47 protein-coding genes and 1 riboswitch (2 of these 48 cut by a window edge) are annotated in these 57,671 nt (G+C 38.7%); of the genes, 30 read left to right on the top strand and 17 right to left on the bottom strand.

All coding sequences use genetic code 11. The annotated features are described in order from the left end of the window. On the top strand, positions 1–1,512 hold the 3' portion of the coding sequence (locus ACIQ2D_RS12970; protein ID WP_402864638.1) for a hypothetical protein. It extends 168 nt beyond the left edge of the window; 1,512 of the gene's 1,680 nt are visible here — the last part of the coding sequence; the start codon falls outside the window, past its left edge; it ends in the stop codon at positions 1,510–1,512. Positions 1,513–1,559: 47 nt separating this feature from the next. On the opposite strand, the gene ACIQ2D_RS12965 is transcribed toward ACIQ2D_RS12970, so the two are convergent. Together ACIQ2D_RS12965 and chrR are read right to left on the bottom strand one after the other, a co-directional pair. Further along, positions 1,560–1,985: a hypothetical protein gene (locus tag ACIQ2D_RS12965; protein WP_402864636.1), complete on the bottom strand. Its 426-nt coding sequence runs from the start codon at positions 1,983–1,985 to the stop codon at positions 1,560–1,562. Positions 1,986–2,189: 204 nt separating this feature from the next. Beyond that, positions 2,190–2,921 carry a class II chromate reductase ChrR gene (gene chrR, locus ACIQ2D_RS12960; RefSeq protein ID WP_402864634.1) on the bottom strand — a complete coding sequence of 244 codons (732 nt, stop codon included), beginning with the start codon at positions 2,919–2,921 and terminating at the stop codon, positions 2,190–2,192. A 312-nt stretch (positions 2,922–3,233) separates the two neighbouring features. Between chrR and scpC the strand changes: the two genes are divergently transcribed. After that, on the top strand, positions 3,234–4,754 hold the full coding sequence (gene scpC, locus ACIQ2D_RS12955; protein WP_402864632.1) for a succinyl-CoA:acetate CoA-transferase ScpC: 1,521 nt from the start codon (positions 3,234–3,236) through the stop codon (positions 4,752–4,754). Positions 4,755–4,810: 56 nt separating this feature from the next. On the opposite strand, the gene ACIQ2D_RS12950 is transcribed toward scpC, so the two are convergent. Next, positions 4,811–6,292, bottom strand: a complete 1,482-nt coding sequence (locus ACIQ2D_RS12950; RefSeq protein WP_402864631.1) for a DASS family sodium-coupled anion symporter — start codon at positions 6,290–6,292, stop codon at positions 4,811–4,813. A 195-nt stretch (positions 6,293–6,487) separates the two neighbouring features. Next, positions 6,488–7,117 carry a glycerol-3-phosphate acyltransferase gene (locus ACIQ2D_RS12945; RefSeq protein WP_402864629.1) on the bottom strand — a complete coding sequence of 210 codons (630 nt, stop codon included), beginning with the start codon at positions 7,115–7,117 and terminating at the stop codon, positions 6,488–6,490. 158 nt (positions 7,118–7,275) lie between these two features. Next, positions 7,276–7,390, top strand: a riboswitch (SAM riboswitch). A 120-nt stretch (positions 7,391–7,510) separates the two neighbouring features. Between ACIQ2D_RS12945 and ACIQ2D_RS12940 the strand changes: the two genes are divergently transcribed. The 3 genes from ACIQ2D_RS12940 to ACIQ2D_RS12930 all read left to right on the top strand — a co-directional run bounded on the left by ACIQ2D_RS12940 (position 7,511) and on the right by ACIQ2D_RS12930 (position 10,930). Further along, positions 7,511–8,809, top strand: a complete 1,299-nt coding sequence (locus ACIQ2D_RS12940; RefSeq protein ID WP_402864627.1) for an O-acetylhomoserine aminocarboxypropyltransferase/cysteine synthase family protein — start codon at positions 7,511–7,513, stop codon at positions 8,807–8,809. A gap of 378 nt (positions 8,810–9,187) precedes the next feature. Further along, positions 9,188–9,574 carry a hypothetical protein gene (locus ACIQ2D_RS12935; protein WP_402864625.1) on the top strand — a complete coding sequence of 129 codons (387 nt, stop codon included), beginning with the start codon at positions 9,188–9,190 and terminating at the stop codon, positions 9,572–9,574. A gap of 369 nt (positions 9,575–9,943) precedes the next feature. Continuing rightward, positions 9,944–10,930 carry a homoserine dehydrogenase gene (locus tag ACIQ2D_RS12930; RefSeq protein ID WP_402864624.1) on the top strand — a complete coding sequence of 329 codons (987 nt, stop codon included), beginning with the start codon at positions 9,944–9,946 and terminating at the stop codon, positions 10,928–10,930. A gap of 51 nt (positions 10,931–10,981) precedes the next feature. Here ACIQ2D_RS12930 and ACIQ2D_RS12925 read toward each other — a convergent pair whose 3' ends face one another. Then, positions 10,982–11,212, bottom strand: coding sequence for a DNA-binding protein (locus ACIQ2D_RS12925; RefSeq protein ID WP_402864622.1), 231 nt, complete (start codon positions 11,210–11,212; stop codon positions 10,982–10,984). A 154-nt stretch (positions 11,213–11,366) separates the two neighbouring features. Between ACIQ2D_RS12925 and ACIQ2D_RS12920 the strand changes: the two genes are divergently transcribed. The 4 genes from ACIQ2D_RS12920 (at position 11,367) to ACIQ2D_RS12905 (ending at position 15,627) form a co-directional block, all read left to right on the top strand. After that, positions 11,367–12,230 (top strand): DMT family transporter, encoded by an 864-nt coding sequence (locus ACIQ2D_RS12920; RefSeq protein WP_402864620.1) that lies wholly within the window; start codon positions 11,367–11,369, stop codon positions 12,228–12,230. A gap of 362 nt (positions 12,231–12,592) precedes the next feature. Then, positions 12,593–13,285 carry a response regulator transcription factor gene (locus ACIQ2D_RS12915; RefSeq protein ID WP_402864618.1) on the top strand — a complete coding sequence of 231 codons (693 nt, stop codon included), beginning with the start codon at positions 12,593–12,595 and terminating at the stop codon, positions 13,283–13,285. Next, entirely contained in the window at positions 13,263–13,418 is a 156-nt protein-coding gene (locus ACIQ2D_RS12910) for a hypothetical protein (protein WP_402864616.1), read from the top strand. Before ACIQ2D_RS12915 ends, ACIQ2D_RS12910 begins: the two co-directional genes overlap by 23 nt. A gap of 19 nt (positions 13,419–13,437) precedes the next feature. Beyond that, a complete protein-coding gene (locus tag ACIQ2D_RS12905; protein ID WP_402864614.1) occupies positions 13,438–15,627 on the top strand; it encodes a HAMP domain-containing sensor histidine kinase in 2,190 nt (729 codons plus the stop codon). Positions 15,628–15,680: 53 nt separating this feature from the next. On the opposite strand, the gene ACIQ2D_RS12900 is transcribed toward ACIQ2D_RS12905, so the two are convergent. Further along, on the bottom strand, positions 15,681–16,829 hold the full coding sequence (locus ACIQ2D_RS12900; protein ID WP_402864612.1) for an acyl-CoA dehydrogenase family protein: 1,149 nt from the start codon (positions 16,827–16,829) through the stop codon (positions 15,681–15,683). Between the two features lie 157 nt (positions 16,830–16,986). Between ACIQ2D_RS12900 and ACIQ2D_RS12895 the strand changes: the two genes are divergently transcribed. The 4 genes from ACIQ2D_RS12895 to ACIQ2D_RS12880 all read left to right on the top strand — a co-directional run bounded on the left by ACIQ2D_RS12895 (position 16,987) and on the right by ACIQ2D_RS12880 (position 21,706). Further along, entirely contained in the window at positions 16,987–18,063 is a 1,077-nt protein-coding gene (locus ACIQ2D_RS12895; RefSeq protein WP_402864610.1) for a metallophosphoesterase, read from the top strand. 111 nt (positions 18,064–18,174) lie between these two features. Beyond that, positions 18,175–19,008, top strand: a complete 834-nt coding sequence (locus ACIQ2D_RS12890; protein ID WP_402864608.1) for an undecaprenyl-diphosphate phosphatase — start codon at positions 18,175–18,177, stop codon at positions 19,006–19,008. A 339-nt stretch (positions 19,009–19,347) separates the two neighbouring features. Beyond that, on the top strand, positions 19,348–20,640 hold the full coding sequence (locus ACIQ2D_RS12885) for a protoglobin domain-containing protein (RefSeq protein ID WP_402864606.1): 1,293 nt from the start codon (positions 19,348–19,350) through the stop codon (positions 20,638–20,640). A gap of 103 nt (positions 20,641–20,743) precedes the next feature. Next, the gene (locus tag ACIQ2D_RS12880) at positions 20,744–21,706 is read left to right on the top strand and encodes a 2-hydroxyacid dehydrogenase (protein WP_402864604.1); all 963 of its coding nucleotides are present in this window, start codon (positions 20,744–20,746) and stop codon (positions 21,704–21,706) included. A gap of 61 nt (positions 21,707–21,767) precedes the next feature. Here ACIQ2D_RS12880 and ACIQ2D_RS12875 read toward each other — a convergent pair whose 3' ends face one another. Next, positions 21,768–22,568 (bottom strand): TIGR00266 family protein, encoded by an 801-nt coding sequence (locus ACIQ2D_RS12875; protein WP_402864602.1) that lies wholly within the window; start codon positions 22,566–22,568, stop codon positions 21,768–21,770. Positions 22,569–22,729: 161 nt separating this feature from the next. Here ACIQ2D_RS12875 and ACIQ2D_RS12870 point away from each other — a divergent pair, with 161 nt between their 5' ends. The 4 genes from ACIQ2D_RS12870 to ACIQ2D_RS12855 all read left to right on the top strand — a co-directional run bounded on the left by ACIQ2D_RS12870 (position 22,730) and on the right by ACIQ2D_RS12855 (position 29,323). Continuing rightward, a complete protein-coding gene (locus ACIQ2D_RS12870) occupies positions 22,730–24,208 on the top strand; it encodes an aldehyde dehydrogenase family protein (RefSeq protein WP_402864812.1) in 1,479 nt (492 codons plus the stop codon). Positions 24,209–24,234: 26 nt separating this feature from the next. Beyond that, positions 24,235–25,407: a saccharopine dehydrogenase family protein gene (locus tag ACIQ2D_RS12865; protein ID WP_402864810.1), complete on the top strand. Its 1,173-nt coding sequence runs from the start codon at positions 24,235–24,237 to the stop codon at positions 25,405–25,407. Positions 25,408–25,416: 9 nt separating this feature from the next. Beyond that, entirely contained in the window at positions 25,417–26,610 is a 1,194-nt protein-coding gene (locus tag ACIQ2D_RS12860) for an acyl-CoA dehydrogenase family protein (RefSeq protein ID WP_402864600.1), read from the top strand. 610 nt (positions 26,611–27,220) lie between these two features. Next, positions 27,221–29,323: a beta-propeller domain-containing protein gene (locus ACIQ2D_RS12855; protein ID WP_402864599.1), complete on the top strand. Its 2,103-nt coding sequence runs from the start codon at positions 27,221–27,223 to the stop codon at positions 29,321–29,323. Between the two features lie 76 nt (positions 29,324–29,399). Here ACIQ2D_RS12855 and ACIQ2D_RS12850 read toward each other — a convergent pair whose 3' ends face one another. Continuing rightward, entirely contained in the window at positions 29,400–30,800 is a 1,401-nt protein-coding gene (locus ACIQ2D_RS12850) for a polysaccharide deacetylase family protein (protein WP_402864598.1), read from the bottom strand. Between the two features lie 246 nt (positions 30,801–31,046). On the opposite strand from ACIQ2D_RS12850, the gene ACIQ2D_RS12845 reads away from it, so the two are divergent. Both ACIQ2D_RS12845 and ACIQ2D_RS12840 read left to right on the top strand, forming a co-directional pair. Then, positions 31,047–31,799, top strand: a complete 753-nt coding sequence (locus ACIQ2D_RS12845; RefSeq protein ID WP_402864596.1) for a threonine/serine exporter family protein — start codon at positions 31,047–31,049, stop codon at positions 31,797–31,799. A 12-nt stretch (positions 31,800–31,811) separates the two neighbouring features. Next, entirely contained in the window at positions 31,812–32,285 is a 474-nt protein-coding gene (locus ACIQ2D_RS12840; protein ID WP_402864594.1) for a threonine/serine exporter family protein, read from the top strand. A 49-nt stretch (positions 32,286–32,334) separates the two neighbouring features. Here ACIQ2D_RS12840 and ACIQ2D_RS12835 read toward each other — a convergent pair whose 3' ends face one another. Further along, positions 32,335–34,356 (bottom strand): EAL domain-containing protein, encoded by a 2,022-nt coding sequence (locus tag ACIQ2D_RS12835; protein WP_402864592.1) that lies wholly within the window; start codon positions 34,354–34,356, stop codon positions 32,335–32,337. Between the two features lie 186 nt (positions 34,357–34,542). Between ACIQ2D_RS12835 and ACIQ2D_RS12830 the strand changes: the two genes are divergently transcribed. The 4 genes from ACIQ2D_RS12830 to ACIQ2D_RS12815 all read left to right on the top strand — a co-directional run bounded on the left by ACIQ2D_RS12830 (position 34,543) and on the right by ACIQ2D_RS12815 (position 40,014). After that, positions 34,543–35,436 (top strand): DMT family transporter, encoded by an 894-nt coding sequence (locus tag ACIQ2D_RS12830; RefSeq protein ID WP_402864590.1) that lies wholly within the window; start codon positions 34,543–34,545, stop codon positions 35,434–35,436. Between the two features lie 79 nt (positions 35,437–35,515). Next, entirely contained in the window at positions 35,516–37,240 is a 1,725-nt protein-coding gene (locus ACIQ2D_RS12825; RefSeq protein WP_402864588.1) for an ABC transporter ATP-binding protein, read from the top strand. Next, positions 37,240–39,072 (top strand): ABC transporter ATP-binding protein, encoded by a 1,833-nt coding sequence (locus ACIQ2D_RS12820; protein WP_402864586.1) that lies wholly within the window; start codon positions 37,240–37,242, stop codon positions 39,070–39,072. The genes ACIQ2D_RS12825 and ACIQ2D_RS12820 overlap by 1 nt, the downstream gene beginning before the upstream one ends. Before the next feature lie 75 nt (positions 39,073–39,147). Next, the gene (locus ACIQ2D_RS12815; RefSeq protein WP_402864584.1) at positions 39,148–40,014 is read left to right on the top strand and encodes a GNAT family N-acetyltransferase; all 867 of its coding nucleotides are present in this window, start codon (positions 39,148–39,150) and stop codon (positions 40,012–40,014) included. A gap of 651 nt (positions 40,015–40,665) precedes the next feature. Here the strand turns inward: ACIQ2D_RS12815 and helD are convergent. Then, positions 40,666–42,894: an RNA polymerase recycling motor HelD gene (gene helD, locus ACIQ2D_RS12810; protein ID WP_402864583.1), complete on the bottom strand. Its 2,229-nt coding sequence runs from the start codon at positions 42,892–42,894 to the stop codon at positions 40,666–40,668. Positions 42,895–43,316: 422 nt separating this feature from the next. Between helD and ACIQ2D_RS12805 the strand changes: the two genes are divergently transcribed. Further along, a complete protein-coding gene (locus ACIQ2D_RS12805; protein ID WP_402864581.1) occupies positions 43,317–44,039 on the top strand; it encodes a glycerophosphodiester phosphodiesterase in 723 nt (240 codons plus the stop codon). Positions 44,040–44,068: 29 nt separating this feature from the next. Here ACIQ2D_RS12805 and ACIQ2D_RS12800 read toward each other — a convergent pair whose 3' ends face one another. Beyond that, positions 44,069–45,091: a DUF2804 domain-containing protein gene (locus tag ACIQ2D_RS12800; RefSeq protein ID WP_402864579.1), complete on the bottom strand. Its 1,023-nt coding sequence runs from the start codon at positions 45,089–45,091 to the stop codon at positions 44,069–44,071. A 136-nt stretch (positions 45,092–45,227) separates the two neighbouring features. Here ACIQ2D_RS12800 and ACIQ2D_RS12795 point away from each other — a divergent pair, with 136 nt between their 5' ends. Both ACIQ2D_RS12795 and ACIQ2D_RS12790 read left to right on the top strand, forming a co-directional pair. Further along, a complete protein-coding gene (locus ACIQ2D_RS12795; protein WP_402864808.1) occupies positions 45,228–45,725 on the top strand; it encodes an amidase domain-containing protein in 498 nt (165 codons plus the stop codon). A 101-nt stretch (positions 45,726–45,826) separates the two neighbouring features. After that, complete coding sequence (locus ACIQ2D_RS12790) at positions 45,827–46,399, top strand: nitroreductase family protein (protein ID WP_402864578.1); 573 nt, start codon at positions 45,827–45,829, stop codon at positions 46,397–46,399. Positions 46,400–46,506: 107 nt separating this feature from the next. On the opposite strand, the gene ACIQ2D_RS12785 is transcribed toward ACIQ2D_RS12790, so the two are convergent. Continuing rightward, complete coding sequence (locus tag ACIQ2D_RS12785; protein WP_402864576.1) at positions 46,507–47,889, bottom strand: dipeptidase; 1,383 nt, start codon at positions 47,887–47,889, stop codon at positions 46,507–46,509. 252 nt (positions 47,890–48,141) lie between these two features. Between ACIQ2D_RS12785 and ACIQ2D_RS12780 the strand changes: the two genes are divergently transcribed. Continuing rightward, a complete protein-coding gene (locus ACIQ2D_RS12780; protein WP_402864574.1) occupies positions 48,142–48,690 on the top strand; it encodes an RNA polymerase sigma factor in 549 nt (182 codons plus the stop codon). 110 nt (positions 48,691–48,800) lie between these two features. On the opposite strand, the gene ACIQ2D_RS12775 is transcribed toward ACIQ2D_RS12780, so the two are convergent. From ACIQ2D_RS12775 to ACIQ2D_RS12755, 5 genes are all read right to left on the bottom strand, one after another. Next, positions 48,801–49,235, bottom strand: coding sequence for a MarR family winged helix-turn-helix transcriptional regulator (locus ACIQ2D_RS12775; protein WP_402864572.1), 435 nt, complete (start codon positions 49,233–49,235; stop codon positions 48,801–48,803). Positions 49,236–49,257: 22 nt separating this feature from the next. Continuing rightward, entirely contained in the window at positions 49,258–49,662 is a 405-nt protein-coding gene (spx, locus tag ACIQ2D_RS12770) for a transcriptional regulator Spx (protein ID WP_402864570.1), read from the bottom strand. A gap of 336 nt (positions 49,663–49,998) precedes the next feature. Further along, on the bottom strand, positions 49,999–51,564 hold the full coding sequence (locus ACIQ2D_RS12765) for an ABC-F family ATP-binding cassette domain-containing protein (protein ID WP_402864568.1): 1,566 nt from the start codon (positions 51,562–51,564) through the stop codon (positions 49,999–50,001). A 70-nt stretch (positions 51,565–51,634) separates the two neighbouring features. Further along, positions 51,635–51,820, bottom strand: coding sequence for an SE1832 family protein (locus ACIQ2D_RS12760; RefSeq protein ID WP_402864566.1), 186 nt, complete (start codon positions 51,818–51,820; stop codon positions 51,635–51,637). Between the two features lie 477 nt (positions 51,821–52,297). Further along, complete coding sequence (locus ACIQ2D_RS12755) at positions 52,298–53,344, bottom strand: PseG/SpsG family protein (RefSeq protein WP_402864565.1); 1,047 nt, start codon at positions 53,342–53,344, stop codon at positions 52,298–52,300. A gap of 124 nt (positions 53,345–53,468) precedes the next feature. Between ACIQ2D_RS12755 and ACIQ2D_RS12750 the strand changes: the two genes are divergently transcribed. The 3 genes from ACIQ2D_RS12750 to ACIQ2D_RS12740 all read left to right on the top strand — a co-directional run. Then, on the top strand, positions 53,469–54,311 hold the full coding sequence (locus ACIQ2D_RS12750) for a Rossmann-fold NAD(P)-binding domain-containing protein (RefSeq protein ID WP_402864563.1): 843 nt from the start codon (positions 53,469–53,471) through the stop codon (positions 54,309–54,311). A 287-nt stretch (positions 54,312–54,598) separates the two neighbouring features. Continuing rightward, positions 54,599–55,153 (top strand): NADPH-dependent FMN reductase, encoded by a 555-nt coding sequence (locus ACIQ2D_RS12745; RefSeq protein WP_402864561.1) that lies wholly within the window; start codon positions 54,599–54,601, stop codon positions 55,151–55,153. Positions 55,154–55,273: 120 nt separating this feature from the next. Continuing rightward, positions 55,274–57,671, top strand: partial view of an AAA domain-containing protein gene (locus ACIQ2D_RS12740; protein WP_402864559.1) — the 5' portion only. The gene runs 1,391 nt beyond the window's last position; the window shows 2,398 of its 3,789 coding nt (coding positions 1–2,398); it begins with the start codon at positions 55,274–55,276; the stop codon falls past the right edge of the window.

Raw genomic sequence — 57,671 nt, 5'->3', positions numbered from 1 at the left:
GTCACAAAAATTGACGTGAACTGGCTTGTGTTTTGGCCAGCTATAATTGTACTAACATTGGCTGGCGCTTTTCTTGCGACTGGTATTGAACGTAAAATCAAAGGTGTATTATTTTTAGCCAGCTTAGTCGTTGCTGGTTATGTATTATCAGCTCCACTTTGGAATGCTAATGAAAAGTTCCAGTCAGCAGAAATGAAGACGGAAGTCGAAATTAAACCATTCGATGAAACACAGACACCTGCTAGCGTTCCACCGAAATTCGTGCGTAATAAAATGAAAAAAGCCTTTGGTCAAGTGCCAAATACGAGCTATTATGAGCTAGGTCGTTTACAAATTCAAAAGGTGGATGGTAAGTATGTCTACATCGCACCTGTTGAGTTTTCAGGCTTCTTTAAGTGGATGAACGGTGGGACTTCACCTGGTTACTTCACGATGAGTGCGACAGACTCTGCGGATAATCCGAAATTCGTGGCGCAGGAAATGAAATATGTTCCTTCTGCATATCTAAACAAAAACTTAGAGCGTCATATGCGCTTGCAACATCCATTCCTTATTTTCTACGGGGATGTACAACTAGAAGTCGATGATGATGGCAAACCATACTACATTCGCTCTTACGGTGAGTTTATCTCAGCACGTAACGGTTTCGATGTTCAAGGAATTGTGTTAGTAGATGCATTATCCGGTAAATCAGAAATGATTAAACTTGCAGATGTACCAGAGTTTATCGACGGAGCAGTATCGCCTGAAACAGTGAGTCTGCAAAATAGCTATTATGGAAATTATGTACATGGTTACTGGAATAGTCTTTTTGGGAAAAAAGACGTGAAGTTACCTTCAGATGAAGGAACAGAATCGAATGTCAGCCCAATTTTTAATGAGAACGGTGAAATGTATTACTTCACTGATTTCACAAGTCCTAAAGAGGGTGTCGATTCGATGCTTGGTTATTCTTTAACGAATGCTAGAACAGGCAAAGCGACATATTACACAGGTAACCAAGATGCATCATATATGGATTCGCAAGGTGCATTACAAATTATTGAAAAGAAATTTATCGAGAAAAAATGGTCAGGGGAAATGCCTATACTGTATAACTTCTATGGTGAAGCAAGTTGGCTAACAGCCGTACTAGATGCAAATGGTTTCCTACAAAATTATTTCATCGTGTCAGCGGCGAATCCTGAAATTTCAGCGTATGCTACAACACCTAAAGAAGCACTAAAATTATATAAAACAGCATTAAGTCGAGGCAGTAGTACGGTAGAAGGCAGTTCGAGTGCCGAGGAGAAAACTGTAAGTGGGAAAGTGCAACGTGTTTATAAGGAACGACTTGGTGATTACACAGAAGTTTCGTTCTTACTAGATAACGGTGAAAATTACTTAGTCAGCGCAGAGACAGAGCCACTTACAATCTATTTACAAGTAGGCGATGAAGTATTGGTAACGTACGGGGATACAGGTGAACAATTCTTGCCAGTTCGGAAACTAATCATAAAAGGCTTACAATAGACCAAAAGACGATCAGGGCAATGTGATGTTGCTGTGATCGTCTTTTTTTATGTTATTTGGGAGTTTATATATTGAAGCATCTTTTCTTTATGATTAGCAAATAGAGTTGGAGCATGCTCATTCAATGCTAAAATTTCTTCTATATAGCCTTCGAGCAATTGATTTTCATAGTCGAAAGATTGAGCGGTCTCACTTGTTAATATAAATTCTAGAAGGATTGCGTGTAGAACAACGACCTCTAAATTTTGGGTATTAGTAATGAATTTTAAATTTAAAATAGAAGTATGTGTAACATATTTATTTACGTAATCAATGGCATCACTGTATTGAGTTAAGTCAATGTGCTCAACAATCCGTTTTCTTAACATCGTACATTCATTATTTAAGTCTTGAATTTTTAAAAATAAACCTCTGACAGATCTTTTATGTTGCAGTTCTAAGGTACGAGCAAGATCTTTATTTAAATAGGGCACTTTAGCACAACTCCTTTCGATATAGAGCTCCCATTTTTAATATTAAAGGAATTTTTGGGAATAGAAAGAGTCTTTTCGTTTAATCTTCAAAGGCAATATTCCACTATGTAAAGACAAATGGACTATTTGTGAGTGATTATTTTTTCATAACATGAAAAATGTGGAGTTATTATCCTTCGATAGTAACTCCACATATGCAAATAATTATTTCCAATTAAAGCCCTTGTTTGCCAAGAAATCTTTTATATGCGGACGACGTTGATCAATTAAGAAATCAGCCATTTGTTTTGTCCAGTTATCGATTTTACGGTTAGAGGATCTGCTATTATAGTAAGCCTCCATTGTTTCATTGTAAGCCGGTAAAAGCTCCTCGTATTTTTCAAGGTTATATTCATTTTCATGAAGCACAGCTGTTACTGGTAAACGGGGCTTTACTTCATTACGACGAGCAGGTACGCCAATTGTTAGACCGAATAATGGGAATACATAGTCTGGTAAGTTAAACAGTTCGCTAATTTCTTCAGGCTTGTTACGTACGCCACCAATATAGCAAATACCGTAGCCCATAGATTCTGCCGCGATCACAAAGTTTTGTGCGAATAAGGATACGTCCGCAACGCCGACAAGCACGTTTTCTGCTGAATCCGCAACGATGTCAACACCTTCTAATTTGCCAGCCATTTGTAGACGCTTAAAGTCTACGCAAAAAACAAAAGCTCCACCAGAGGTTTCATATTGACGTGGATTACCAGATAATAATCCTAATTTTTCTTTTTTCGCTTCATCTGTTACCCAAATAACGCTATATGCTTGGACAAAATGTGATGTAGCAGCCATTTGCGCTGTTGCGATTAAATCTTCAACTATATCCTTAGAGATAGGATTGCCGTCGTAGATTCGAACGGAAGAGTGATTGCGTAATAATTCTTTAACCATGTGATAGTTCTCCTTTGCGATATGTATGTAATTAACAAAAGCATATCACGCTTCTCTCGTAAAATCGAATGAATTCCATGTGTGAACATAAATAGTATGGTCTTAAAACTATTCTTGGATAATGTGTGAAAACCCATAATTAACTCGTAAAGTAAAATATTTTCTTAGATATGGTATAAATGTTCTGTTTGGTGTAAAATTGGATATGCGACGGGTTATTTGATCTGTATTCTCCACAATTGGTTGGGTGTACCAATGGATTGGACAAGTAATCTAGTTGAAGTAATCACAAATAGGATGGAGGAATAAAAAATGGAAGAAAAAGTAGCGAAAAAGATTCGTAATGAACAGTTACGAAGCAAAGTAGTAACAGCCCAGGAAGCAGCATCTTGGATTTCGGATGGCATGGTACTTGGTATGAGTGGATTTACACGTGCTGGTGACGTAAAAGTGGTACCGCTTGCACTTGTAGAAAAAGCGAAAACAGAGAGTTTCAAGGTAGATGTATATACAGGTGCATCACTTGGACCAGAAGTTGACCAATACCTAGCAGAAGCAGGCGTTATTCGCAAGCGTGGACCTTTCCAAGCAGATGCGGGTATCCGTAATAAAATTAACAGTGGTGACATCACATTTGTTGATGCTCATCTTTCACATAACGCAGAGTTAGTACGCCAAGGAATCATTGGCCCAATCAACTTCGCAATTATTGAAGCGACTGCTATTACAGAAGATGGTTTACTTATTCCAACAACTTCTGTTGGTAACTCACCAATCTTCGTACAAGAAGCTGACCAAATTATTATCGAGCTAAATGTAGCGCAACTTGATGCATTAGAGGGTGTCCATGACATTTATGTGCCAGGGCCACAAGGTAAGCGTGATCCAATTCAGTTGCTAAATGTATCTGATCGTCTTGGACAAATCGGTATCCCACTAGATCTTAATAAAGTAAAAGGTATCGTTGTTTCAGATATTTTAGATGCTCCATCAACAATTGTTCCTGCTGATGAAGAGACAGATACTATGGCGAATCACTTACTTAATTTCTTACGTGATGAAATTAAAGTAGGTCGATTAACTACGAGCTTGCGACCAATACAATCTGGAGTAGGTTCAGTAGCAAATGCTGTATTACTAGGTTTCAAGGATTCTGAATTCGAAAACTTAGAAGTGTATTCAGAAGTATTACAAGATGCAGTATTTGATTTAATCGATGCAGGCAAAGTAAGCTTTGCATCTGCTACTTCTATCACTCTATCTGAAGAAGTAGGAAACCGCGTGTACGGTAACTTTGAAAAATACGCTGACAAACTAGTATTACGTCCACAAGAAATTTCAAATCAACCAGAAATTATCCGTCGACTCGGGTTAATTTCTGTGAATACAGCGCTTGAAGTAGATATTTACGGTAACGTAAACTCTACACATGTATCAGGCTCAAGAATGATGAATGGTATTGGCGGTTCAGGAGACTTCGCGCGTAATGCACGATTAGGTATTTTCGTGACGAAATCATACGCAAAAGGCGGCAGCATCTCAAGTATCGTACCAATGGTGTCACATGTAGACCATACAGAGCATGATGTAGATGTCATCGTAACAGAGCAAGGAGTAGCTGATTTACGTGGTTTAGCACCGAAAGAGCGTGTTGGTCTTATTATCGATAACTGCGTGCATCCAGATTATCGCGAGCAATTATGGGCTTACTTCAATGATGCAAATGAAGCAACAGGTGGCCACCATACACCACATGACTTAGAAAAAGCTTTATCTTGGCATGTGAATTTAGCGAAAAATGGCACAATGAAAGATCCTGCGTTCTCTAAATAAAATGATGGAAAAGCCTTGAAGTCGACGTTCAATCGTCCTTCAAGGCCTTTTTTATTTTATAGTAAGCCAATCCACTTCCAGTATGTTGCTGAGAAGAGTAGTACAAGCAGATAGCCAATAATCGTTAACGGAATACCCGATTTTAAGAAATCCTTCCCGCTGAATGCACCTGTACCATAGGCTAGCATATTTTGAGGTGCACTAATTGGTAATAAGAAGCCGAAGCTGATGACAAATTGTTGGACTAATACGAAGCCGACTTGGTCAACATCCATCGTAATGGTTGTAGCTAGGGCGATAAATACTGGTATTAGTGCAGAAGAAAGACTTGTTGCGCTTGCAAAGCCTAAATGTATTAAAATGTTGAAAATAGATACGAGTGCAATTGTCGCTAGAATCGGCATAGAGTCTAGGCCAAGTGAACCGAATACAGCGTCAGACAACCACTGTGCTCCTTTGGTATCAAGTAAAATCGTACCGAGTGCAATGCCGACAGCGAAGACGATAATGGTGCCCCAAGGAATAACCCTTTCAACATCTTTCCATGTATATACACCAATTTTTGGTGTTAATAAAATTGCGATCGCAATAATGGTTACAGTAGTGGTATCAAATGGATGTAACTTTCCTTCTGTTGCCCAGAAAAATAATAAAATAATAGATGTAATGATTAAACGAATTTCGGGTCCTTTTAATGGACCAAGTTCAGCTAATTGCTTTTTAATGACATTACGTCCACCCTCGATATTATTCGTTTCAGGTTTAATTAGTGTAATCATAATAAAGAACAATGCAATCGACATAATGATTGAGAAAGGCGCTGCATAAATGAACCATGCGCCCCATGAGATATCAATGCCGAATTCTTTTTGAATAAAGTTCAATGCAACCATATTTTGCGCAGCAGCCGTTTTAATACCAATATTCCATATGGAAACGGCCTGAACAGAGGTGATGACGAGCAGGGCAGCAAGTTTACTATCACGTGGTAAACCGAAAGCTGCAACCATTCCCAGTAAGATTGGTACAACTGCGCCTGCACGAGCAGTAGCACTAGGAACGAAGAATGCTAGAACTATCGATACTAAAATTGCGCCGAAAACGATTGCTTTTGTTTTTGTACCAACCATCGATAAAACCCATAAGGCCAAACGTTTATGTAGATTTGTGATTTGCATGGCAGCCGCTAAAAAGAGTGCTGCTGCCACTAGTGCTACAGCGGAGTTACTAAAGCCTCCAAGTGCCATTTTTAACGCAGCTTTTGTGCCAAGTTCAACTGAAGGATCCTCCATAGAAGGCGCAAGACCGAGTGATACGGCAGAAATCGCAATGATCATCGCAGAACTGACGGGATAGGACACAGCTTCAGTTACCCAAAGTATGATAGCGAATGCTAAAATAGCTAAAGCACGTTGACCCACTACAGGTAAGTCCCCGTTGTTTGGTAAAAATGTGATAATAAGTAGGGCTGCGAATGCTAAGCCAATCCATAATGGTTTTAAATTTCGTTTAGGGACCGCTTTCTCGAAAGTAGACATAATGATTCATCCTTTCAATTTACAAGTATAGTTACAACTACCCATAACATCGGTTGGTTAGATGTTTTATTAAGAAAGTAATTTGTAAATTAATTGTGAATTTTGGAAGGATGTAAAATATGCTCTGTTTATAGAAAACATGGATTTATAAGAGAGAATTCAAGGTCATGGAAAAGACAAAATTCTATTTTAATATTATTTCTTCTTAAAAGCGGATGTTACCTTTGGTTCGGTTCCTTGAACGAGCCGCTTAATATTTTCAAGGTGCAAAACAATTGCAATGATAAATAGTCCAATTGCAATTAGGGTAGGGCCAATGCCTGGAATCCATAAATAAGTCGCGGTACAAAAGACAAGATAAAATTCAAGTACACCTACGATTAAGTAATTTGTAGCGAATGATAATATGACAAATAAAATAAGTGCGAAAAGACCAATTTTCCAATCGACTGCTAGCAAAATACCGATTATGGAAGCGGTCCCCTTGCCACCGTTAAAGCCCATATGAAACGGGAAATTATGCCCTAAAATAACACCAGCAGCAATCGTATACGTAAGTAGCCAAATTTGTTCCACTGTAAATAGTGAGGTATCTGCAAAATAAAGATGTACAGCAATTATTGCTACAACGCCTTTTCCAATATCAATGAGAGCTACTAAAATACCGTATTTCCATCCAAGAGAAAGCGTGGCGTTTGAGGCACCAGCATTGCCATGTCCAGCTTTTTTCAAGTCAACGCCCGAAAAAAACTGCGCTACTTTAGAGCCATGAATACAGCCGATTAGGTAACCAACTAGGATACATATAATGGCAAATTGAATCATAAAAAGCTCCTTTCAAAAAATATTTATTTTTAGTAGTATATGTATTTATAGTACGGGATTTAGCAGACGGAAGGTTCAGAAAATATAAAATTTTAGTATTGACAGAAAAATAGACTATTGTTTATACTGTGTAACAACGATGGAAATTGAATCACATACTCTTATCAAGAGCGGCGGAGGGATAGGCCCTATGATGCCCGGCAACCAGCAAGTGACGAACTTGCTAAGGTGCTAATTCCTACAGATTCTATACTTGGATCTGGCAGATAAGGGGAGGAAAACTTGCAACCGCAACCCTCTTCTTAACTGAAGGGGGTTTTTGTTTTCTACACAAAAATCCTCCTCATCTCCGGTACCATCGTAAAAAAACAACCAATAAGGAGGAATTATTCAATGACAAATTTTAGACCAGAAACACTACTACTACACGGTGGCCAAGAGCCAGACCCAGTGACAGGCTCTCGTACAGTACCGGTTTACCGTTCGACAGCTTTCGTATTTAAAGACACTGCTCATGCGCAACGTCTTTTCGCTTTAGAAGAAGCGGGCAATATTTATACACGTATTACTAACCCAACTGTAGAGGTATTTGAGAAACGCGTCGCTTTATTAGAAGGCGGTACAGCGGCAGTAGCACTTTCATCTGGTGCAGCGGCTATCGCGTTTTCAATCTTAAACCTTGCAGGTACTGGCGATGAAATAGTGGCAGCGAGCTCTTTATACGGAGGCACATATAACTTACTTGCAAACACATTACCAAACTACGGTATTAAAACAATATTCGTAGATGAAACAAATCCAGAAAACTTCCGTTCAGCTATTAATGAAAAAACAAAAGCAATCTTCGCTGAAGGTTACGGAAATCCAAGCTTAAAAGTATTAGATGTTGAAGCAGTAGCGAATATTGCACATGAAAATGGCTTGCCATTGATTATTGATAGCACATTTGCTTCTCCTTATGGCTCAACACCAATCGAATTCGGTGCAGACATCGTTGTCCACTCAGCAACGAAATGGATTGGCGGTCATGGAACAACATTAGGTGGTGTTGTTGTAGACGCAGGGAAATTTGACTGGACACAAGGTCGTTTCCCAGGCTTTACAGAACCAGACGCATCTTATCATGGTTTACGATACGGAATTGATACAGCAACGGCTGCATTTGCCACAAAACTGCGCGTGCAATTACTTCGTGATTTCGGCCCAACATTAAGTGCCGATGCGGCTTTTAACTTATTACAAGGTTTAGAAACGCTTCATTTGCGTATCCCTAAACACAACGAAAATGCACAAGCAGTCGCTGAATATTTACGCAACCACCCATCTGTGGAATACGTAAACTACAATGGCTTAGAAGATTTCCCAACACATGATCTAGCGAAGAAATATTTGAAAAATGGCTTCGGTTCAGTGCTCACATTTGGCATAAAAGGTGGACGTGAAGCTGGTCGACTACTGATCGACAGCGTAAAATTATTCTCGCACGTGGCAAACGTAGGGGATGCAAAATCATTAATTATTCACCCAGCATCTACAACGCACCAACAGCTTTTGGCTGAAGAACTAATCCAAACTGGTGTATCTGAGGAGCTCATTCGCTTATCAATCGGTTTAGAAGCTATAGAAGATATTATTGCAGATTTAGAACAAGCAATTGTACAAGTTGTAGCTGCCGGGCAAGTAGAAGCCTAATCCTAATTAGAGTACTTTAATTTTAGATAAACTAGATTGATAGTTGTAACGTTTGCGTATTTTCCCATTCGAAATGCCTCATTTGGTAATACGTAAAACGTTGCTATATCAAGACTTCATCCCATTCGATGGATTATCTGAATTTTTTTAAAAATAATACCAAGTAATTTTATAAGTTTTGTTGACCTCTTTAAAACCTTGTTATATACTAGGGATTAAGTTAAACGTTAGAAGGCTACCAACCGTAACGAATAACTATATAATTTACGTTTTCATAAGTGCCCCCTCACTTTTGAATATATAGCAAAGATCGAAAGTAGCTACATAGCCAGCAGCTACTTTCGATCTTAAAGAACTGACGGAGAAGGAGTGTTTGAAATGGGAAATGTTTATAGTGCACAGAACGTTGCATCGTATCTTATTTATGAATTAAATGAAAGTGATGAGTTTGTGAATAACATGTCCATTCAGCACTTACTTGCGACAGTTGAAACACGATGGCAACAGGCTTTTGGACACACTGCCTTTCAAGAAGCCGTGTATACAGAAGAGAAAGAGTATACAGTGAAGGAAGTATTCGATACGTACACGGTACATACTGACCACCATATTGCATTGCCAGCAACGGAGTACTATTTAAAGTACGGTACATTTCAGTTAGTAGAACGCACGTATGCGATACCAAGCTTCACGCAAGATGAAGAAAAGGTTGTACAAGCGGCTTTAGCACAATATCGCTATGTACAACTAACTAAAGCAAGCTAATTTTCTTTCATATATTGAATCTACAACTCGTTCTCTAAAATAGGGGAGCGAGTTTTTTACTCCAAAAGTAAATAGACTATTATAATAGAAGGAAGTAAAGATAAATGGGCAATCTACACGAAAGAATGAAACGTCAAAATTTGTTCAAAATTATATAAGTGTTAAAAATACGTATAATATATAGTATGAAAACGATTTCTTTTGCACATCTAGGAGAAACAAATGTCCTTCCTAGAAAGATTTTTCTTGTACATTGTATTTTTTTACGTTACAATTTTCTTTAAGTTAAATTTTGAATTATTTGAATTTGTGTGATGCACAAATTTTTTTATAAAAACTTTGGAGCGTACGTTGGAGGGAATGACAGTAATGGCAACAATAAAGGCAGCAATCTTAGGGTTTGGAACAGTTGGGCAAGGAATCTATCATATTTTAAATGAAAAACGAGAAGAGCTTAAGAATAAGTTAGGCATTGAGCTAGAAGTTGCAAAAATTTTAGTAACGGACACTAGTCGTGAGCGTGTACCAGGTACAGCACATTTAATGACAACGAGCATGGATGAAGTTTTAGCGGAGCCAGGCATGCAGGTCGTTTTTGAAGCGATTGTCAATGAAGAACCTGCATATGGTTATTTAAAACGTGCAGTAGAGCATAAATGCCATGTAATAACTGCAAATAAGGTGATGTTTGCAAAACGTGGTCTAGAGCTGCAACAGCTAGCTAAGAAAAATGGTGTCTTTGTAGGATTTGAAGCAACAACAGCAGGCGGTGTACCTGTTATTAAAACGATGAAAAACATTCTTCTTGTAAACGATGTAAGTCGTATCCAAGGCGTTTTAAACGGTACATCTAACTATATTTTGACGAAAATGCGTGCGGAAGGTTGGTCATTCGGAGATGCATTAGCCGAGGCGCAAAAACTAGGATATGCAGAGGCTGATCCGTATAATGACGTATCTGGTCAAGATGCTTTCAAAAAATTAATGATTTTAAGTGCACTAGCATTTGGTGCGCAACCAGACTGGGCTGACGTAGAGGTAATAGGTATTGACAATATTTCAGCAGAGCAAGTGAAAGAAGCAAATGAAAAAGGCTTACGTTACCGCCATGTAGCAGAGGTTGAAAAGTTAGCAGATGGTAAAGTGGTAGCAAAAGTCGGCCCATTATTAGTTGATAAAGAACATCCACTTTATCCAGTCGATGACGTAAACAACGCAGTAGCACTGAATACAAATTATATTGGCACATTAACGCTAGTTGGCCCAGGTGCAGGCATGTATCCGACAGCAAGTGTTATGGTCGAAGATTACGCAGAAATTATCGGCAAACGTGCAGGCTTTGTTGTGACGATTTAAAAAATTCCCGTGCAGGCAAATTCGCTGCACGGGAATTTTTAATTTGTACTCTTAATCCTCATCTTTGACATCAATATCCTCAGGAACTGGTGTGTTACGCCAAATTTCAATTTCTTCTTTAATGCGCTCGAGCTGATCAAAATAAGTACTGAATTGGCTGCTATTTATGAGCAGTTGTTCTCCATCGTAAACAGAGCGGATACGTCCCTCATAGATGTATCGAAGTACCTGCTCCTCTGGCATACCGAGGTCGATGGCAGTTTCCTCTAATGTTTTATACATATTGTTCGCTCCTTTTTGTTGGTACTATTATAACTTTTTTTGTGCCAAAGCGCCTATTAACTTATTGGATGAAGAAAATGGGAAATAAGAATTGTTTGATGATTTTGTAGTGGTATAGTTGAAGGTAATAATGGTAAGGATAGAGGTGCTGTTTTTGAGTATATATCCATATTTTTTTGTATTGGTTGCGGCGATATTATGGGGGATGACTGGTACAACACAAACTTTTTTAGATGATGGTATCTCTCCGGTAGCAGTAGCAGCGATACGCTCAGCTATTGGTGGCGGATTGTTATTAGTTGTTGCAATGGTACTAGGTAAAATACGGGTACGCACGTGGTCATGGAAATGGACATTATTGGCTGCAGCAAGTATTGCGTTATTCCAAGGGTTATTTTTTTCATCAATTCGATTAACAGGTGTTGCCATTGGTACAGTAGTAACGATTGGCAGTGCGCCAGTTTTCTCTGGTGTGTTAGAGTGGTTGCTATGGAATGTACGTCCGACGAAAGTTTGGGGACTAGCGACAACGTTAGCAATCGTTGGTTGTGTACTTCTATTTGTTAATAATGGTGAAGCAGTAGTACATATGGGTGGGGTTATACTGGCATTATGTGCAGGGGTGTCATTTGCTTTTTACACAAACGTTAGTAAAAAGTTAATGATGCGAGAGGAAGCATTGCCGGCAGTTGCTATGACATTTTCGGTGTGTGCATTATTGTTATTACCGTTTTCAGCTAGTGAAGGTTATAGCTGGTTAGCACAGTCACATAATTTATGGCCCATGCTTTTCATGGGAGTTATGTGTACAAGTGTTGCCTATTTATTGTTTTTAAGTGGTTTGCAAAAAATTAGTTCATCTTCTGCAGTTACATTATCGTTAGCAGAACCGTTAACAGCGGCAGTGTTAGGCGTATTCTTTGTAGGAGAATATTTAAGTGTGACTTCCTGGACTGGCGTGGCTATGCTTCTCGGAGGTATTTTGGTATTGACGCTCGGAAGCAAAAATACAAAATGATATACTAGAAAAGGGGAAGCTCAAGATTTTTTGTAGCGCCCCTTTTTTGGTTCTACACCAAAACATGTCCTTGACTTAAAAACTATGTAAGCACATGGAACGAAAGGCGGCGACTCCTTGGGGATTAGCGAACAGCTTGAGACCCCGCAGCCGCAGGAGCGTAAGCGACGAGGAGGCTCAAGGTTCGCCCCCAGGAAGCTCTTGCTCTGCGCTAAAGCAAAGCGTCCGCCTGTAGTGGAATGTGCTGTTAAGTGCAGACTTTGGTGTATAGACCCTTTTTTCTTAAGAATTTCTTCATTTTTATGATAACAGGATATTAAGAATTGGCGGTTACAATATTACTTGAGAGCGAGGTGTATATCATGACGAAGTTAACAGTTCTTGTAACAGATGATGATCAGGATATTCGTGATGGTATTGAAATTTACTTAAAAAATGAAGGCTATAATGTAATCAAGGCTGCGGACGGTGTTGAGGCACTCGAAAAGCTAGCCAACAATGAAGTACATTTAATTATTTTAGATATTATGATGCCGAATATGGATGGCATTACGGCAACTTTTAAAATTCGTGAAGAGCGCAATATTCCAATCATTATGCTCAGTGCAAAGGCAGAGGACGGTGATAAAATTCATGGGTTGTCAGTTGGCGCAGATGATTATGTCACGAAGCCATTTCATCCATTAGAGTTATTAGCGCGTGTAAAATCACAGCTGCGTCGTTATGTACAACTTGGGACGTATAATGACGGAGCTGCAAAGGTAGAAATTGACGGGCTTGTGCTAGATGAAGATGCTAAAGAAGTTATTCTAGAGGGGGAGCCTGTTCGGTTAACACCAATTGAATACAAGATTACAGAATTGCTAATGAAAAATGCAGGGCGTGTCTTTTCGATTCGAGAAATTTACGAGCGTGTGTGGAATGAGGAAGCCTACAATGCAGAAAATATTGTGGCTGTCCATATTCGTAAAATACGTGAAAAAATCGAAGCGGATCCGAAAAATCCACGCTATTTAAAGGTGGTGTGGGGCGTTGGCTATAAAATGGAGAAATAAAATCGAGCAGTATATAACTGTAGCTGGTTTTGTAGCAGGTGTAATCGGGCTAATTTATTTTGGCGTGTATGCGTACCAAGTGGTAAATGCACGCTCACCCGAGATGGTGCAATTACTTGAGAGAATTTTTTAAGGAAAGGGAGTAAATGATGATGAAGAAATGGAAACCACTCCTCGGACTCATTTGTATCGTATGGTTTATTTTTGGGCTATATACATTTACGAATGTCGGTTATCAATATATAGGAAAGTCGTATTTTGAATCTGAGAATTTTCAACATGAAGCCGATAATTTTCTAACAGGATTAGGGCCGCTTGTATTAAATTTGCCAACAGCAGAGGAAATGAAGAGCAAGTTAGAAGTTTCGCAAAATGAAATAGAGGAACATCGTAATTATTATGGCTCGCTAGGAGAACAAATCTCTAACATTAAATTACAATATGAGGACCGTATTTTAGATGCAGCCAATAACGGGGCTACTGAATTGAAGGAAAAGCTAGAGAAAGAGCGAGATGAAAAGATAAAGGATATTACAACAAACTTTGCAGATGACGAACATGTGCGTAATAAAATTCTTGCTGAGAAAGGGAAGCTCGTAGATCAATATATTAAAGCAGTAAGTGAGGAAGCAAAAAACTTTACGAAAAATTATAAGTATTGGTCTTATGAATTAACAAATATCGATACAGGAGAAACTTTCCGTTCAGGTGATGTATCTGAAAGCAGTGCATATAAATTAAAGTATACAGATCAGGATACGTTAAAAACTTGGAACGTAAGCGAAGATTTCAATAGTCTATTTTATCAATCTGATACCTATATTGATTCTGAAATATTCAAACAGTATGCTGATTACACAGGTACGATTACAATTTCTAAGAAGGCAGCACAGTCTGCAGTAGTAATGGACGGCTATGAGCAATTTAAACGTAATCAATATATGTTTTATATAATATGGCTAACAAGTATTGTAGCAGCAATTGTTGCATGGCGTGACCGTAAAGATGTTTTGTATGCGGTACAAGCGTTAAAGGAAAAAGACTCTCTTGCAAAGTTGCGTATTGATATACAAGTCGCTTTATTGTTCATTACGGGATGTATGTACTGGGTAATTATGCAATTATCTATTGATGCGATTCAATATGTATATCACAATAATTATATGCAATTTGTTTTTCAATTTGCATTTAAAGCAATTGTCATGTTTATTATTGGCATCGTATTCCTTGTGCAGCTTATGTGGTTAGTCAATCGGGTGAATACGCAAGAAAAATTCCAAAACAATTTGAAGGAAAGCTATTTATGGCATATAGGTGATTCAATAGCTGATTTATTTTTAAATCGCTCAATCGCAATACAGTCAATTGTCATTGTAGCAGCTGCATTTTTTGGTGGTGGTAGTTTTGTAGCCGCGCTGATAACTGGTGGTGGATTCCCTGTATTTGTATTTGGACTCTGTGGGGTTGTAGGTGTACCAGCACTTGTTGTTTTCCTATCACGCATGGGTTACTTAAACCGCATTATGAAAGACACAAAGGACATGGCAGATGGACGTTTGAACCGTGATGTGAAGGTGAAGGGGAAATCGCCGCTAGCCAAACATGCGGAAAATTTAAATCATTTACGTGAAGGTGTTCGTACGTCGATGCACGAGCAAGCCAAAAGTGAGCGTTTAAAAACGGAGCTTATTACGAATGTAAGCCATGATTTGCGCACACCTTTAACATCGATTATTACGTATACGGACTTGTTGAAAAAACCAGATATTACAGAGGAAGAACGCAAGCAGTACATTCATATTCTCGATAAAAAATCAGATCGATTAAAGGTACTAATTGAAGATTTGTTTGAAGTATCGAAAATGGCAAGTGGTAATATCGAGCTTCATAGAAGTCGCGTTGACTTAACACAGCTTGTGCAACAGGCAGTAGGGGAACATGAAGAAGATTTAGCAAAATCACGTTTAGATTTACGTATGACGATGCCGTCTGAAACGATTTATGCTTATGTAGACGGCCAAAAATGGTGGCGACTTATTGATAATTTAATTGTCAATGTGTTGAAATATGCACTTGAAGGTACACGTGTCTATGTAACATTAAAACGCAATGCTAATGGTGAAGCAGAGTTTACTGTGAAAAACGTTGCGAAATATGAAATTAGCGAAAATGCTGATGAATTATTTGAACGCTTTAAACGAGCGGATGCTTCTCGTCATACAGAAGGCTCTGGATTAGGCTTAGCCATTGCACAATCTATTGTTGATTTGCATGGTGCACGAATGAGTATTGAAGTCGATGGTGATTTATTTAAAGTAGTTGTGAATATCCTAGCAGTATAAACGGAAAACAGTGGTAGAAGGCATCTACCGCTGTTTTTTCTCTTTATAAATAGTTATAAGCCTAAATTTTTGGCAATAATCATTTTCATCACTTCGTTGGTACCAGCATAAATAGACATGACGGGAATATCGCGGTAACGTCTAGCGATTTTATATTCTTCCATATAGCCATAACCACCATGGAGCTGCATACACTGTGCTGATAGCTCTCGTGCATTTTCAGTAATCCAATATTTTGCCATCGAGACTTTTGTAACGACATTTTTACCGGCAATATGTTCTTCGATTAACGATTCTAAAAAGGATTTGCCTAGTTCAATTTTGGTTGCCATTTCAGCGATCTTGAACTGCGTATTTTGGAAATCACTTATATGCTTGCCAAATGCTTGGCGTGATTTCACGTAATCGATCGTTAATGAAAGCATATCCTCAGCAGCGGTTTGTGCCGCAATAGCGACAATTAAACGTTCCTGCTGTAATTTCTCCATCATATAGGTGAAGCCTTTTCCTTCTTCGCCGAGTAAATTGTCAACTGGTACACGACAGTCGTCAAAGTATAATTCAGCTGTATCCTGTGCATGCATGCCGACCTTTTCGAGTTTACGTCCCTTCGTGAAGCCGGGTGTATCTCCTTCGATAACAAGTAAGCTGACACCTCGGTGCTTTTTTTCTGCGTGTGGATTTGTTTTTACAGCTACAACGACTAAATTGGTGTGAATACCATTTGTAATAAAGGTTTTTTGTCCATTTACGATATAATGGTCGCCGTCTCGAATGGCGGTCGTTTGGATATTTGCTAAATCGGAGCCTGTTCCTGGCTCAGTCATTGCGATTGCTGTAATGTATTCACCTGTTACACATTTAGGTAACCAACATGATTTTTGTGCATTTGTACCGTAAGACTCAATGTAGGGCACGACAATATCATTGTGAAGGCCGACACCGATGAGACTTGAACCAACACGCTCTAATTCTTCTTGAATTATGACACCGAAACTAAAATCTAAATCGAGCCCACCATATTGCTCTTCCACTTGTGGACACAAATAGCCCATTTCCCCAAGCTTACGCCAAAAATCAAGTGGGACTATACGGTTTTTCTCCCATTGCTCATAATGTACTTCGGCTTCCTCTGCTAAAAACTTACGTAAAGATTTACGAAATAACTCGTGTTCTGTTGATTCAAATTTATATCTACCCATACGGAGACACACTCCTTTTTGTTTTTTATCAATGCATTCTATTATATGCGAATAACTATACTGAAAAATCAGATAAATTAGAAGAGGCTTTGGAAATACGATTCCATACGAAAGTGCTATAATTAAAAATTAATATATGGAAATAGGAGTCTATTAGATGGCAAAAATAATAGGGGCACTTGTAGTAGTAATATATAGCGGGTTAACATTTTATTTGGGATGGAATGCGAAGCGTTGGATCGTAGCAATGGATTGGTATTACAATCCAATAATTTTTTTGACAATCCTGTATGTCATGTCATTTAGTATTGTGATCGGACGTTTACATGAGTCACTAAGGATATTTTCAGTTATCGGGAATTACTGGATGTTTATATTTGAATATGGCCTGTTACTTTGTTTAACAGCGCAATTTGTAATGTGGCTGACGCCATTTAAGAACGTTCAGTTGATTGGGAGCATTGTGGTTGCCGTATTGGTTATATTATTTATCGTTGGATCGTATTTAGCCTATTCACCAGTTGTGCGTAATTTAGCAGTGACGATGGATAAAAAGGATAGTGAGCTAACATCGATGCGTGTAGTTGTTGCGTCAGACTTCCATCTAGGCGTTTTATCGAATAAAAAGCATCTGCAACGTTTCGTCAATTTATCAAATGAAGTGAAACCAGATGTTGTCTTTTTAGCGGGAGATCTTGTTGATGATGATCCTAAATGGTTTGTAGAGGATGGCATGGCTGAGGTGATGAAACAGCTTACCTCAACATATGGCGTGTACGGGGTGCTTGGCAATCATGAATATTACGGTAAGAAGATTCCTGAATTTGTTGAGGAAATGGATAAAGCCGGTGTGAAAATTCTACGAGACGAAACCATTCAAATCGAAAAAGCGTTTATACTAACAGGCCAAGAGGATACTACAAATAAAGAAAGGCAGAAATTAAAGGCATTAAGAGTCGAAAATAATTTGCCATGGTTTGTGATGAATCATACGCCAAATGATTTAGTAACGCCAGCCCAAGAAGGCGTAGATTTCCATATGTCAGGGCATACGCATAAAGGGCAAATGTGGCCTAATCATTATATTACGGCGCGCGTTTTTGAGCTTGATCATGGTTATAAGTTGAAGGAACAAATGCATACACTTGTTTCATCAGGCTTTGGTTTCTGGGGACCTCCAATTCGTCTTGGTAGTCGTTCAGAATTGTGGGTAGTGGATATTACTTTTCGATGAAATTCATAGCATCTGAAATAGGAGTATTCTATAATGAGAAATGTGTTTGTCAATTGGCAGAAGACGTAAATACGCCAAGCGAATTCGAGATAAAAAAGGTAAGGTGACAAAGTGGAAATTATAGAATTATTAAAAGCGCTCATTTTGGGTTTTGTAGAAGGAATGACAGAGTTTGCACCGGTGTCATCAACAGGGCATATGATTATTGTCGATGATATGTGGTTAAACACGAAAGAGTTTTTAGGAGAATCTTCGGCAAATACGTTTAAAATTGTTGTACAACTCGGTTCTATACTAGCCGTTATCGTTGTTATGTGGAAGCGAATTTTAAACATCTTAGGCTTATACAATATTGAAGGCCAAACAAAGTCGATGAAGGGTCGTTTCAATTTAATGCATGTCATCATTGGGATGCTCCCAGCAAGTGCAATAGGATTTGTACTCAATGATTTTATAGATGAGCATTTATTTTCAGTGAAGCATGTTATTTATGCATTGGTTGCAGGCTCGATTTTAATGATTGCTGCCGATAAATTAGCGCCAAGAAAGCCAAAAGTTGATTCATTAGATAAACTTTCTTATGGATTAGCTTTTAAGATTGGATTAGTACAATGTTTATCATTATGGCCTGGATTCTCTCGTTCAGGTGCTACAATTTCAGGTGGGGTGCTATTTGGGCTTAACCACAGAGTAGCAGCTGATTTTACGTTCATCATGGCTGTACCGATTATGGCAGGTGCGAGTTTAGTATCTGTATTATCCAATTTCGACGAACTGTCAATGGACCATTTTGGTTTTTATGTTGTAGGCTTCATTAGTTCATTTATTTTTGCATTACTATCAATTAAGTTCTTCTTAGCGCTTATTTCAAAAGTAAAATTAATGCCATTTGCAATCTATCGTTTAGTGCTTGCGGCGATTTTAAGTATCATTATTTTTCTATAATTAATAAAAGTCACGCATTCTTTACTAGAATGCGTGATTTTTTAGTTACAAAAAATTATGAATGGCAGATTATAAACCACTATAGAATTATTGTGTTATATTAATTGTGTATGTTGAAGTAATTTACATAGTACTTAAGACCTTTATTTGGATATTTACTGACATATATTTCATTTTGAATTAGATAATTTTAATCAAGCTATTGTCATGAAAATCTACGAACTTTATAATTATATTCGTAAAGGCTTACTTGATAAATTTTCCTTTATTTCAAAATTAGGATATTAAATTGTAAAGAATGTATTTATATGGTAACAATACACTGTATGAGGTGGAGAGATGTTTCAATTTGGAAGTAAACCTAAAAAAAAATCGATTTTCAATAATGAAGTAGCAAACACTGGCATCGTTATTTTGGATCGTGAGCGGTTACAGCAGTTAGAGCTTGTAAATTTAACAGATAGAGATTTACAGTTGATCAAAAGTCTAAAGCCTTATGTAGAACAAAGTGTTGTAGAAGTTGTTCAAGGATTTTATAAAGCGGTAGAGAATGTACCAACTTTACGAGAAGTGATTCAAAAGCATAGTTCAAGTGAGCGTTTGCGTCAAACCTTAAGACATCACATTATAGAAATGTTTGAAGGGCGAATTGACGAGGAGTTTATGGAAAAACGTAGACGGGTAGCCATGGTGCATGTGAAAATTAATTTGTATCCTAAATGGTATTTAGCGGCATTCCAGAATCTTGAGAAATCTTTGCGTGGAATTGTATATGATTTACAACTTACATCTGATGAAGAGGAAGAAATTTGCGATGCTATAAGTAAAATATGCAATTTTGAACAACAAATTGTTTTAGAAGAGTACGATAATTACTCGGCACAATTAATGGAGCAGCAAAGGGAAACAGTAAAGGTTCATGTAAAAGAAGTAATCGGTGGTATTTCAACTCAACTTGAAGAACAGTCACATGATACAAATAAAGCGGTGACAGAGCTGATTGCTAGTGCAAAACAAGTGAATAGTTACTTATCTGAAAGCATTAACGAAGCGAAAGTCATGCAGAAAGTTTCGAGTGACGGTTATACGAAAATGGTTAACCTGAATGAGCAAACTGGAAAAATAAATGATAAAACAGTTGAAATGGCTGAAATGGTGCAGTTATTAGATTCTTCTTCATCTCAAATTAATGCTGTTGTTGTCATGGTAAAGAGTATTGCAGAACAAACAAATATGCTAGCACTCAACTCAGCGATTGAGGCCGCTCGTGCGGGAGAGCATGGAAAAGGCTTTGCCGTAGTAGCGGATGAAGTCCGTAGATTGGCCAATCAAACGAAAGACTCTGTAGAGCAAATTGCTGACTTGATTGGAAAGTCTAATGGCATTACAGGACAGGTTGTACACGCCATTCAAGAGATTCAAGAACTTGTGAAAAATGGAATTGCCCAAAATGCAGAATCCTTACGTGCTTTCGATGAAATTTCAGGGTCAGTGGATACTTCTATCGTTAGCTTCCAAAACGTAGGAGATAAAATTTCTGAACTTGCGCATATTGTAGAGTTAATTGGCGAGTCTTCAGGGGAGTTAGAACAAGCTGCAACTCGATTGGATACTACGATAAAAAGTTTTTAACATTATACTAAATGGCTATGTACTGAAAAAATGGGTGCATAGCTTTTTTGTTAATGTTACGCTTAAGGCGCAAAGGGGAAATGAATAAAAGGGGTGTAAGAACATGAAAAAGAAATTATTCATTACGCGCAAATTTCCAGCACAATTTGTGGAACCATTAGAAGAATTTTATGATATTGAACAGTGGCCAGAAGAAGAATTGGTAATGCCACGTGAAAAATTGTTAGAAGCGGTCGCGCGTTGTGAAGTATTATGGGTGACGCTTGAAGATCTTGTCGATGAGGAGTTGCTTTCGCATGCGCCAAATTTAAAGCTTGTGACGAACTTAGCAGTAGGCTTTAACAATATAGATATTCAGGCACTTCGTAAATACGGTGTTAAGGCAACTAATACACCGGGGGTATTAACCAACTCAACTGCTGATTTAGTATTTGGTTTACTACTGGCAACTGCTAGAAGAATTCCGGAAAGTGAACGCTATTTACGTGAGGGTAAGTGGAAAAGTTGGTATCCAATGCAATTAGTTGGAAAAGATGTGTCGGGCACGACCATTGGCATTATTGGTATGGGACGTATTGGGCAAGCAGTTGCAAGACGTGCAAAGGGTTTCGATATGAAAGTTCTTTACCATAATCGCAGACGTCGACATGAAGCAGAAGAAATGTACGGATTTAAGTATGCTTCATTAGAAGAATTACTTCAGCAATCAGATTTTGTTGTAATTATGACACCCTATAACAAAGATACAGTCGGTCTTATAGGAGCGAAAGAGCTAGCGATGATGAAAGACGATGCTGTGCTGATTAATGCTTCTCGCGGAGGCATTATTGATGAGGCAGCACTTTATGAAACGTTGAAGAGTGGGAAGTTGTGGGCAGTGGGGCTAGATGTTTTTGAATACGAGCCAATTGCAATGGATCATCCTTTACTAACGTTACCAAACGTCGTAGCACTTCCACATATCGGAAGTGCATCAATACAAGCAAGAACAGCGATGCTGACGTTGAATTTCAATGCACTTGCTGCGTATGGGCAGGGAAAAGCTGTTTCTAATCGTATAGACTAATAGAGAAAAGAGCTATCTCAAAAGTATATGAGGTAGCTCTTTTTGACATAATAGCATGTCATTATTTATTGAACATATCAAATAATCCGCCGATACCGCCTTCGCCTGAAGACTTACCGCCACCGCCCTGTGAAACTGGTGCAGCTGCAAAGACACGGCTCGCTAAACGACTGAATGGTAATGATTGAATCCAAACAGTTCCTGGACCGCGTAGTGTTGCTAAGAAAATACCTTCCCCTCCAAATAAGGCTGTTTTTACGCCACCTACAGTTTCGATATTATAATCTACGTCTGATGTCATCGCGACTAAGCAACCTGTGTCGACACGTAGAACTTCACCATGTTGTAATGTTTTTCGATGAATCGTACCGCCAGCATGCACAAAAGCAAGGCCATCACCTTCTAGTTTTTGCATGATGAAGCCTTCCCCACCGAAGAAACCTACACCGATTTTACGTTGGAACTCAATACCGACAGATACCCCTTTTGCTGCAGCTAAAAAAGCATCTTTTTGACAAATGATTTTCCCCTTATATTGACTTAAATCCATTGGGATGATTTTCCCTGGGTAAGGTGATGCAAAGTATACATGGCGTTTGCCTGTACCTTCGTTAGTAAAGGTCGTCATAAATAAACTTTCCCCTGTAATTACACGTTTCCCAGCACCTATTAATTTTCCCATAATGCCACTTTGTGAACTACCTTTCGAACCGTCTCCGAAGATTGTTTCCATTTTAATCGAATCATCCATCATCATTAATGCTCCTGCTTCTGCCACAACAGTTTCCTGTGGATCAAGCTCAACTTGTACGTATTGCATGTCATCGCCGAATAATTTGTAGTCAATTTCGTGGTTATTCATCTTGTCATTCCTCCAAAATAATTTTTATTGTTACTGTATACGATTATACACCACAATAGTTTCCCATATATTTAATTGATTTAGAAAAAAAGGTAATAACGTAGCGAATGTCGAATGTTTACAATTAGAATGTGTATTATTTATTTACGGGGGTGGTTATGGTGGATATAAAAAATTACATCAGCGGTGAATGGGTAGAGCATACAAATTCACAAAAAATAGCGGTGACAAACCCTGCAAATGGAGAGCAATTAGCAACAATTCCGTTATCATCAGCTGAAGATGTAGAAAAGGCTGTTGCTGCAGCAAAAAAAGCACAAAAGAAATGGGCACTTGTTCCGGCGCCAAAACGCGCAGATTATTTATATGCAGTTGGTCAAAAGATGAAAGAAAAGAAAGAGTATTTGGCGACAGTTTTAACAAAAGAGATGGGCAAGGTAATTGAAGAAGCTAGAGGCGAAGTACAAGAAGGAATTGATATGGCATATTATATGGCAGGTGAGGGACGTAGATTATTTGGGGAAACAACACCGTCAGAGCTTGCCAATAAATTTGCGATGAGTGTACGTGCACCAATAGGCGTTGTAGGCTTAATAACACCTTGGAACTTTCCTGTAGCTATTGCAACGTGGAAGTCATTTCCTGCGATTGTAGCCGGTAATACGTTTATTTGGAAGCCGTCAAATGAAACACCGATGATGGCTTATGAAATGGGTAAAATTTTTGAAGAAGTGAACCTGCCAGCTGGTGTTGCTAATATCGTCTTTGGCACAGGTCCAACAGTTGGGACGGCATTAATCGAACACCCTGATGTGAAAGTCATTTCGTTTACAGGATCAACGACAACCGGTAGTAAGGTAGCAGAACTTGGTGGTAGGCATTTAAAGAAAATTTCACTAGAAATGGGCGGGAAAAATGCTGTGATTGTGATGGATGATGCCGACCTACACCTTGCTACAGAGGGCATTTTATGGAGTGCATTCGGTACAGCTGGTCAACGATGTACGGCATGTAGTCGCGTTATTGTGCATAAAGATGTGAAAGAAGAGTTAGAAAATCGTCTTCTTGAAGCAATGAAGGATTTAACGATTGGTGATGGCTTAGATGAAAGCGTCAAAATCGGACCGGTCATTAGTAAAGCAGCATTGGAAAAAATAAATCATTACGTACAAATTGGGAAGCAAGAAGGAGCAACATTACTTTCAGGGGGAAGAATTTTAAGTGATGCCCCTTATGATAAAGGATTTTTCTATGAGCCGACATTATTTACAAACGTGAAGCCTAATATGATTATTGCGCAGGAAGAAATTTTCGGACCAGTCGTGTCGCTTATTGAAGTTGAGAGCCTAGATGAAGCGATAGAAGTAAATAATGGGGTAAAGTTTGGCTTGTCGAGTTCAATTTTTTCGCAAGACGTTAATACGATTTTTCGAGCTCAACGTGATTTAGATACAGGTATTGTCTATGTGAATGCTGGTACAACAGGGGCTGAAATTCACTTGCCATTTGGTGGGACGAAGGGGACGGGGAATGGTCACCGTGATTCAGGGGTTGCAGCACTAGATGTATATACAGAGTGGAAAAGTATTTATGTAGATTTTAGTGGTAAATTACAGAGAGCACAAATCGATACGGAGTAACTGATCTATGGAAGGGGATGTTCATGATGAAAGTTGTTGTATTAGGTGCGGGTTTGATGGGGAAAGAGGTTGCGCGTGATTTAGTGAAAAGTAACAGTGTGGAGAAAGTGTTTTTAGGGGATTTAGATGTAAAAACGGCGCAAGCCTTTGTGGAAACGTTAAATACCGATAAGGTTGAAGTTATAGAACTAAATGCCGAACTTGAAGATTCGTTGAAAGCTGTCATTAGTAAAGGTGATGTCGTGGTCAATGCACTATTCTATTCATTCAATGAACGCGTAGCAAGAACTGCCATTGAGGTAGGCGTACATTCAGTGGATTTAGGTGGTCATATTGGAGGAATAACGGAAACAATTTTAGAGCTACATGAAGAAGCAAAAGCAAAGGGTGTCACGATTATTCCCGACTTAGGGGTAGCTCCGGGGATGGTCAACATTTTGGCAGGCTATGGTGCGACAAAATTAGATGAAGTAGAATCTATTAAACTATATGTAGGTGGTATACCTACTGAACCAGTACCCCCGCTACACTATACACGTGTATTTTCATTGGATGGTGTGTTCGACCATTATACAGAGCCTTCAAAAACTATTCAAAAAGGCAAGTTAGAGGAAGTAGAGTCATTATCAGGCGTTGAACCAATTTATTTTGAAGATTTTGGTGTATTAGAGGCTTTCTATACTTCAGGTGGCATTTCAACTTTATATAAAACTTTTCCGAATGTGCGAGCGCTTGAATATAAAACGATTCGTTATAAGGGGCATGCTGAGAAATTTAAATTGCTAGCAGACCTCGGATTTTTAGATAATAGTAATCTAGTGGAAGTAGATAATAGAGAAGTAGCCGTGCGTAAAGTCGTGCGCGAAGCACTGAAAAAGAAACTAGAGCTTGGCAAAAAACAAGATGCGGTGCTACTACGTGTCATTGTGGCGGGCGAAAAATCACAACAGCAAGTCACATATGAGTATGAGATGGTCGTACGAAAAGATATGACGATTAATGAAACAGCAATGGCACGTGCGACAGCCAATACAATATCTGTCGTTGCACAAATGATTGGCAATAATGTTATTACCGATCGTGGTGTATTTGCGCCAGAAGTAATTGTACCAGGAGATGCATATATCGAGGAAATGGCAAAGCGTGGCGTTGTGATTAAAGAAACTTCACATAAATCAGCAATGATTGTGAAATGGTGAGGTGACGCGATGAATTTTGAATTTACAACTGAGCAAGAGATGCTACGAAAAATAGTACGCCAGTTTGTTGATGATGAAATCATGCCTCATATTGCAAAGTGGGATGCAGAGGGAGGCTTTAATGCAGCCCTGTGGTCACAACTTGCTGAATTAGGATTAATGGGTGTTTGTGTGCCAGAGAAATATGGTGGTAGTGGTATGGATTACAACGCGCTAGCCATTGTTTGTGAAGAATTGGAACGAGGGGATACAGCTTTTCGTACAGCTGTATCGGTGCATACGGGCTTGAATAGTATGACATTAATGCAGTGGGGGACAGAGTCACAAAAAGAGCAGTATTTAGTGCCACAGGCAAAGGGCGCACAAATTGGAGCGTTTGGTTTAACAGAGCCAGGTGCGGGTTCTGATGTTGCGGCTATGTCGACTACAGCAGTACGAGATGGTGATTATTATGTGTTAAATGGGCAAAAAACGTGGATTTCTTTATGTGATATTGCTGATAATTTCATTGTCTTTGCCTATACAGATAAATCGAAAAAGCATCATGGTATTAGCGCATTTATCGTAGAGCGTTCAATGCCAGGTTTTACATCAAAGGCGATTAAAGGAAAGTACGGGATTCGTGCTGGGAATACGGGGGAATTATTTTTCGAAGATGTTCGTGTCCCAGTAGAAAATCGTTTAGGCGAAGAGGGAGAGGGCTTTAAAATTGCCATGTCTGCGCTAGACAATGGCCGCTTTACAGTGGCAGCAGGTGCAGTTGGTTTGATTCAAGCCTGTATGGAAGCGAGCGTGAAATATTGCCATGAGCGCGAAACATTTGGTAAACCGATTGGAGAGCATCAATTGGTTGGGCAAATGATTGCGAAAATGGAAGCGGGCTATCAAATGAGTCGTTTGCTTGTCTACCGTGTGGGGGAGCTGAAAAATAAAGGTGTGCGTAATACGAGGGAAACGTCTTTAGCGAAATGGCAAGCATGTGATTTTGCCAATAAAGCTGCGGATGATGCACTGCAAATACACGGTGCATACGGCTATTCAGATGAGTATCCATTAGCACGCTATTTGCGAAATTCTAAAGCCCCTGTCATTTATGAAGGTACACGAGAAATTCATACGATTATGCAGGCCGATTACGTGCTTGGAAAACGCAAAGATAAGCCGCTAGAAAAAATGTTGCCAAAATGGCCATTTGAAGAATGATTTTTCTTTGACAATAAATATAGATGGATAAGACCGTTGATTTCCGCTGCGGGCGGACGCTTTCCGCGGGCGGGGTCGAGCCGCTTCCCTCGCTACGCTTAGTCCAGGGTCTCAACTGTCCCGCTTTTCCCGCTGGAGTCGCCGCCCTCCGCTCCAATCAACTGAATACGTAATTATTACAGTCTACTAAAAACAATATTTTTTAGGTGAAAGAAGATGTTGACGAAGAAGCGGATTATTTACATCATTTTTGTGACATAAGAAAAATGCAAAGAAAGAGTATCGTTAATTGTAATGAATTATCCTATGGTTTAAACATAAAAATGAAAAAAGGCACTGAGAAGTCCATTCTCGATGCCTTTTGTCGACACTCTGCGAGGGGAAACAATCCTCTCGTTTTTTTGCTTTTACAGTAATCTGTACATGACTTTAATTAAAGTGTTGCTTGGAGCAGATGAATCCCGGGACACTCCTGCGGGAAATTAAGTCCGGCAAGCACATGTTTTGGTGAAGAGCCCCTTTTTTTAAGTAAATAATTTTCAGAAAAATGTAACTTTTATCCTTTTCTTCAGTCTAATGAATAAAAGAGAATATGAAGGAGTGAGAATCAATGAATAAAAAGTGGTTAAGTATCGGATTAATTGCTGTACTTGCATTGTTACCTGCCATATTGTTTTTCATAGCGCCTAAATCAGAAGCGAAAGCAACGAATACAGTTTTTGTCACACAAAGCTGGCAAGGTCTTTTTTCAAAAGAATTAAAGGAGAATAGTGCGACGAGTGATGATGTCTATGTGACAAACAGTGAAGGAAGAACAGTTGCAGCAACGATAACGTTGGGTTCAGATAAAAAATCACTGATCGTTAGTGACTTAAAACCAGGAAGCTATAAATTACATGTGAAAAAGTTGGCCTTTGTACAAAGTGGGCTTAACACAAAAGCACATGTGCTGGACTTTAAAGTTATTGAGAAGCTTGAGGCAGTTACATCAAAGAAAGAGCTTCAGCAATATTTTGACGCTATCTTGGCACAAGAGATGCCATCATCTCGCAGCGGTTTAGAAAGTTTTACTTCAGAGGATAAAGCCGAAAATTCGAAAAGTAGCGCTACGGGAGAATCAACAACGAATAATCAGGTAGAGGGTATTGAAGAAGGCGATGTTGTCGTTGTTAAAAACGGTATAATTTACGCTGTGAAGGATACAGGCATTGATGTTATTGATGCAAATGATCCGGAAAACTTAAAATTAGCAACAACCTTGAAGCTAACTGAAAATCGGTATATTTCGAAACTAGCTTTATATGACAATCTATTGATTGCAATTGGAGATGAGTATTTACAAAAAGAAGGCACAAGTATGACGCTTGCATACTTCTACGATATTACAAATCCGAGTGATCCAAAGTATGTAAGGAAAGTAGCACAGGAAGGTTATTTACAGGAGGTTCGTGTAACAAATGACACATTGTATTTGATCGGCAATATGCACCCCAATTATTGGATGCTTCGAGAGGATAAGAATGTTGACTTACAACCGAAAACGTATGATAGTACGGTAAGCAATACTTATGAAAGTTTACCTCTCAGTAAGATTTCAATATTACCTAATACGTTAGATAGCACTTACAGCTTAATCACGGCTGTCGATTTGAAGGGCGGGGCAAAAACGTCTGCTAATACGAAAGGATATTTAGGTGGCAGTAGTGGGCTTTATATGTCTGAGGAGGCACTGTATTTAACGACACCTGTCTATCATCCAAGTACATCAACAAGTTCCGATAAACGTCTGATGGATGCTATGTGGCTACCAAGAGCAGTCGACACACAAGTGTTTAAGTGGGAAGTAGATGGCACGACGATGAACTTTATGGGCACAACAGAAGTAAAAGGCTCCGTTTTAAATCAATATTCAATGGATGAATATAATGGGAATTTCCGTATCGTAACGACTGAAGGGAATACGTGGGATGAAAAAACGTTATCTCGCAATCACCTCTTTATTTTAGATAAGAATTTACAGCAGGTTGGAGAGGTGACAGATTTAGCGCCAGGGGAAAAAGTATACTCAGCACGGTTTATGGGTGACAAGGCGTATGTGGTAACCTTTAAACAAGTCGATCCTCTTTTTGTCATTGATGTAGCAGATCCGACAAAACCAACTGTCTTAGGAGAGCTGAAAATCCCGGGCTTTAGTAACTATTTGCATCCACTTGATGAGACGCATTTAATTGGTATTGGTTATGATACAGAGCAGCGTTATGATGAATACTCCAAGAGCAATTTTACAGTGACGACAAATATGAAAATGTCCCTGTTTGATGTATCAGATTTCAAAAATCCGAAAGAGCAATCAACAGTAAAGATTGGTGGCAAAGGTTCTCATTCTGAAATTCAATACAATCCAAAGGCTTTATTCCGTAATAGTGCGTACAATTATTATGGCTTCCCAGTTGTGTTGTACAAAGCAGGCAATGGTGATGATGTGGTATACCAAGGCCAGGGTGCACAAATCTACGAAATCACAGCTGAAAACGGTATTATCTTAAAAGGAAATTTAATTAGCAAGGGAGAAAATGATCAATACGAGGACTGGGAGCACCTTGTGCAGCGTGTGGTTTATGTGAATGATGCATTATATACAGTTGCAAGAAATGAAGTGAAGAGCTATCAACTAAGCGATTTCAAACCGCTTGATACATTGACAATTAAATAAGAAATAGCGCATGCCTCGGTTATAGAGACATGCGCTATTTTTGTAGATAATTAAGGTTTCGATAAATATTTGTTTATCACTGACGATATTTCATGATTTCAGAGACAGTGACAAATTCGTAGCCTTGCTCTTGTAAGTAAGTAAGTACGGCATCCAGACCATCCGCTGTGGATTGGTGGATATCATGCATCAGCACAATCGCATTATTATGCAGATTGTTTTGTACATAAGTTAGTAATTGTTGCGAGTTACGATGCTTCCAGTCCATTGTATCAATTGACCATAAGACAACTGGCACAGGAATTTGTCCGTTGACAGTGTCATTTGTTGCACCATAAGGAGGTCTAAAAACGGTCGGACCTTGACCAATTGCTTGTGTGATGGCACCGGCAGTTGAAGTGTATTCCTTTGATACTTGTTCTATTGGAAGTTTCGTTAATACTGGATGATTCCATGTATGGCTCCCAACCTCATGCCCTCTAGCGAGCACATCTTTTGCAATATCAGGATAGTATTGAACACGACTACCAAGCATAAAGAATGTGGCTTTTGCCTGATATTTATCGAGTAAGTTCAATATTTGCTCTGTAACTTTTGGGTGGGGACCATCATCAAATGTTAACGCTATACGCTTTGCGTTTGGATCATTTTTGTTTTCATGCCCTGTTGTAACAGGTGGTTTCATAGTTTCCATAGCAATTTGGAATTCTGATGCTAGTAAGGGATTGATAAGAGAAAGTGAAAGCTTTACTACGGGTGCACCAGTTGCACCAGCTGCAATTTCATATTCATCAAAATATAAAGCTAGTGAATCTTCTAAAATAGCAAATCGTTCAAAGTTTTCCCATGTCGGCTCTGTTGCCGCAATGAGTTCTTCTTCTAACAGTTGGTCTTTCAACTGAGGGTTTTGTTGTAATTCTGAACGAACATGAGCAGCTAATGTTGCTAGATTATTTTCGTCATTTTGTAACAATGTTTGCATATCGATGAGAGTGCCAGTTTTATTGTTGAAGAAATAGGTTTTTGTGGTAACTTCGTGATTGGCACCACCTAAATACAACATTTTTGTTAATATAAATGAATAGTAATCCTCATTATAAGGGTAAGTTTCAAAGCTTATATTGAGTTCACCAGTTATATCTTTACTATTTTTGTTTTTTTTCATTGATTTTAAATAATGTTCTTTGGAAGATTTAATATACTGAGATACCTCTTCATTAAAAGTTTTGCTTTCTGTTTGTGGATAATTAATAGCATAAGGTGTACGTTTATCGTTTGAAACATCAGTGACGATGCTTATACCAGGGAACGCAGAACTTTCAGTGGAAAGCTTGCTATCACTTGCACTAGTTTTTTGGAATTTGAAGTCGTCATTTGATAGGATAATGACTAAGATAATGGATGTTAAAGAGATGATGAGGCCTATTAATAGTAAATCAATTATTGGGCCGCGTCGTTTTTTTCTTTGCTGCGTCATGGTGAATGCGCTCCCCCTCTGTGGAAAAATATTATTCTATAAAATTAGACGTAATAGACGCCTAAAAAGTTATACTTTTTTTTGGAACTTTTTTTAATGCCTAGGCATTTATGCCACATCTTTGAGGTCGACTAACCCCTAGAGCGGGAATACACTTTTCTTATTAGCATATATGAATTTTAGAGTTGAGTTTTTACTTTCTGTTCGATACTATTGGCAGGAGACCAAAGGAGGTAGGAACAAGCAATGGTATTAAAAGAGCAAAATAATGAAATTACGATTGACTGCTTGTTGCTGGCAGGTCGTATTATGATTGAAAGCGGTGCTGAAACATATCGCGTAGAAGATACGATGCTTCGCATGGCCGGGTCACAAAATATGCTAGATGCACAATGTTATGCTACACCAACCGGTATTATTTTTTCATTAGGAAAAACACAACCGACAAGAATAACTTCAATATCGAGAAGAAATACAGATTTACAAAAAATTTCCTTGGTAAATTCAGTATCCCGTAGACTCACATCTCACATAATAACACTAGAAGAGGCTTATGACGAGTTAAAGTCGATACAAAAAACGAATTATTTTTTACCAAATTACGTGCAGGTTTTAGCTGCCGCTCTTGCAAGTGGTTGCTTCCTAATTTTATTTAACGGAATTTGGTCGGATATACCGGTAACGATTCTTGCTGGAGGCCTTGGATTTGCTACGTTATTGTTGATGAACTATTTAACGAAGGTAAAATTCTTCTCGGAATTCACTGCTGCTTTAATGATCGGTCTAGTAGCATATGTAGCTGTTAACTTTGGGTATGGTGAAGAAATAGATAAGATTATTATAAGCTCTGTGATGCCTCTTGTGCCGGGTATATTAATCACAAATGCGGTACGTGATTTAATGGCTGGTCATTTAATGTCGGGGCTATCAAAGGGGGCAGAGGGTTTTTTGACAGCTTTTGCAATTGGGGCAGGTATTGCTGTTATTTTATCATTTTAGGGAGCAGATGAGATGGACTACATTGTACAATTTGTTGCTAGTTTTATTGCTACAGCGTGTTTTGGTACCATTTTTAACGTGCCGCCGAAAACATATTTCCATTGTGGATTAGTTGGGGCATTAGGTTGGATTATTTATTATGCGTTAACCCAACAGGGATTGGATGTTGTTGAGGCATCTTTCTTCGGGGCATTTGTCATTGCAATTGTAGCCCATACGTATGCCCGACGCTTTAAAATGCCGATGTTAATTTTTAGTGTAGCAGGTATTATTCCGCTTGTTCCAGGGGGAATGGCGTATAATTCGATGCGTAATGTTGTTGAAGATGACTATATACAAGGTCTGCAGTATGGCATGAAGGCATTTTTAATAACAGGTGCTATTGTTATAGGGCTTGTGTTTGCAGAGGTATTGGTGCAATTGGTATTCCGAGCGATGCACGCAAGTAAAAAGAAAATACAAATGGTTAAAAAGAATAAAAGCTAGGCACCTTCAATGCTTCCTTCAAAGACATTAAGGTGACTAGCTTTTTTGTTTACTTTAATAGTAGTATTTCGATTTCTTCTGGTGTGACAGGTTTACTAATGTGATAACCTTGAATAGTATCGCATCCGAAGCTTTTTAGTAGCTCAGCCTGTTCAGCAGTTTCAACACCTTCTGCGACAACAGTTAGTTCCATTGATTTTCCTAATTGCACCATGCCAAGCATTAACTTTTGTGTCTTCTCAGATTTTAATAATGAACTAGTAAATGATTGATCAATTTTCAATGTATCAATCGGTAAGATTTGCATATATCGAAATGAGCCGTAACCTATCCCGAAATCATCTAATACGAAGACAATGCCTTCATTTTCTAGCTTACGCATTTGCTGCGTAATAAATGTTGCAGCCTCTGCTTCAAGTGCAAATTTCTCTGTAATCTCAATTTGCAATAGATTTGCAGGACATCCTGTTTTCGTTAATGTATCAAGTACAGATTTAGCCATGTTTTTATCACGGAACTCACGTACAGAAGAATTAATGCTGACTTTTAAATCAAAACCTGCTTTTTTCCAGATTAATGCTTGTTCACAAGCCTTTTCAAGCATGAAAGAGCCGATGTTGTTGATGAGCCCTGTCTCTTCAGCAACTGGAATCAGTTCATCTGGTGAAACAACGCCAATCACTTCGTCTTCCCAACGGACAAGTGCCTCAACTGCTGTGATTTTTCCAGATGCTACATCTACTTGTGGCTGATAGAGTACTTTCAGGTTTTTTTGGTCAAGTGCTTGCAATAAGCGTTTCTCAATTAGAGCTTTACGATTTAATGCTTTATGTATAGCTTTTGATAATGAAACAATATTGTCACCACCGGCTTCACGAACGGTACTAATTGTTGCAATCGATGCTTTCATCAACTGTGAGAAAGTCGATTGGTCTTCAGGGAAACGTGTAATACCACCACTAATGGAGATAGGAACTGCAACACTTCCATTATAAATCGGATGCTGTTGTAAATAAGATAGGAACCCTTGGATAAACCATTCGCTTAATGGTGTAATAACAACAAAGTCATTTTCATTAATACGTGCCATTGTACTATCTTGGAAATACATTTTCATACGGTTTGTAAATTCAATAATGAGATTGCGCTCACTTGGATGATCTTGTAACTCTTTTAACGTATAAAATTTATCGATACTTAAGTAAACGAAAGAGAAGTGTCTCTGCTCCTCGATCATCTTTGTAATAATTTTCTCTAAACGATGAGCATTCATTAAGCCTGTCTCTGTATCGATATAAGCAATTTTTTCAAGTTGATGTTGGATCGTTTTCGCTTTCGTAATGTCTTTTTCGAGTAACATAAACTGTTGCTCATTCGTTTCAAAATTGAATGTCGGGATAGCTGTTAATAGTACCCAATAAGGATGACCTGATTTGGAGATTTTTTCGATTTCACCTTGCCATGTAAGACCGTGGTTCAGATTACGCCAAATTGTGTTAGTAATTTTTTCACTTTCGTTATTATCTGGGAATAGTTGCCAAAACGTTTTCCCGATAACACGCTTTGGCGTCCATTGGCTGATTTTTAAGAAGTTTTGGTTGCAATCTACAATAAATCCATCTTGGTCTAGTGTAACTGTCATGAAAGTGGATTCTAAACTTTGCTTTAAGTCTTCCAGTGCATTATTTGTAGAAGTTGGTTTGATCATGAATTGTGGTAAAACAAACATTATTAAAATCAAGCATTCATCGTTCTCTGTAAAAGATTTTGCAAGAAGTGAAGTAGTAATTTCGTCATTTGTTTGTGTGTACACTTGGATATTTTCTATATAAGTAAAATTTTCGTTTTGAGCAATCTGCTCAAATGTTTCTTGTGAAAGCTGACGTAGTAGACTTTCGGTAATGGGCGAGGTAGCATGTCCTATAATATCAGACGTTGCAAAGCCAAACTGTTGTTCAGCAGACTTCCCCCATATCATTACGTTACCATTATTGTCCATTATCAATGCGGGGAAGGGCAGTGAATTTAAATAACGTTCATCAATGTTTATCGCGTTTTGCATAGGACTCATAATTATTCGGTCTCCTTGAGTAATAAATATATACTACTATTATAGTGAATTATCAGGAATTAGTCATTATGAATATGATTATGTTTATCTTATAAAAAATATTGCAGTTCTTTTGTATCTGTTTTTTAGAAAAGCATGGAATAAAAATGATAGATTTTAATACATAAATTAGAAGGTAGGATTTAAATGGAACGCTTAAAAGGAATCATTTTAATTATTTCAGGTTCAATGTTGTGGGGAGCAACTGGTCCATTAATGGAATGGTTGCTTGACCACACGGTGTTAACAGTTTCTTTTATGTTAACGATTCGTCTATCTGTTGCAGGAGTATTATTACTTATGTATTTACTGCTTACAAAGCAAAGTATTTTCGGTATTTGGCAACAAAAAATATGGGGTAGACAGCTTTTTATTTTCGGCATTGCTGGAATGTTAGGGGTACAATATGCCTTTGTCGCAGCAATAAATGAGAGTAATGCAGTACTAGCAACACTTCTACAATTTTTAGCACCAATTTTTGTTGTTGCTTATGTCTCTCTTAGTTTAAAGAAATGGCCACCTAAATATCAAGTGTTAGGTATTATTGGTACATTAGGGGGGTTATTCTTGTTACTAACGAATGCATCTTTTGATGAATTGTTAGTTAGTCGAAAAGCCTTATTGTGGGGTGTGGCAGTTGGTCTAACATTTGCCTTTTACACCCTATATCCAGCACGTCTCATGAAAGAGTGGAGTGTATTGCTCGTAGTCGGCTGGGGCATGCTAATAGGTGGTCTAACACTAGGTATTGTCAGCCGTGTTTGGCAATCTAATGAATGGGTTGCTTTTACGGATCTCAAAATAATAGGTTTAATGATTGCACTTATATTTTTTGGTACGATGGCCTTCGTACTTTTTTTAAGTAGTATGAAATATATTTCCGCTGTAGAAACAAGTATCTTGTCGAGTGTCGAGCCGTTAACAGCCATGGTTATTTCTGTAATCGTTTTTAGTACGTCTTTAGGTGTATGGCAATTGGTAGGTGTGTTCATCATGCTTGTCTGCGTAACTTGGCTTTCCATAGCGGGCGAAAAAGCATAAAAACACTATAAAATTTTTTTGCCTATTTAGGCAGGGGATGAAAAAGAGAAAGTTTTTCATAAACAAGGTGGGAGCATAAGTGAAAGTTGTTATTGCGTATGTAAAGCCATATAAATGGCCTGCGTTTTTTGCATTGCTTTTAATGTTAGTTGAATTATTCGTCGAACTAATTCAGCCGCTCATCATGGCAAAAATTATCGACGATGGCATACGGGCTCAAAATAGTCAGCTGATTTTGCAGTGGGGAGGTACATTGCTTGTACTATCCTTCATTGCTTTTTTATCAGGTGTCGCAAATTCCTATTTTTCATCACATACGGCACAAAGCTTTGGTTTTGATTTACGGAATGCGTTGTTTGAAAAGATTCAATCATTCACACTTGCTACTTATCAAAAATTTCCGGCATCATCACTCATTACGCGCTTAACAAATGATGTGTCTCAGGTACAAACAGTACTTTTCATGAGCTTACGTATTATGTTACGTGCACCACTAGCTGTAATGGGGAGTATCATAATGGCTTTTTATGTTAATGCAAAGCTTGCATTGTTTTTAGTGATAGGTGCACCTATCGTCGTAATTTTCCTTGTAGTAATGGTAGTTAAAGGAGTTGCATACTTTAGCAAGGTCCAGCACCGTGTGGATCGATTAAATCGAGTGCTACAGGAAAACTTACAAGCAATTCGACTAGTAAAAGCTTATTTACGTGGTACATATGAGGCATCGAGGTTTGAAAGGGTAGCAGGATACCTCAGAATAGATACGGTGAAGGCACTTCGGACGATGGAATACATTATGCCGGCTCTTTTATTCATAATGAATATGAGTTTATTGGCAGTGCTATGGTTTGGTACGAAGCAAATTGATGATGGTACTGCACCGTTAGGGGATGTTGTAGCGATTGTAAACTATGCGATGCGCATAACAGGTTCGTTTTCGATGTTTGCCTTCATTATTATTTTTTATGCACGTGCGAAAGCATCAGCAGAGCGCATGGTAGAGGTGCTTGATGTAGATAATGAAGTCGAGATGAGTTCTTCTTCTGAAAGAATCATTACAGAAAAACTAAAATCAGGAGAAGTACTATTTGATAATGTGAGCTTTAAATATCCAGGGACAGATGTTTCTGTCTTACAAAATGTAAGCTTTCATGTAAAGGCAGGAGAAAAACTTGCTATTATGGGCGCAACAGGTGCCGGAAAATCGACATTGCTACAGCTAATCCCTCGTTTTTACGATGTGACAGCAGGGCAGATTTTAGTTGAAGGAATAAATGTTAAAGCGTGGGATATACAACAACTGCGCGAAGTCATTGGCTATGTACCACAGCAATCACTGTTGTTTACGGGGAGTATTGCAGAAAATATTCGTTGGGGTAATGTAGAGGCAGAGATGGACGCTATTCTTCATGCGACGATGCAGGCGCAAATACACGCATCTGTTGAAGATTTTCCGCAAGGCTATGACACGAAAGTTGGGCAAAAGGGCGTCAATTTATCCGGTGGGCAAAAGCAGCGCTTGTCAATTGCACGTGCGCTTCTTCGAAAAGCACATATATTAATGCTAGATGACAGTACGAGTGCATTAGATGTAGATACCGAGCAAGCGTTATGGGGTGCATTAGAATGTGAAAAGGCGACGATGCTTGTCGTGACACAAAAAATTCGTACGGCAAAAGAGGCAGACAAAATTTTATTGATGGATGCAGGACAAGTTGTTGCATATGGCACACACGAAGAGTTATTAATATCTTCTGCATTATATCAAAGAATTGCTATCTCACAGCAGGAGGTGGAGCAATAGTGGCTTTTTTTCAAAAACCTTTTGGCTATGAGCCGGTTTTGTCTAAAAAAGATTTGAAGCAAACGGTGCAGAAAAAGAAGGGACCCCGTGCATCAAATTGGAAAAGTACGCTTGGACGTATATGGCGAATTGTTGATGAACAACGAGCTTTATTAGTCATTGTGTTACTCATGGTGATGGCAAGCTCCGCATTGGCGTTACTTGGTCCATATATAATTGGCAAAATGATTGATACATTTGTGATGAATGGCAAGCTTGATGGCTTAGGCAAAATGATCGCAATATTAATTGGTATATATGCGGTACTAGCAGTGACATTGTTTTTACAAAATTACTGGATGATTAGTATTGCACAGCAGACGATTTATCGATTAAGGACAAGTGTTTTTTCACATTTGCAAAAGTTACCTGTGTCATTTTTTGATCGTCGTCAACATGGCGAATTAATGAGCCGAGTGACAAATGATATTGAGGCAGTAAGTTCGACATTGAATAGTTCATTTATTCAGGTATTTTCGAGTGTCTTGACATTGAGCGGCACACTCATTATTATGCTGTCATTAAGTCCTTTGTTAACGGTACTTACAATGACGATCATTCCGACGATGTATTTAGCGATGCGCTGGATTACACGCCGTACAGGCCCGCTTTTTAAAGAGCAGCAAGCGGCATTAGGTGCACTCAATGGCATGATTGAGGAGACAATTTCAGGGCAGCGAATTGTGAAGGCATTTTCACAAGAAAAACGTGTCATACTGGAATTTCGAGAGAAGAGTTTGCGTTTAAAAAGGACTGGATTTTGGGCGCAAACGTATTCTGGTTTTATCCCTAAAGTGATGAATTTTTTAAATAACATGAGTTTTACTATAGTTGCTGGTATCGGAGGGATTCTAGCGCTTTACGGACATGTATCGATTGGTGTAATTGTTATTTTTACAGAATATGCAAGGCAATTTACCCGTCCGTTAAATGATTTAGCGAATCAGTTTAATACGGTTCTATCAGCGATTGCTGGTGCTGAACGAGTTTTTACGTTGCTAGATGAACGGCCTGAAGTAGAGATGGCATCTGCACAACCACACAAACTCCGGGGGAAAGTAGATTTCAATCATGTATACTTTAAATACGAGCAAGATGAAGAAACTTATACACTAAAAGATGTTCATTTTTCGATTGAATCTGGACATACAGTTGCATTAGTAGGTCCGACGGGTGCAGGGAAAACGACAATTTTACAGCTGATTGCTAGGTTTTATGATGTAGAAAAGGGAGAAGTGTTATTTGATGGAGTGAACGTTCAACAAATTGACCGTGAGGCGTTGCGATCGCAAATGGCATTCGTATTGCAAGATCCGTTTTTATTTGAAGCCACAGTTCGTGAAAATATTCGCTATGGTCGGTTAAATGCGAGTGATGTAGAAATTGAAGAAGCGGCTAAACGAGCAAACGCGCATTATTTTATCATGAAGTTAAAAGACGGCTATAATACAGTACTGGCAGCTGATGGACGTGAAATTTCGCAAGGACAGAAGCAATTGTTGTCCATTGCACGTGCATTTGTTGCGGATCCTAAAATTTTATTGTTAGATGAGGCGACGAGTAGCATTGATACTGTCACGGAGTTAGAAATTCAAGAAGCACTCGATATGTTGATGCAAGGACGGACAAGTTTTGTCATTGCACATCGCTTGAATACGGTACGTAATGCGGATATAGTACTTGTTATGCAAAAGGGTGAGTTAGTTGAAGCAGGTTTGCAGCAGGCTTTAATTGAAGCGGGAGGTATTTATGCACAAATGCTTAGCTCATCTTCTCATTACTTACAAGAATAAAAAAGATATTTACAAAAATTTTAAGATAACTATGATGAAATAAGGAAATAGTCTTAAAGAAGAACGAGGTAAATGATGAATATTTCAGTAATTACGGTGTCTTTTCCTTTAGACGGAGAAACATTAGAAGAAGTACGCTCGCTGTGTGAAGAAGCGACGACGCATGATTATCGTGTGTATGAAACAATTATGAATGTGCCAGTAGCAGGATCTTTTGATTCGAAGGGCTTTATGGTGCTTGCTTATGATGATGATCAAGATAAGGTTGTCGGCGCAGCAAGTGCAATTGATTTAATGGGTTTGCATACTTATGAATGGTCCCTAGTTGTCGCACCGATGTATCGCAGGATTGGTATTGGTACAGCTTTAGTGGAGGTTTTACAGGCAGGACTTGTAGAACGTGGTGCAGAAGGTCAACTGGCTTTAGTTGTTGAAGGCGCTCCCCTGAGTCGAACATTTATTGAAGGCAGTGGCTATGCGTATAGTTTTTCGGAGGCGACATTAGAAACAAAGGCAGAGCCTGTAGATTTGCGTGAGGATATTCAAATTGAGACATACGCTGGCGAGAAAGAGCAGCTTGTTGCGATTTATAGCGAGGCATTTGGTGACTTACCAGAGGAATCTGAGGAGCTGATTCTTTTCAATACGTCTCATGAAGGACGTAAGTTGTGGGTAGCACGTAAAGACGATGAAGTTGTGGGGACAGTGACAACAGCTGAAGAAGGCGAAGTCCAGTGGGTAACGGCATTAGCGGTTCATCCAATGCATGAAGGGCAAGGAGTTGGCACAGCGTTACTGTCATACACAAAAGACTTTGCTAGTCGATCTGGAGCTAAATGCGTCATGCTTGATGTTGAAATAGAGAATAGTAAGGCACTGTCGGTATATGAAAAAGCTGGTTTTATGAAAGCACAACAAATTGATTATTATGTAAAAAAATAAAAAGAGGAGCTGTGCCAAAAAGTGCAAGATTATACTTTTAGCATGGCTTTTTCTTTTGGGATAATTACGGTGTGGTGTCTCAAACTCTATTAAGAAGTCTCTTTTTAGTCATAAATAGTGGTTCCAACCATACATTGTTAGTAAGTTTGGTGAAAGGAGTCGGTTGGATGCGTATCCCTGCGTTAAGTAAGAGGAAGCCTTCTGAGAAAAGAGATAGAAGTTCGTGGTGGAGGGTTGTGAAAGTGTATTTAGCGAAAGGGAAATATTATCGTTTACCTCCTCGAAGATAGAAGAGATTACTGGTATTATTCATGACTATTTACGAAAAAGAGTTCTGCTCACAACGTGTGGCTGTGAATGGAACTTTTTTTGACGTTTTTAAAATTGCATAATGGTATTTATTTAGTGAATATGTCCAACTGGGGACAGAGTTAACGATGAAACCTCAAGAAGTGATGGAAAATGCAATTATTTCAGGAGAGGCGTTCTTGGTCTCAATATTATTGTCAAAGGGTTCTTTCTCATTAAGTTTATCAGATAAATATGAAAAAAATTCGATTGATCATTAAACTAGAATTTTAAGATATGCAAAAAAACACCTTTGATTTCTAAGTCGAAGGTGTTTTTTGCTGTTTAAGTAAGGATATGTTGTTAGTCTTCTAGTAAAAACGTCTTTTTGGAAGGGCCCACCAAATAGAGTTCATGCATAGCGCGTGTTAAAGCGACATATAGTAGTTTTCGGTCAATTTTTGTATCGAAAAATGGAATGTCAAATGCTGCTACGATGACAGCGTCGAATTCAAGCCCTTTTGCTAAATGACTTGGTACGACAAGTAGTACCTGCTGATTTATCGTCTCATCCTCGGTTAATAGCTGTACGGGAATATTACTTTCAAATAATGCTTCTTGCATGTACTTTGCATCGGCTGTTGTTTTACAGATTAGTGCTACTGATTGGTGACCATTTGCACGAATTGCATCAAAAATCAAACCGATTTGTTTAGCATTAAAGTTATCAGCTTGTACAAAGGTCGGATCATTCCCATGGCGGACAACTGGTTCCACTAGCGGAAGTTGTTCATCCATTTGTGCCAAAATCATATTGGCAACCTCCATAATTTCAATCGTTGTTCGGTAACTTTTTTGTAATGTTCGGAAGCTTGCCCGTGGGAATAAATCTTGCACCGGCTCCCAAGCGGTAAGTGAACGATAGCTATGTATACCTTGTGCTAAATCGCCCACCATTGTAAACATATCTGTTTCGAGACCGGTTTTTAATGCAGCAAGCTGGAACAAGCTATAGTCTTGCACCTCATCGATAAAAACAACTCGCATTTTCCATTCATCAGCAATGCCTTTAATACGTGCGTGTAAATAGTAGAGCGCAGCTAGATCCTCTAATGCCCAATTCTCCTTTGCATGCACCTGGATAAATTGTTGTTGTTCAATATAATGCCATTCAGGTGTAAGTTCTTCTAGTAGCTCGTGGCGCGTTAAAAATGTACGATACAGCGTCTTAACATTATATTTTGTGAAGCGACGCATATAGACTGTAGCAGTCGATTTTGCCTCCTTCTCAATAGCCGGGATACGTTCGTCACGCTCATCGATAAATCTTGTCACGATGCGGCGTCTTTTATCATCATCACGAATCCCGTTTAATGCTTTGCCTAGTGCTTCATCATATTTTGCGTTGAGTACATTTAAGACAGCTTGTTTTTTCTGTCGGACATGACTGGCAAGTACTTTTTTAATATGTGCAAGCCGTTTTTCAATCGGCATGTAAGAAAACTCATATAAAAACAGTTTCTTTAAATGGGAGCTGCGCATAATTAGGTACTTTTCAATAAAGACATCTTCGAATTGTTCAGCAATTTCTTGTTCGATTTTTTGAAGATAACGCTCCATCACATCCCGGTAATATAGAGAGCCCTTAATTTCAGAAATCCAAGCAGTTGGATGATCGGTACCACCTGCTACAAGTGATTCAAGTTGCTCATTGGGATTGCGTAGTTTGAGCTTTAGCTTCGTTGCGGCCATAACGTAATCTGCGTAGGTCGTTTGGCAAATTTTATCGACACCGAGTTCTGGTAGTACATCGCCAATATAATCAATAAATAATTTATTTGGTGCTAAAATCATGAGCTGTTCGGGATTAAAGTTTTCACCCATCGTGTATAAGAAATACGAAATACGGTGGAGGGCAATTGTCGTTTTTCCACTACCGGCAGCGCCCTGTACGATAATAGGCTGACGTAGATGCGCACGAATAATTTCATTTTGCTCTTTTTGAATAGTAGAGACAATTTCGGTCAAACGAACATCTGCCTTGCCTTCAAGTGCCTCTTGTAATAATTCATCATTTGTAGTTAAATCGATGTCTCGAATGTCGAGTAGTTCACCATCTTCAATTTTATATTGACGCTTTGCAAATAAATGCCCCTTATGTGTTTCGCCACGAACGTCATATTCCATATCGCCAAGGCGGCCATCATAATAGACGTTAGCGACAGATGAGCGCCAATCAACAATAATCGGTTCATGGGTATCGCGATGGAATAAAGAAGTTTTTCCAATATATAAAAGTTCTTCAGGATCACCTGTTTTTTGAAAGTGGATACGGGCAAAGTAGGGCTTTTTTTGGACAGCTTCTAAGCCTTCTTTTTGGGACCGTGCCATTTCGAAAAATCTGGCATTCGATAAAATATTTAAATAGCTTAAGCTAGAATCCAAATAGTCGAGATCAGCCATCGATTTACGGATGTTCTCTTGAGCAGATTTTAAATCTCTTTGCGATTCATTTAGAATTTGTTGCATATACTCTTTCGTGTAAGCAAGACGCTCTTGCTCAGCGATAAAATCCGGATGCCTTGCAATCATTTGTTGCACCTCCTAAATATGTATAAAATTCAATTTTGTCTCTGGGGGAGTTGATTGGGCCGCGGGTACAAAAAATCTCTGACTTCCACCGAGGTCACTGAAAAACTCTAAACTAGGATTTTTTTATAGCATTTTTTTTTATAGCATTATTTTACTATGCAAGGATTTAGCGCGGCGGCGGATGTTTTTTGCGCGAAAGCGAACGCTAGAGCGCTAAATCCTTAAAGTCATATTTTTATTAGAGAATTTATTAGAAAAACACTTTTTCAGTGGCCTTCTTCCACCGGAGGAATTAATCTGAGTCGGGTTAAATAAGTTCTCATATTACTATACAAAAAATATGGCTATAAGTGAAAGAGAAGGAAGTTTTCTGTAAGACATTGCTATACTATAGGCAGAAATTAAAAAGGGAGGCTATTCATATGGATATATTTGCGCATAGAGGTGTATCTGGACACTATCCTGAAAATACGGGTGCTGCTTTTTACGCAGCGTCAAAGTTACCTATTGCAGGTATTGAACTGGATGTACATTTAACTGCGGATGGCGAGTTAGTAGTTATTCACGATGAAACAATTGATCGTACATCTAATGGAACTGGATATGTTAAAGATTATACACTGCAACAGCTTCGTGCATATGATTACGGCTCATGGTTTTCAGAGGAATTTGCAGGTGAAAATATTCCAACACTCAGTGAAGTATTAGAGTTGTTTGTAGGGACACATCATCTTATTAATATTGAACTGAAAACAGATGTTTTTCCGTATGAGGGTGTTGAATCTCTTGTGATTAAGGAAGTGGCGACGCATCAAATGACCGAACGTGTTATTATTTCTTCGTTTAATCATGAGTCACTCCAAATTGTGAAACAGCTTGCTCCGTATATTGAAACAGCTGCGTTATTTGCAGAGATACTAACTGATTTTACGACCTATACCTCTCAAATACCTGCAAATGCGATTCATGTTAGTTTACCTGTAGCAATACGTAAATCTGTACGTACAGCGTTGGAAGAGGGGGCTATCATTCGTGTTTACACAGTCAATGACATCGAATACGTACAACCATTGCAGCAGCTCGGTGTGCATGCCATTTTCACGGATGATCCCGTAAAATTAGCAGAGGCGTTACAAGGAGAATGAAAAAGCACATCCAGTTGAGGATGTACTTTTCACCATTTTGCAATGTGTTCCTCGATACTGCCCAGCATTTGTTGAATAACAAGTGTTTCGCCGTTTTCAAGTAATATTCTGCCATCATAATAGCCGAACATCTGATGTACTTCGGATTTAATAAGTTTGGCATTCGATGTTGCTACACGCTCGAAGAAAGGGGAGAATGTTAAATCTAATTGACTTGAAAACTTTGATTTTACATGCCAAGGTTGCATAAAATCCTCTCGGTCATAATCAAACAACACATCTTCATGAATTTTCGTCATTTTGCCATCAACGAATACGGCATTTTCCGTCATTCCAGTACCATCTGTCCATTTTCCACCAAGATTTAGGCCAATACGACGTCCACGTACTCTTTGCGATGCCATGCCCCAATTCCATGTGGCTTGTCTTGGCCAAACGCCACGACCATAGTCGAGTACAGCGAAACTTTCTTCAGGTGTAAAGGAAAAGTGGCGATTGCCAATTGTTACAAGACCAGAAGTTGGAAGAGTATGATGCTTTCCTGTAAATTGGAAAGTTTTACGATTCCAAGGGACGACTACATTTAGCGACTCATCCTCGGGTGGGTGTTGAATAATAAGATCGGCTCGCAATGCTTCACCGTCAAAGTTGGGGATAGACACAACTAAATGTGTTTCATTTTGAATATACGATATATCGATGCTCATCTCGCTATTTTTAAAACTGACTGTTTCAAGTACTTGAGTCGGCATTTTAAGCTTGCCACCAAGCGGAATGGTAATTGTTTTTTCGAAATAGCGTTGCGTTTCGTACTCAAGGAAATAAACGAAGCAAACTGCTGCATAATCAAGATGACTAATTGTTGCAGAGAATGATATTTCATCACCATATATACACCAGTAATTCCATTTCTTTTTGCGCATCATATGTCCAGTTAAATTACTATTTATGAGAGGCTTACGTGCAAATCCTATGGCTGAAGGATTTAGATTGCCTTTTTTATCGCATAAAAGAGTAGGTAGTACTATTTCTTTCTCAGCATGCTGCTTCACATTTAACATCCTTCCTTTTAAAATTTTAAATTTTCGCACCATTTCTTCTATTGTAACAAAAACAATCTTGTAAATGGAAAATATAGCGTTAAATAATAGAATGTTATTAATGAACATATGATGGCATAAGGAGGGGATTGTTGCAAATACGTATAATAGACAGGCGGCAGTACAGTATGCGAACTTGTGGTGGAACAGAAGTAACCCGGCATTTCCTTTTTTTGATGTAGACTGTACGAATTTTATATCCCAATGTCTACTTGCTGGGGGAGCACCAATGCGAGGAGCTCCAAGTAGGGAAAAGGGGTGGTGGATACAAGGACGGAATTGGAGCTTTAGCTGGACGGTTGCACATTCATTAAGATGGTATTTAGAGGGCTCGACTAGAGGATTGAAAGGGAGAAGGGTTCAATCTGCTGAGGAATTAGATCTTGGGGATGTCATTTTTTACGATTTTCAAGGAAATGGGAAAATTGATCATTCCGTGATTGTTACAAGCATACAAAATGGGATTCCATTTGTGAATGCTCACACTTCAGACAGTATCAATCGTCCATATTTCTATGAAGACTCAACAGCGTATACGCCGAGCATGACATATTATTTTTACCATATCAATGATAGTTTCGCTTAGAAGGCTACAGGTGTTAAAGTGCGCTGTTTTATGATAATGTTGAAGATAGATAGATTAAACTAATCTGAATTTTCTAAACGTTATTATAAGGAGCGACAATAATGAGCGAACAATTTTTAACTGTAAAAGATGCAATCATCCAGCGCCGTTCGATAAAAAAGTTTAACGGGCAACCTGTAGATAGAGAGGATTTGCTAGAAATAATAGATGATGCAGTATGGGCACCGAATCATGGTAACCGTGAGCCTTGGCGTTTAGTTGTTGCATGTGGCAAGGAATTATTTGCTCTTCATGAATTACTGCGTGACCTAACTGTTCCGAAATGGCAGGATCTTTCTAGTGATGATTTAGATAAACAAATGTCAAAATTCACATTAGCAGGTGGTTATGTATTTGCCATCGTGCCAGAAGATGCTCGTCAAAAAGAACGTTTAGAAGATTATGCTGCGGCAAGTTCAATGCTTCAAAATATGCAACTGCTTGCTTGGGATAAAGGTATCGGTTCATGCTGGAAGACCCCTGGGTTTTTAGATAATCCGAAATTCCGTGAAGCGTTGAAAGTTCAAGCAGGTGAGCGTGTCATTGCTATGCTGCAAGTAGGTTATTTCGATGATTTGCCAAAAGCAAAAGAACGTAAAACATCAGCGGATATCGTAACGATTTTCGGTGAATAAAACAGAACAAATCCTCTCGCGTGCATGTGCCAGCGAGAGGATTTGTTTGTTTCCATGTATTTAAAGTGAAAGATAAACATCACAAGGTTTAAATTTTGCACTAGTTATTATTTTTGTAATTCAGCGACCTCATATAGGTAGTCACCTAATACACGTAACCCTTTGTCGAAGTTTTCAAGGTGGAAGTGCTCGTTAGGCGCGTGGAAGTTTTCGCTCGATAAGCCGAAGCCCATTAACACGACAGGTAGTTTTAAAATTTCATCGAATGCAGCGACGATTGGAATTGAACCGCCACCGCGAGTATAAGCTGTTGGCACATTATATACTTTTTCGTAAGAACGACCAGCTGCCTGAATGAGAGGGTGGTCAAATGGTGTTAAATATGGACGACCTTTATCAAATTCAGAAATTGTCACTTCTACGCCAATAGGTTTAAATTTTTCGATATGTGCTCTCAGTAATGCGACGATTTCATCTGGTTCTTGGTTTGGGACTAATCGGCATGTGATTTTTGCGCCAGCTTCAGCGGGAAGTACTGTTTTAATCCCTTCGCCAGAGAAGCCACCAAAGATGCCGTTGACTTCTAATGTGGGACGAGCCCAAGTTTGTTCTAAATACGAGTAGCCAGCCTCACCAAATAATTCTTTTACACCGACTTCTTCTTTCACATCATCTTCATTAAAGCCTAATGCTTTGTATGCTTCGCGTTCCTCAGCTGTTAAAGGCAGTACTTTGTCGTAAAAGCCTTCTACTTGAATCGTACCATGCTCATCGCGGAAGGAAGCTAAAATCTCTGCTAGTGCATGGATCGCATTTTGTACGCCGCCACCATAGAGTCCAGAGTGCAAATCTCCCTTAGCTCCGCGCACATCAATTTGAAGGCCAGTCAATCCGCGTAAGCCGTAGCATACAGCTGGTTTGCCAGGACCGTAAAGACCTGTATCCGAAATTAGAATTAAATCCGCGGCTAATTTTTCTTTATGTTCTTCCACAAAGGCAGGAAGGTTTGGACTGCCAATTTCCTCTTCGCCTTCATAAATGAATTTAACATTCACCGGTAGTGTCCCCGTAGTAGCAAATAAAGCCTCAATCATTTTTAAATGCATAAATACTTGCCCTTTATCATCACTTGCCCCACGTGCAAACAATTTGTTGTCACGGATGGTAGGGTTGAACGGTTCACTTTCCCAAAGGTGTAATGGGTCTACTGGTTGCACATCATAGTGACCATAGAAAAGAATTGTCGGCTGCCCTTCGGCATGTAACCAATCTGCGTAGACAACAGGGTGTCCAGCTGTTTGTGTAATAGAAATGTTTTCTAAGTTTAACTTTTCAAAGGCTGTTGCTAGCCATTTTGCTGCATCTTGGATGTCTTCTTTGTGTTCGGATAATGAGCTAACACTCGGTATACGTAAAAATTCATTTAATTCCTCTAAATGCGCTTCTCGGTGATTTGTGAAGTAAGCGTCTAATGCTTGTAAATGCGACATAATGGTACCTTCTTTCAATATTTAAATTATTTAGATAATACAAATTATAGCACAAAGTAGTAAGGAGATAGCAGGGAAGACCAACCGTATGTATGCAGATGATATTGTGAAAAAGCGTTTAGCGAATATTACAAGTAAGAGTGATTAAGCTTACATCATTGTAATGAAATTGAAAGCCAATCCGATAGAGTGTAAGACATTATTTTGCGAGAATGTGTATAGAAGCAAGAACATGAAGCGGAGGAATACACAATGAATGAAAAATTAGAAAGCGTATATGAAGAATATAACCGTTACATCTATCATTTATGTCTAAAACTAACTCGTAGTAATACGGAAGCTGAAGATTTAATGCAAGAAGTTTGGGTGAAAGTTGTGCGCTACGAAGATAGCGTTGCAGAAGTTGAACATATTAAAGCTTGGTTAACGACGATTACGATGAATACATTTAGAGATCGTTATCGTAAAAAAGTACGTCGTAGTAAGTATATGATGAATCAACCTGAAACATTAGACGTACCGATCTTAGATTTGGTTCCCAATAATGATATTTCAACGGAAGAAAAAATTGAAAAAGAGGTTGTCACAAAATTAGTGCAAGAAAAAATGGGGCAATTAGATGCGATTTACCAAAAAACTTTATGGTACTTCTACATCGATCAGTACTCACTTGCAGAAATTTCTGCCCTTATGAAGGTATCTATTGGTACAGTGAAATCTCGTTTATTCCGTGCGAAAGCGCGTTTAAAAGAAATGTTAATGGCTGACGTATCAGTAGTAGAAGCAGTGCTACCAGCGTAAGTATAATCTTATTGGTTGCACTTACAGAATTACTTAGTCAGAAGTATTCGTACGACCAATCAAAAAAAGGTACGCCACAAACGTAAATTTGTGGCGTACCCTTTTTTATTCTAACGATTAGGATCGAGTAAACATTTTGCAAAAATATCACGTAATGTTTGCACTTCTTCAGCTGAAAGCATACCAAACATATTGTTAATGATTTCACTGACTTGTTGACGAGATTCCTCTAAAACTTCTTCTCCCTCTGAAGTAATCTTAAGTTGAGATGCTCGGCGATCAGTCGCATGCTGCGTTTTTTCGATAAAACCAGCATTGATGAGCTTCGTTGTTAGAACAGTGACGCCACCTGTAGTTACTTTTAAACGATCTGCAATAGCAGAAGGGCGCTTTGGACCCTCCTGCGATAAGTAATCTAAAATTAAAATATGGGATTTTGAAAAGCCGAGTACATTATGATTATTCCACTCGTTTGCCCATTTTCGTTCGATTGAAGATACAACTTCAAACAACGAAGAAATGGCTTTTTGTTTTTCTTGATCCATATATGTCATCTCCAAAACTGTTTTAGCTTTCTTGCGCCAATTTAGTCATCGCGTTTAATTCGTACGCACGCACTTTACGTGGAATAAAACGGCGGATGTCCATTTCATTATACCCAACTTGAATACGTTTTTCGTCTACCAAAATTGGGCTGCGAAGCATTCTTGGGTGAGCTTGAATAATGGCATATAACTCTTGAATAGAAAGCTGGTCAATATCAATATTTAAATTTTTAAAGTCATTAGAGTTAGTCGCGATAATTTCATCTGTACCATCTTCTGTCATGCTTAAAATCTCTTTAAATTCTGCTAATGTTAATGGATGGGATGTAATACGTTTTTCTTTGTATTGAATATCATGCTCTTTTAACCATTTCAATGCTTTTCTGGATGAAGAACAGCTTGCTTGTGAGTAAATCGTTACTGTCATTCTTCATTCCTCGCTTTCTTTTTTAGATTATATTTTATGGATAGCTTATTAGTAAGTTAGTTTATACTTATATCTTACTAGTAAGATATATATAAATCAATAGTTTATCAAAAATTTTCTTAAAACTTTTTCGAATCTATGATTTTTTTGAATATATTAAAATATACGCTTGAAAGAGCGGAAAGTTTCGTTTTTTAAGCTTACAATGATGTAAGTTTAGAGTTTTGTTAGAAACTTTTAACAATATCGTGATAAGTTTGAACATTATGTTGATAGGGGGAAATAAAAAAACACCATACGCTTCGTTTATATAGAAGCGTATGGTGGATTATAGTATTAGTCTTGTTGTCCTGTAGTAAACCAATCTTGTACATTCCATACTTTTGTTACTAAGCCTTCGTAAAATTCAGGTTCATGGCTGACTAGCACGATAGTGCCTTTAAATTCTTTCATGGCACGCTTTAACTCTTCTTTTGCGTCAACGTCTAAGTGGTTTGTAGGTTCGTCGAATAGTAACCAGTTCGTTTCATCCATCATCAGTTTACATAGACGCACTTTAGCTTGCTCGCCCCCTGATAAGGAATTAAGTGGACGTGTAATATGATCAGTTTTTAAGCCTGCACGTGCTAGAGCAGCACGAACTTGCGCTTGTTCCATAGAAGGGAAAGCATTCCACACATCGTCAATCGGTGTGATTTTGTCAGCTTTTACTTCTTGCTCGAAGTAAGAAGGTTCTAAATAATCCCCACGAATGACTTTTCCACCAAGAGGATTGATTTTACCGAGCATTGTTTTCAGTAATGTCGATTTACCAACGCCGTTCATGCCGACTAAAGCGATTTTTTCACCGCGTTCAATCATAAATGAAAGAGGCGGTAATAATGGCTTGTCTTTATCGTAACCGATGACTAAGTTTTCAGCTTCCACAACGTAACGGCTTGGTGTACGTGCTTCTTTAAAGCTGAATTCAGGTTTCACTGCTGTTTCGGGGCGATCGATGCGCTCTAAACGGTCAAGCTGTTTTGCACGAGATTTTGCACGACCTGTAGTAGAGTAACGTGCCTTGTTTTTCGCAATGAAATCTTCTTGTTTTTTTATGAATTCCTGTTGTTTTTCATATGCATCGATATGCTGACGCTTGTTAATCTCAGCTAGCTCTAAAAACTTTTCATAAGTTGCTGTATAGCGAGTTAGTTTTGAGAATTCTAATTGGAAAATAACATCGACTACGCCATTCATAAATTCTGTATCATGTGAAATAAGCAGGAATGCGTGTGGATAGTTTTTTAGATAATTTGAAAGCCATGTAATATGCTCTTCATCCAGATAGTTGGTCGGCTCATCTAGTAATAATACTTTTGGTTTTTCTAGTAAAAGTTTTGCTAGTAAAACTTTTGTGCGTTGACCACCAGAAAGGGCAGCTACATCACGATCTAAACCAATTGCATCAAGACCTAATCCACGTGCAACCTCTTCAATTTTCATATCTAATGTATAGAAATCACCTGCATCTAATGCATCTTGTACTTCAGCCATTTGCTCTAATAATTCTTCTAACTCTTCAGGTGTCGCATCGGCCATTTTTCCAGTAATTTCATTTAGCTCTTCTTCTTTTTTGTAAAGAGAAAGGAAGGCATCACGTAATACATCACGCATTGTGCGACCGGCTGACAATACAGTATGTTGATCTAAATAACCATAATGTGTGCCAGGTAGCCATTCGACACGACCTTCATCATGGATTGTTTGACCAGTAATAATGCTCATCATTGTTGATTTACCAACACCGTTGGCACCAACTAGTCCAATGTGATCGCCTTCTACTAAGCGGAATGAAACGTCCTTAAAAAGCGTGCGGTCACCAAAAGAATGACCTAAATTTTCTACTGTTAATATTGCCATATATATTTATTCCTCCAAATAATTATCTCTTTAATAGTACATTTGCTGTTGTTACGATTTTACTCAACTTTTACAAAGATGCTAATTGTTTATTTAGTTCTGCTAATTTAGTTTCCATATTTGCAAGTCGTTGCTCGGCTTGGGCAACTTGATCGTTATGACCTGTAGATTCTAGCTTCTCAATGTCGCCTTGTAGATTCATATAATCCATTTTTAATTCAGTAATTTGATATTGGATATCACTTTTTGTTGACATGATACATACTCCCTTTTGTGTAAATTATTATGACTAAAGCGAATTAACGCTGTTTAAAACGAAAGTGAAAAAATTCTTATACATTGTATCATATCCATATCAATTACGCCTCGGCATAATTGTTGCTGACGCTACGCTTTCGCACAGAAAAACAATGCGTCCAGATTTTGAATTGTGCTTGGGCCTGCGTGACGCAGGTCAGTCAGCCGTTGTCGTATGGATGCGACGTACTTAGGCTGACATCCTTCTCACTTCAAAATCTGCTGCTGACGCTACGCTTTCGCGCACAAAACATCTGTGACATCCGCCGGAGGCTTTTGGCCAACAGGATGTTGGTTACTCAGGCGTTGCCACAGGATGCGGCGTTCTTAGCCAGAGTTCCGCTAAGCAGTCGCTCGCTAAAAAGAGGATAAAACCGCATTCATCTCACCTCCTATGGGGGTGAGAATTCTTTACTGAATGAAGATAAAAGAAGCACTAAGTTGAAGGGATATTATGGCGGTCATATGCGAAATCAAGTAACAAGGTCTCAAGTGCCTCATTATTACTTGCTAGGTTTAGTTGTCGTTGCTTTTTAACAGCCCGCTCGCTTCTAGCCTCATGTAATAGTAGCTCCATGACCGCATTTTGGATTTGTGATTGCTTCATTTTACGACCAAGTCCAAGATGGATAAAGCCATTATGCTCGCGCGGGAAAGCATGTAAGAGTTCAACTTCATTTTGTGCAAGTGTAATACAAGGTACACCATAAGAAGCGATTTTATATGGTGTATAGTTAGCGTTACATATGATTACATCTGCTTTGGGCAATAGTTTTAGGAGTGCGTCTTTATCGCGAAGGATAGCAGTGTTACGACGACTAAGTACCATCATTTGTAAATCATCGGTTGCATGTTGGTAGCTTTCATCAATCATTACGGTAATTTGTAGTGGAATGTGTAATTGTGTTAAGTGGCGAAGTGTACGATATGTTAAGTTATGCTCGTCCCCATCCTCAAAAGCTACTACAATATGAGGGGGATCCTCGACTGTTTTAATGTCAGGTAGTGGTGTTGAGTGGTTGTAAGCTGTCGGTAACGCAAATGCAAAACTTCCACCTATATAGTGCGACGGTAAATAATCTTTTACTTCGTGATAGAGTGATAGTAAAACACAATCACAGGCTTGACCACCCTCACCAAAGTCATCAAAGTGGAGTATGGTATTACAAAAAGGTCGTAAGTTTTCTACTTGCCATGATTCTGAATTACGACCATCTCGTACAATTAAATCTGGCTGTAATCCTTTCATATGCTTCTGCAACTGGTCAAACTGGTCGAACAATATAGGTGTTAATTTTTCGTTCGTTAAAATTTGAAGTGCATCCTTTGAAGAAGCTTTCGCGAATATGAAAACTTTTTCATCTGAAAGTAGTTTTGCGAGCGTCGCGACCCGCTCAAAAGGATAAAGTCCTTTTTCAATACAGCTTTCAATAATGAAAACAATTGTCTTTTTAGGTTTGATTGTTTTTGGTTCGTTATGCAAAAGTATCCCATCCTTTCATCTGTCTACTTAAATTATGGTGAAAAAAGGGTAAGTATGTGTAAAAATTAAGAATAGCTAAAATATTATACAATTATCTAAGCTTAGTAGAAGGGGGTAAGTGACAATGGGAATGCGTGCTGCAATTGTAGTAGGAGCCACAGGTTTAACGGGTGCGTCACTAGTTAAACAGTTATGTGAAAATGAGGAATATAATTCAGTGACCGTTATCGCACGCCGAAAGCTAGATTTTGTGCATCCGAAATTAGAAGTGAAAATACGAGAATTTAACCGACTTGAGGAAAGTGATATTGAATTTGCAAATGAGCTATATTGCTGTTTAGGTACAACGATAAAAAAAGCAGGCTCAAAGGAAGCGTTTGAAAAGGTAGATTTTGAATACCCACTTTATATTGCGTCTTTAGCGAAGAAGCGTGGTATTCCACATATGCTTGTGATAACAGCAATGGGGGCCAATGAAAATTCGGCGTTTTATTACAATCGAGTGAAGGGAAAGCTTGAACATGATCTAATAGAGCTTAGCTTACAGCGTTTATCAATTATTCGCCCTTCTTTATTGGTAGGAAATAGAGATGAATTTCGTTTTGGTGAAAAATCGGGAGAAGCCGTGTTAAAGGTAGCAAAGCCGTTTTTAGTGGGACCATTGAAGCGTTCACGTGCCATTGAAGCATCACAGGTGGCAAAGGCGATGATTGTCATTGCGCTACATGGCAAAAAGCAACCGGTGACGATTTATCCCTCACAGGAACTTGCGGTAATGGATTTCCCAGTAGTTAAGGAAGAGGGAAGTTCAGAGGATCAGTTATTTAATTGGGATAAACGAAGATCAAGTGATGATATGGAAAAGTTAAACCGTGACGTTGTTATTAATCGTGATAAGTTTAAAATCGAAGAAACGGTTGTAGATAAAGATGTACATTTTAAACAGCGAAAGAAAGATGATGAGTAGTGGGCATAAGAGTAAAATACGAGAGAATTTTGGTTCTTCACTAAAAGAAGGGTATGATATTTGATTAAAGAGCTTCTTGATTGGAGTGAAGGCTGGGCGCCCCCCGGAAAGCGCCCAGCCGGAACGGAAATCAAATCCAAGTTATGATGATGAACCAGAATTTTAAAGAACGAAGCTCATTCCGACTAAAGGCTGAATTTATGTTTTCAGCCTCTATGCTTCTTTTCGCGCCTTCATTCCTTTGTTACAATGTTATGGTAGAAAACAAAGGTGGAGGCAAATTATATATGAAAATTTTACTTGTAGATGGCACAATGTTTGGTCGTAAAACAGGTGCTATTTTAGAGCAAGTTGAGCAATACATTCAGGAATTCGATGCAAGTTTCGACTTAGAAATTTTGCATTTTAGTGAATATAAACATCAAATTGTCGATGGGTCACCATTAAATGATGATATGAAAACAATGATACAAAAATTTGAGGAAGCAGATGCGTATATTATTGCAACACCGATTTTCCAAGCATCTATCCCAGGTGTATTGAAAAATGCATTTGATTACTTACATCCAAAAACAATGCGCTATAAACCAGTATCTATTGTTGCCAATGGTGGTACATATCAGCATCACTTAGTAGTAGAAAATCAACTAAAACCTATTTTAGACTACTTCCGTGCCCTTGTAACACCAAACTATGTATATACACACACATCACATTTTGATGCAGAGAATAATATTGTAGACGAGGATGTTCACAATCGTTTACGTGAAATGGCTCGCGTATTTGTACAATATTGCGAAATGAGCAAAGCATTACCGAAAGAAACTATCGATCAACATTAATAAAATTTCAAATCCCTTGTGTAGTGGAAGTAAATCACTGTACAGGGGATTTTTCATGTTAGGTAACGTCATTAATTATGATAAAATAGAGCCTTAGTGATTTGAAAAGGAGGGCTGCTTGTGCAGGACATTGCTTTACTGGAAAAACAACGCTGTAGCCTCATTTTGACGAATAAGGCAAAGGAAGCGATAGAGGAATGCTCTGCAAATGAGCATGCCTTTTTTACGTTACAAAAAAACATAACGGTCTATATTGAAAAAAGAAAGGCAAAAACACCTGGCGAAACGTTTTTGTCGATTTTTTTCGATAGTGAGCATAACGAAAAATTAGCAGAAGTACTAGCTGGGAAAACGGCTATTATGGATTGTGTTCTTAAGGCAGAGGGCTTCTTAGCAACGAATATTCGCTTCGTGCATATGCGTGGACCTGTCAGTACAAATCGTCGTTTAGCTGCAGCTTTGCAATTTGTGACCAAGCCGAATAACGGGGCTGGTATTCCACTTGATCTGCATACGAAAATACGTCAGCTACCTATTGCTGAAGAACGTACAGAATATGTGAAAAAGAGGATTGCGAGTTGGGAAGGATATTTAAAAATCCAAGAACGCGACGCAACGATTGATGACATTCATAGCGAATTTAAACAATTCTATTACAATGAAGATTTCACACGTCTCACACTTATTTGTCCGCATATAAAAGCAAAAGAATGGAAGCAACTTGAGGGGTTAAGTGTCAGCATTCAAGGTGTACGTGGAGAAATTGGTCAGGTGTTAAAGGCAAGTGCTCAAAAGCAATCGGTGGAAATTGATTTAAAGCCTTTTGCACAGGATCAAGCTCGAAAGGATCAGCTGAATTTACGCTCTAAACAAGCAAGCTTTAGTAATTTTGCGACACTTAGTCAAATCAGGCGTTTGCGAAATGGCTTCACAAAGCTTGAAAAAGGTGAGGCCGTTAATCCGAATTTAGAGACGATATTATTTGAAAAGCGTCCTACAGTCCGAATGACTAAATTACGTGATGATATAGTGTTCCACAATAACTTAAACGAGTATCAGCAGCGAGCAGTTACCGGGGCATTATCTGTTGAAGATTTATTTGTCATTCAAGGTCCACCGGGGACAGGGAAAACAACCGTTATTTCAGAAATCTGTCAGCAAAATGTCAAAGCAGGTTTAAAAACACTTGTTGCCTCACAGTCGAATTTAGCAGTGGATAACGCATTAGGTCGCTTACTATCCAATCAGGAAATTCGGATTTTACGTTATGGTCGTACAGAAAGTATCGAAGAAGAAGGTAAGAAATTCATCGAAGAAAATGTTGCCTTACATTGGCGTGAGCAAACACTTATAGCTATTGAAGAGGAAATTTCGGCATTTACTGAACGTGAACAAGAATTGCAAGCGAGCATTATAAAAGCAAAAGAGGAGTTAGAAAAACTTGAGGTATGGCTTGAAGAACTAGCAAAGGAAATCAAAGCTAAGGAACAAGCAGCCCATGATGAGCCTCTTTTACAGCAAGAGATTCAAGAGCTTAAAAAAGAGCTAAAAGCTGCTAAAACGGAGCAGCAAGAAACTGAAGCGCAAAAAGAGCATTATGAGAAACAGCTCGCACAAATTGAGCCTGCTGTAAAAGCATTCGAGCAAACACTTTCAGATAATCCTTCATTGGAACAATTGCAGCTAACAATACAAGAAATAACGCAAAATATAGAACGATGGAAAGCTGCGATTCAATATAAAGAATTACAAGAACAGAAGCAGCAAATGACAGCGCAGTTCCAAGATCTTCAGCAAAAATATGAAGAAGAAAATAGTCGTCTTCTACTCATGAAAGAAGCTGGAAAGTTCGTTGGCTCACTCACTAGCTTTGAAAGAATTCAGCGTTTTTTACAGCATTACATGATTCAACCATCGCATGTCCTAGCCCAACAGATTGGACGTTTACAGCATTTAGAGGATGCCAAGGATTTAGAGGCATGGGCAACTATAAATACACGTTTGCAAAAAGCTATTGCAAAGCTTGAATCACTCTTACCACTTGAAGCAAAAGAACGAGCACTGACAAAAAGTCGTCAGCAGCCCGTGCAGTCATTTCCGCTACAAAATTTGACCGGTGTTTTTGCTCGGTTAAATGCAGCTTTTCAAGAGGAGCAACAGCCAACAACGGAGCAAATTGAAAGCTTTTTACTGGGGCTTTATATGCGTAGAGATTTTGTATGGCAAAAAGGTGTTGCTTTAAAAAAACAACAAGACCACAAAGATCAGGAATTTGCATCGCTTCGTCAAAATGTAGCGAGCTTACTGCATCAGGAATGTGCAATCTCTAACTTTAATGTGCAAAGTATGCATCGCCAATTGCAGCCATTTGCTGAGCACACGACGCGCCTTCAGCAATTAGGAGAAACGCTACAAACACAATGTGGTGTTATTCCTGAAGAAACTGTAGCTCAATTAAAAGTATTTATCTCAGAGTCGCAGCTTGAACTTCAAACGACAAAGCAAAAACTACAAATTG

The organism is Lysinibacillus sp. NPDC097287 (assembly GCF_044761695.1).
Classification (GTDB): domain Bacteria; phylum Bacillota; class Bacilli; order Bacillales_A; family Planococcaceae; genus Lysinibacillus.
The sequence above is the reverse complement of the archived record's forward strand: the minus strand, read 5'-3'. Positions and strand labels throughout refer to the sequence as shown.

What these genes read in the sequence shown, in the direction of transcription:
- ACIQ2D_RS12780 (WP_402864574.1), top strand. Translation starts at nt 48,142, where the DNA reads ATGAATGAAAAATTAGAAAGCGTATATGAAGAATATAACCGTTACATC.
- ACIQ2D_RS12840 (WP_402864594.1), top strand. Translation starts at nt 31,812, where the DNA reads ATGGACTACATTGTACAATTTGTTGCTAGTTTTATTGCTACAGCGTGT.
- ACIQ2D_RS12885 (WP_402864606.1), top strand. Translation starts at nt 19,348, where the DNA reads ATGTTTCAATTTGGAAGTAAACCTAAAAAAAAATCGATTTTCAATAAT.
- ACIQ2D_RS12815 (WP_402864584.1), top strand. Translation starts at nt 39,148, where the DNA reads ATGAATATTTCAGTAATTACGGTGTCTTTTCCTTTAGACGGAGAAACA.
- ACIQ2D_RS12915 (WP_402864618.1), top strand. Translation starts at nt 12,593, where the DNA reads ATGACGAAGTTAACAGTTCTTGTAACAGATGATGATCAGGATATTCGT.
- ACIQ2D_RS12925 (WP_402864622.1), bottom strand. Translation starts at nt 11,212, where the DNA reads ATGTATAAAACATTAGAGGAAACTGCCATCGACCTCGGTATGCCAGAG.
- ACIQ2D_RS12750 (WP_402864563.1), top strand. Translation starts at nt 53,469, where the DNA reads ATGGGAATGCGTGCTGCAATTGTAGTAGGAGCCACAGGTTTAACGGGT.
- ACIQ2D_RS12855 (WP_402864599.1), top strand. Translation starts at nt 27,221, where the DNA reads ATGAATAAAAAGTGGTTAAGTATCGGATTAATTGCTGTACTTGCATTG.
- ACIQ2D_RS12775 (WP_402864572.1), bottom strand. Translation starts at nt 49,235, where the DNA reads ATGGATCAAGAAAAACAAAAAGCCATTTCTTCGTTGTTTGAAGTTGTA.
- ACIQ2D_RS12950 (WP_402864631.1), bottom strand. Translation starts at nt 6,292, where the DNA reads ATGTCTACTTTCGAGAAAGCGGTCCCTAAACGAAATTTAAAACCATTA.
- chrR (WP_402864634.1), bottom strand. Translation starts at nt 2,921, where the DNA reads ATGGTTAAAGAATTATTACGCAATCACTCTTCCGTTCGAATCTACGAC.
- ACIQ2D_RS12905 (WP_402864614.1), top strand. Translation starts at nt 13,438, where the DNA reads ATGAAGAAATGGAAACCACTCCTCGGACTCATTTGTATCGTATGGTTT.
- ACIQ2D_RS12745 (WP_402864561.1), top strand. Translation starts at nt 54,599, where the DNA reads ATGAAAATTTTACTTGTAGATGGCACAATGTTTGGTCGTAAAACAGGT.
- ACIQ2D_RS12760 (WP_402864566.1), bottom strand. Translation starts at nt 51,820, where the DNA reads ATGTCAACAAAAAGTGATATCCAATATCAAATTACTGAATTAAAAATG.
- ACIQ2D_RS12945 (WP_402864629.1), bottom strand. Translation starts at nt 7,117, where the DNA reads ATGATTCAATTTGCCATTATATGTATCCTAGTTGGTTACCTAATCGGC.
- ACIQ2D_RS12845 (WP_402864596.1), top strand. Translation starts at nt 31,047, where the DNA reads ATGGTATTAAAAGAGCAAAATAATGAAATTACGATTGACTGCTTGTTG.
- helD (WP_402864583.1), bottom strand. Translation starts at nt 42,894, where the DNA reads ATGATTGCAAGGCATCCGGATTTTATCGCTGAGCAAGAGCGTCTTGCT.
- ACIQ2D_RS12935 (WP_402864625.1), top strand. Translation starts at nt 9,188, where the DNA reads ATGGGAAATGTTTATAGTGCACAGAACGTTGCATCGTATCTTATTTAT.
- ACIQ2D_RS12830 (WP_402864590.1), top strand. Translation starts at nt 34,543, where the DNA reads ATGGAACGCTTAAAAGGAATCATTTTAATTATTTCAGGTTCAATGTTG.
- ACIQ2D_RS12940 (WP_402864627.1), top strand. Translation starts at nt 7,511, where the DNA reads ATGACAAATTTTAGACCAGAAACACTACTACTACACGGTGGCCAAGAG.
- ACIQ2D_RS12880 (WP_402864604.1), top strand. Translation starts at nt 20,744, where the DNA reads ATGAAAAAGAAATTATTCATTACGCGCAAATTTCCAGCACAATTTGTG.
- ACIQ2D_RS12930 (WP_402864624.1), top strand. Translation starts at nt 9,944, where the DNA reads ATGGCAACAATAAAGGCAGCAATCTTAGGGTTTGGAACAGTTGGGCAA.
- ACIQ2D_RS12860 (WP_402864600.1), top strand. Translation starts at nt 25,417, where the DNA reads ATGAATTTTGAATTTACAACTGAGCAAGAGATGCTACGAAAAATAGTA.
- scpC (WP_402864632.1), top strand. Translation starts at nt 3,234, where the DNA reads ATGGAAGAAAAAGTAGCGAAAAAGATTCGTAATGAACAGTTACGAAGC.
- ACIQ2D_RS12790 (WP_402864578.1), top strand. Translation starts at nt 45,827, where the DNA reads ATGAGCGAACAATTTTTAACTGTAAAAGATGCAATCATCCAGCGCCGT.
- ACIQ2D_RS12850 (WP_402864598.1), bottom strand. Translation starts at nt 30,800, where the DNA reads ATGACGCAGCAAAGAAAAAAACGACGCGGCCCAATAATTGATTTACTA.
- ACIQ2D_RS12895 (WP_402864610.1), top strand. Translation starts at nt 16,987, where the DNA reads ATGGCAAAAATAATAGGGGCACTTGTAGTAGTAATATATAGCGGGTTA.
- spx (WP_402864570.1), bottom strand. Translation starts at nt 49,662, where the DNA reads ATGACAGTAACGATTTACTCACAAGCAAGCTGTTCTTCATCCAGAAAA.
- ACIQ2D_RS12765 (WP_402864568.1), bottom strand. Translation starts at nt 51,564, where the DNA reads ATGGCAATATTAACAGTAGAAAATTTAGGTCATTCTTTTGGTGACCGC.
- ACIQ2D_RS12865 (WP_402864810.1), top strand. Translation starts at nt 24,235, where the DNA reads ATGAAAGTTGTTGTATTAGGTGCGGGTTTGATGGGGAAAGAGGTTGCG.
- ACIQ2D_RS12805 (WP_402864581.1), top strand. Translation starts at nt 43,317, where the DNA reads ATGGATATATTTGCGCATAGAGGTGTATCTGGACACTATCCTGAAAAT.
- ACIQ2D_RS12875 (WP_402864602.1), bottom strand. Translation starts at nt 22,568, where the DNA reads ATGAATAACCACGAAATTGACTACAAATTATTCGGCGATGACATGCAA.
- ACIQ2D_RS12785 (WP_402864576.1), bottom strand. Translation starts at nt 47,889, where the DNA reads ATGTCGCATTTACAAGCATTAGACGCTTACTTCACAAATCACCGAGAA.
- ACIQ2D_RS12900 (WP_402864612.1), bottom strand. Translation starts at nt 16,829, where the DNA reads ATGGGTAGATATAAATTTGAATCAACAGAACACGAGTTATTTCGTAAA.
- ACIQ2D_RS12835 (WP_402864592.1), bottom strand. Translation starts at nt 34,356, where the DNA reads ATGAGTCCTATGCAAAACGCGATAAACATTGATGAACGTTATTTAAAT.